Genomic DNA, 56575 nt, shown 5'->3' with positions numbered 1-56575 from the left:
CCTGGAGAAGACGATCCGCCGGCTCAGCGGCACCCGGGGCGTCTCCCGCACCCGGACGACGATCGTGCTCTCCACCAAGTGGGAGAACCGCGTCGGGGACCTTCCCGAGGAGGACTGACGGACGGGGCGGGGGCGTCCCTCGCTGTCAAGAGCGGGGGAGTAACGTGGTCGGAGCCCGATTGACGTCAGACATGGGAGGCGGGCGCATGGACGCTGGGCTCAAGCGCGAGCTGGAGGAGAAGGTCAGGGCGGGGGAGCGGCTGTCCCGCGAGGACGGCATCGCCCTGTACGCCTCGGACGACCTGGCCTGGCTCGGCGGCCTCGCCCACGAGGTGCGCACGCGCAAGAACGGCGACGTCGTGCACTTCAACGTCAACCGCCACCTCAACATGACCAATGTGTGCACCGCGTCGTGCGCCTACTGCTCGTTCCAGCGGAAGCCGGGCGAGAAGGACGCGTACACCATGCGCATCGAGGAGGCCGTCCGCCTCGCCAAGGCGATGGAGAACGAGAACCTCACCGAGCTGCACATCGTCAACGGGCTCCACCCCAACCTTCCGTGGCGGTACTACCCCCGCTCCCTGAGCGCGCTGAAGGAAGCCCTCCCGAACGTCTCGCTGAAGGCCTTCACCGCCACCGAGATCCACCACTTCGAGACCATCTCCGGGATGTCGGCCTCCGACATCCTGGACGAGCTGATCGAGGCCGGTCTCGAATCGCTCACCGGCGGCGGCGCGGAGATCTTCGACTGGGAGGTGCGCCAGCACATCGTCGACCACCGGACCCACTGGGAGGACTGGTCGAGGATCCACCGGCTGGCGCACAGCAAGGGCCTCAAGACCCCGTCCACCATGCTGTACGGGCACATCGAGGAGCCCCGCCACCGCGTCGACCACGTGCTGAGGCTCCGTGAGCTCCAGGACGAGACCGGCGGCTTCCAGGTCTTCATCCCGCTGCGCTACCAGCACGACTTCGTGGACATGAAGGACGGCAAGGTCCGCAACAAGCTCCAGGCGCGCACCACGATGGCGACCGGGGCCGAGGCGCTCAAGACCTTCGCGGTCTCCCGGCTGCTCTTCGACAACGTTCCGCACGTCAAGGTCTTCTGGGTGATGCACGGGGTGCAGACCGCGCAGCTCGCGCTCCAGCACGGAGCCGACGACATGGACGGCTCGGTCGTCGAGTACAAGATCACGCACGACGCGGACAACTACGGCACGCCGAACAAGCTGACCCGCGACGATCTTCTCGATCTGATCCGTGACGCCGGATTCCGTCCGGTGGAGCGGAACACCCGCTACGAGATCATCCGCGAGTACCCCGGCCCGGACGCCGACCGCCGGGAGACCCCGCAGGCCATGCGGGTCTGACCGCCTGTCCGGCCACCGCCCGGAGCCGTCCTCCCGAGCCGCCTGCCCGGCCGTTTCGGGGGCGTGCTTCACTGGTTTGGCAGGTTCTGTCATACGGAGTACGAAGAGAGAGTGGGCCCCGCAGTGTCAGCCAAGTCGAGCGCCGCGATCAAGTACACGGCCTTGCGCCTCGCCGTCTTCGCCGGCTGCTTCGCGCTGGTGGCCGCGCTGGTCCACTTCGGGATCCTGCCCAAGGGTCTCGGCGACTCCAACTTCGTCTGGGTCGTGCTGCTGGCCGTGGTGCTCTCCGCGCCGATCAGCTTCGTCCTGCTGCGCAGCCAGCGGGACGCGATGTCCGAGCAGATCGTCACCAAGGTCGAGCGGACCAAGGCGCGCTACGAGGCCAACCGCACCCAGGAGGACTGAGCCTCCCTGTTGCTTCACCGCACGCCCCCGGCCCACCGGCCGGGGGCGTGCCGCGTTTCCCCGGGGCGTGCCCGGGTAGTCGCCTAGCCGCCCGATGCGTCAGGGAGTGCCATGGGTCACATTCAGGCCAGGGATTACCGGCCGGTGGGCGCACTCCGGGTGCTATCCCGCTTTGGAGTGGCGAAGATCCCAAAGTAAAGCTTTCAGGATCTCAAAGTTCAAGTGTTAACGTATCGGGCATGACGTCAGCGCCGCGCTTTCCCCATGTCACGAGCCACCCGCTCGTGACACGCGCGCGCGCCGACAGACGCCGCTGTATGCCCGCGGTCTGTCGCCGTCCGGTCTGTGGCCGTCCGGCCTGTCGCCGTCCGGTCTGACCCGGCACCGCAGGCGGAACAGCCCCTCGCGCACGGGTGCCGCCCTTCCCCGCTCTTCTCCCCTCTCGCCGCTCTGGAGTGTGTCCGTGTCCGCGAACACCGCGTCCACCACGACCGGAAAGCCCTCGGGCTCCGGTTCCCGAATACCCAAGGTCCCCTTCTGGGTCCAGATCGTCGTCGGTCTGGCGCTCGGCGTCGTCTTCGGCTGGATCGCCCGCGAGTTCGGCGTCGGCTGGCTCAAGGAGACCCTCGGGCACATCGGAGACATCTTCATCCGGCTGCTGAAGCTGGCCGTCGCCCCGCTCGTCTTCTTCGCGATCCTGGTGTCGATCACCAACCTCCGCAAGGTCAACAACGCCGCCCGGCTGGCCGGCCAGACCCTGCTCTGGTTCATGATCACGTCGCTGATCGCGGTCGCCATCGGCATCACCATCGGCCTGGTCACCAACCCGGGCGAGGGCACCGGCCTCACCCCGAAGGACGGGCAGCTCCCCAAGCGTGAGGGAAGCTGGATCGACTTCCTCACCGGAATCGTCCCCACCGACATCATCACGCCCTTCACCGAGCTGAACGTCCTCCAGATCGTCTTCATCGCCGCCGTCGGCGGTATCGCGGCCCTCGCCCTCGGCGACAAGGCCAAGCCGATCCTCACGCTCAGCGAAGCCGTCCTCGAACTGCTCCAGAAGGCCCTGTGGTGGGTCATCCGGCTTGCCCCGCTCGGCACCGTCGGCCTCATCGGCTACGCCATCGCCGACTACGGCTGGGAGCTGATCGGCAAGTACGCGACCTTCACCGCCGACGTCTACATCGGCTGCGCCCTGGTCCTCTTCGGCGTCTACCCGCTGCTGCTCGCGACCGTCGCCAAGGTCAACCCGGTCCACTTCTTCCGGGGCGCCTGGCCCGCGATCCAGCTCGCCTTCGTCTCCCGCTCCTCGGTCGGCACCATGCCGCTGACCCAGAAGGTCACCGAGCGGCTCGGCGTGCCCAAGGCGTACACCTCCTTCGCGGTCCCGTTCGGCGCGACCACCAAGATGGACGGCTGCGCCGCGATCTACCCGGCGCTGGCGGCGATCTTCATCGCGCAGATCTTCGACGTACAGCTGGGCATCCAGGACTATCTGCTGATCGCCTTCGTCTCGGTCGTCGGCTCGGCCGCCACCGCCGGTCTCACCGGCGCCACGGTCATGCTGACCCTGACCCTCTCCACGCTGGGTCTCCCGCTGGAGGGCGTGGGTCTGCTGATGGCGATCGACCCGATCCTGGACATGATCCGTACGGCCACCAATGTGGCGGGCCAGGCACTGGTTCCGGTCATCGTCGCCGCCCGGGAGAAGATCCTGGACCACGACGCGTACAACTCGGCCACCGCCTCGCCGATCGACGAGCCCGTCGAGGACGTGCACCCGGTGCCGGCCCCGGTCTGACGTTCCGGCCGGTCCGCCGGACCCCGCGCACCCCGTGTTCCGTACCCGGGGAGCGCGGGGTCCGGCTCGTTCCGGCCGGTTTGCGCTGGCCGTAGGCTTACCGCGCGGCAGGGGTGTGGTACGGGGCGAGGGGGAGTTTCGGAGCATGAGCGCTGGGAGAGGCGGAGGCGCACGGGGCACACGGCTGCCACGGGCCGTCCGGGAGCGGCAGATGATGGACGCCGCCGTGCACACCTTCGGGCGGCGCGGCTACCGGGTCGCCTCGATGGAGGAGATCGCCGGGCTCGCGGGCGTTTCCAAGCCACTGGTCTACCTCTATCTGAACTCCAAGGAAGAGCTGTTCACCGCCTGTGTACGGCGTGAGGCGCGGGCCCTCGCCGCCTCGGTGCGGGACTCGGTCGACCCCCGGCTCCCCGCCGACCGGCAGCTCTGGGCCGGGCTCACCGCCTTCTTCACCCACACGGCCGAGAACCCGGACGGCTGGGCGGTGCTGCACCGGCAGGCGCGCACCCACGGGGAGCCCTTCGCGCTGGAGGTGGCCGCGATGCGGGACGAGATGGTCGCCCGGGTGGCCTCCCTGATCGGCGCGGCGGCCCGCGAGGCGGGCACCGGGCGGACCCCTGAGCTGGCCGCGCGGGACATGACCGGGCTGGCCCAGGCGCTGGTGGGGGCGGCGGAGTCGCTCGCCGGCTGGCGGCACGAGGACGGCACGGTCTCGGCGCGGGACGCGGCGGCGACCCTGATGAACTTCGCATGGGTGGGGCTGGGCGAGCTGCTCCGGGGCGAGCGCTGGACCGCCCGCTGACCCGTCCTGCCGGTGACCCCGGGGTGGGGTTCCCCACAGGGAAGGGCCCCGGCGCGGGATGCGCCGGGGCCCTTCCTGCTGGCCCGGCTCCCCGCCGTGAGCTGCGCCGATGACGGTCCGCGGGGGCGCCGGGGTGCGCACCGCCGGCCGGGTGCCTGAATTCACAGAACAGGCGAGTCGGGTCATCACTGGATAAACTCCCCGTTTGCCGTGCGCGGGACGGGATCGCAGCGCACTCTCCCCCCGGGCCCGGCGGCCCGGGGGTACCCCGACGACAGATGGAGAGTGAGAGATGCGCACGAGCCCCCCTCGAAGAGCCGCGCCGACCCGGACCGGCGGAGGGCTCGCCGGATGACCTTCTCCCCGGACGGCCGGGCCCTGCTCGAAGCCGGCCCGCCCGCCGCCCCCGCCCTCTTCACCGCCGGCCGCGCGGCCCCGGCCCGGACCCTCGTCGACATCCTGGACGAGACCACCCGCCGCGAGCCGGACGCCCTCGCCCTCGACGACGGCGTCACCCCGCTCACCTACCGCGCCCTCGCCGCCGAGGTCGAGACGGTACGGGCTCGGCTGACCGGCGCGGGCATCGGCCCGGGCGACCGGGTCGGGGTGCGGGTGCCGTCCGGGACGGCCGATCTGTACGTCTCGATCCTCGGCGTCCTCGCGGCGGGCGCGGCCTACGTCCCGGTCGACGCGGAAGACCCCGAGGAGCGGGCCGAGCTGGTCTTCACCGAGGCCGCCGTCCGCGCGGTCCTGAGCGAGGGCCGCGCTCTCGCCCTCCGGGAGGGGGGACTCCCCCCGGAGCCCCGGCCGGAGGCCGACCCCCTGCCCCGGCCGGAGGCCAGACCTGGCCCCGAGGACGACGCCTGGGTGATCTTCACCTCCGGCTCCACCGGAAAGCCCAAGGGCGTCGCCGTCACCCATCGCGCGGCGGCGGCCTTCGTGGACGCCGAGGCGCGTCTCTTCCTCCGCCGGGACCCGCTCGGCCCCGGGGACCGGGTGCTCGCCGGGCTCTCGGTCGCCTTCGACGCCTCCTGCGAGGAGATGTGGCTCGCCTGGCGGCACGGGGCCGCCCTGGTGCCCGCCCCGCGCTCACTGGTGCGGACCGGGCTCGACCTCGGCCCCTGGCTGGTCGAGCAGCGGGTCACCGCCGTGTCCACCGTCCCCACCCTGGCCGCGCTCTGGCCCGCCGACGCGCTGACCGGCGTACGGCTGCTGATCTTCGGCGGTGAGGCCTGCCCGCCGGAGCTGGCCGAGCGCACCGCCGTCCCCGGCCGCGAGGTCTGGAACACCTACGGCCCCACCGAGGCCACCGTCGTCGCCTGCGCCGCCCGGCTCACCGGCGAGGGCCCGGTGCGGATCGGGCTGCCGCTCGACGGCTGGGAGCTGGCGGTCGTGAACGCCCGGGGCGAGATCGCCCCGCTGGGCGAGAGCGGCGAGCTGGTCATCGGGGGAGTGGGCCTCGCCCGCTATCTCGACCCGGACAAGGACGCCGAGAAGTACGCCCCGCTGCCCGCCCTCGGCTGGCCCCGCGCCTACCGCAGCGGCGATCTGGTCCGCGCCGACCCGGCGGGGCTGGTCTTCCTGGGCCGCGCGGACGAGCAGATCAAACTGGGCGGACGCCGCGTCGAACTCGGCGAGGTCGACGCCGCGCTCCAGTCCCTCCCCGGTGTCGCGGGCGCCGCCGCCGCCGTCCGCACCACCCCGGCGGGCCACCAGCTCCTCATCGGCTATGTCGTCCCCGAGAGTCCCGAGCACTCCGAACCGGTCTTCGACCTGGAGCGGGCGCGGGAGCTGCTGCGCGGCGAGCTGCCCGCCGCGCTGGTGCCGAGGCTCGCCGCCGTCGGCGAGCTGCCGACCCGCACCTCGGGAAAGGTCGACCGGGACGCCCTCCCCTGGCCGCTGCCCGCCGCGACCGTGACCGTGCCGGAGACCGAGCGCCTCACCGAGACCGAGGCCTGGCTCGCGGGCCAGTGGGCCGAACTCCTCGGGGCCGAGGTCACCGGCCCCGACGCCGACTTCTTCGCCAGCGGCGGCGGCAGCCTCGCCGCCGCCCAGCTCGTCTCCCGGATCCGCGAGCGGTACGCCACCGGATCCGTCGGCGACATCTACCAGCACCCCACCCTCGGCGCGCTCGCCCGCACCCTGGACTCCGGCCCGGGACCCGGTCCGGCCGACGCCCGCCCGGCCCGCCGGGTGAGCCCCGTACCCCGCCGGGCGCAACTGGCCCAGCTCGCACTGATGCTCCCGCTGCTCACCGTCGCCGGGCTGCGGTGGAGCGTGGTCGCCGCCGCCGTCAACAATGTGCTGGCACTCGCCGGGCCCGCCGTCTCCTGGTGGTGGATCGGGCTGGGGTGGCTGCTCGTCATCAGCCCGCCGGGCAAGATCGCCATCGCGGCGGGCGGCGCGCGGCTGCTGCTGAGAGGGGTGCGCCCCGGCACCCATCCGCGCGGCGGCTCCGTCCATCTGCGGCTGTGGACCGCCGAGCGGCTCGCCGAGCTGAGCGGCGCGACCGGCCTCGCGGGCTCCTGGCTGACGTACTACGCCCGGGCCCTGGGCGTACGCGTCGGCGACGACGCCGACCTGCACTCCCTGCCGCCCGTCACCGGGCTGCTCCGGCTCGGCCGGGGCGCGGCCGTCGAGCCCGAGGTGGATCTCTCCGGCCACTGGCTGGACGGCGATCTCCTCCACATCGGCCCGGTGCGCGTCGGCGCGGACGCCACCGTCGGCGCGCGCAGCACCCTCTTCCCCGGCGCGCGGATCGGCAAGCGCTCCGAGATCGCGCCCGGCTCCGGCGTCACCGGGGCGGTGCCCGCCGGTGAGCGCTGGTCCGGCGCGCCCGCGACCCGCGACGGCAAGGCCCGCCCGCCCGTCGGCCCGCGCCCCGCGCGCCGCCCGCGCTGGACCGCCGTCTACGCGCTGACCTCGCTCCTCCTCGGTCTGCTCCCCGCGCTCGCCGCCCTCCCGGCGCTGCTGATCCTCCGGGCTTCCGCCGCCCCGCTCGCCGCCGTCCCCCTGGCGACCCTGGCCGCGCTCGCCGCGTACGCCCTGCTGATCCTCGCGGGGGTACGTGCGCTGAGCGCCGGGCTGCGCGAGGGCAGCCACCCCGTCCACAGCCGGATCGCCTGGCAGGCCTGGACGACCGAGCGACTGATGGACATGGCGCGGGTACAGCTCTTCCCGCTGTACGCGTCCCTCGCCACCCCCGTGTGGCTGCGGGCGCTCGGCATGAAGGTGGGCCGGGGCGTGGAGGCGTCCACCGTGCTCGCGGTGCCTTCCATGACCACGGTCGGCGACGGCGCGTTCCTCGCCGACGACACGATGGTGGCCTCGTACGAGCTGGGCGGCGGACGGCTCCGGATCGCGGCGGCCCGGGTCGGCAAACGCGCCTTCCTCGGCAATTCGGGCATGACGGCCGCCGGTCGCCGGGTGCCCAAGCGGGGGCTGGTGGGGGTGCTGTCGTCCACGCCCAAGGGGGCGAAGGCGGGCAGCTCCTGGCTGGGGATGCCGCCGATGAAGCTGCCCAGGGCCGCCGAGAAGGGCGACCAGAGCCGTACCTTCGCCCCGCCGGCCCGGCTGAAGTGGGCCAGGGCCGCCGTGGAGCTGTGCAGAATCGTTCCGGTGATCTGCTCCGCGATGCTCGCGCTCCTCGCGGTCATCGCCTTCGGCACGCTCGCCGAGCACCTCGGCCACCCCCTGGCCGTCCTGCTCGGCGGGGCGCTGCTGCTGGCGGCGGGCGCGCTGGCCGCACTCCTCGCGCTGGCGGCGAAATGGCTGCTGGTGGGCAGATTCCGGGCGGTCGAGCATCCGCTGTGGTCGGCCTTCGTCTGGCGCAATGAGCTGGCGGACACCTTTGTCGAGGTCCTCGCGGTCCCCTGGCTGGTGGGCTCGGTCGGCGGCACCCCGCTGATGAGCCTGTGGCTGCGCGGGCTCGGGGCCCGCATCGGCCGGGGCGTGTGGTGCGAGACGTACTGGCTCCCGGAAGCCGATCTGGCCACCGTGGGGGAGGGCGCGAGCATCGGCCGGGGCTGTGTGGTGCAGACACACCTCTTCCATGACCGGATCATGCGCATGGACAATGTCCGGATCGGGGCGGGTGCCACGCTCGGCCCGCACGGCATCGCGCTGCCCGGGGCGGTGATCGGCGACCGGGCCGTGGTCGGCCCCGCGTCGCTGGTGATGCGCGGGGAGCGGGTGCCCGCCGGCACCCGCTGGCTGGGCAATCCGATCGCCGCCTGGAAGCCGTCGCGCGCCCGGAAGCGGGCGAAGGCCCCCAGAAGGCCGCGCCTCACGAAGTGAACGAAGGGCCCAAGTGACGGATTCGTACTTCCCGCTGCACGGCGACGACCGCTACCGCGTCACCGCGTACGACCTGGAGCTGGACTATCTCCCGCACACCGGCCGGCTCTCCGGGCGGGCCACGGTCAGCGCGGTCGCCGGTCCTTCCCAGGGCCCCGGCACGGGGCCGCTCACCGAGATCGTGCTCGACCTCGGGCAGTTCCGCTTGAGCAAGGTGCTGGTCGACGGCCGCAGGCCGGCCCGGTACACCCATCGCGGGGACCGCCTCCGCATCCGGCCTGCCCGGCCGCCGATGCCCGGTGAGCCCTTCACCGTCGAGGTCCGCTACAGCGGGGTACCGCACCCCGTCCGCACCCCCGACTGGGGCGAGCTGGGCTGGGAGCAGCTGGAGGAGGGCGCGCTGGTCGCCTCCCAGCCGCACGGCGCGCGCTCCTGGTTCCCCTGCAACGACCGCCCCGACGACAAGGCCGCCTACCGGATCGCGGTGACCGCGCCCTCCCCGTACGCCGTGATCGCCAACGGGGTGCTGATCTCCCGTTCGGTCGGCGCTTCCACGACGACCTGGGTGTACGAGCAGCCCGCGCCGATGGCCACGTATCTGGCAACCGTGCAGATCGGCCCGTACGAGCTGGTCGAGGTCCCGGGCACGGGCCCCTCGGGGTCTTCCGGTCCCGCCGTGGTCCCGCAGCCCGCCGCCGTGCCGAGGGCGCTGACCGGCGGCCGGTTCGAGCACGACTTCGCCCGGCAGCCGCAGATGATGACCCTCTTCCAGGAACTCTTCGGCCCCTACCCCTTCGAGGAGTACGGCGTCGTGGTGGTGGACGAGGAACTGGACGTCCCGGTGGAGGCCCAGGGGCTGTCGGTCTTCGGGGCCAACCATGTGGACGGGCGGCGCGGCAGCGAGCGGCTGATCGCGCACGAGCTGGCCCACCAGTGGTTCGGCAACAGTCTGACCGTCGCCGACTGGCGGCACATCTGGCTCAACGAGGGCTTCGCCAAATACGCCGAGTGGCTCTGGTCCGAGGCCTCCGGCGGCCCTTCGGCGGCGGTGATGGCGAGCAGGTCCCACGCCCGGCTCACGCTGATGCCGCAGGACATCCTGATCGCCGACCCGGGGCAGCGCCGGCTCTTCGACGACCGGGTGTACGAGCGGGGCGCGCTCACCCTGCACGCGCTGCGCACGGAGATCGGCCACCAGGCGTTCACAGCCCTGCTGAGGGAGTGGACGGGCGTCCACCGGCACGGGGTGGTGACGACGGAGGGTTTCACCGCGATGGCGGAGCGGCTCTGCGAGCGATCACCGGCCGGGCTCTTCACCCGCTGGCTGTACGAGGCACCGCTGCCGCCGCTCCCGGGCCGCCCGGACTGATCGTCCGTACCGGCCGCCCGGACTGATCACGCGGGGGTAATGCCAGGGGTAATGGAGAAAGGCAGGAGCCCCGGTCCTGGAAAGGCCGGGGCTCCTTGGGTACTGCTAGTCGTGCGCGATCGCCGACCCTGGCTGACTAGGCCGGGGTGACGTTCTCCGCCTGCGGGCCCTTCGGACCCTGAGTGACGTCGAAGTTCACGACCTGGTTCTCCTCAAGCGAGCGGAAACCAGACGCGTTGATCGCGGAGTAGTGGACGAAGACATCCGGGCCGCCGCCGTCCTGGGCGATGAAGCCGAAGCCCTTTTCAGCGTTGAACCACTTGACGGTTCCGGTAGCCATAAGCCCTCCTTGGGCCAAAGGGTTGCCCTGCTCCAGAACCTGCAAACAAGTCTGAAAACTACAAAAGCCTGCGGGTCACATGCTCCGCAGGCTCTGTACTGCAAGGGAAACCAAACTGCAACTTGCGTCGAGCCTAGCACGCACTGTGTTGGCAGCGGTAGAGGCAAAGATCACTTCACTCGGACGCTTGAAGCGCCCGGGGGCGCGCTGACGCGCCGGTCGCCCGCCGGTCCGCCGCGAGGGGAGTGAATCGGCCCAACCGCAGCTCGCAGGGGGTGCGGTCGTCTCCGGGGCCGGGCGCGGGGAGCGCCGGGCGGCCGTCGGCCGGGGGCGCGCGCCGACGGCGGCGTGGGGCGGTGCGACCCGCGTGCGCCCCCCACGGCTCCATGGCGCCGGAAGAGGTCTAGCCTCGCTTTGTGGACAGTCTTGGAGAAAGCACAGCAACCGACCGCCGCCGCAGCAGCCGGCCGCGCGTCGGCCATATCCAGTTCCTCAACTGTCTCCCCTTGTACTGGGGACTGGCCCGCACCGGAACCCTTCTCGATCTGGAGCTGTCCAAGGACACCCCCGAGAAGCTGAGCGAGCGGCTGGTGCGGGGCGACCTCGATATCGGGCCGATCACTCTGGTGGAATTTCTGCGCAATGCCGACCAGCTCGTCGCCTTTCCCGATCTGGCGGTCGGCTGCGACGGTCCGGTGATGTCCTGCGTGATCGTCTCCCAGCTTCCTCTGGAGAAACTCGACGGCGCACGCGTAGCGCTCGGTTCCACTTCGCGCACTTCCGTACGACTGGCGCAGTTGCTGCTCTCCGAGCGGTATGGGGTCGCCCCCGATTACTTCGGCTGCCCGCCCGATCTCGGGGTGATGATGCAGGAGGCCGACGCGGCCGTCCTCATCGGCGACGTGGCGCTGCGCGCCTCGCTCCACGACGCCCCCCGGCTGGGGCTGGAGGTCCATGACCTGGGGCTGCTGTGGAAGGAGTGGACCGGGCTGCCGTTCGTCTTCGCGGTGTGGGCGGCCCGCAAGGACTATCTGGCCCGCGAGGAGGCCATCGTCCACGAGGTGCACGAGGCGTTCCTCGGCTCGCGCGACCTCTCCCTCGAAGAGGTCGCCAAGGTCGCCGAGCAGGCCGCGCGCTGGGAGTCCTTCGACGCGGAGCTGCTGGAGCGATACTTCCGGACCCTCGACTTCCGTTTCGGCCCCGAGCAGCTGGCCGGCGTCCGGGAGTTCGCCCGCCGCACCGGGCCGACCACCGGCTATCCCGCCGATGTGACCGTGGAACTCCTCCGGGCCCCGGGCCGCCCGGCCCCCCGTGGCCCGTCGCCCCTGGCGTAGGCTGGCCGGGCCCGCAGACGCTTTGAGCCATGCCCCGTAAAACCGCCGAAAGGTGACACCCGGTGACCGAGAAGGCCGACCTTCAGTCCGTGCTGGACCGCGCCGCCGAAGGGGGCCGGATCACCCCGGAAGAGGCCCTCGACCTCTATCGCTCAGCGCCGCTCCACGCGCTGGGCGGCGCGGCCGACGCCGTACGCCGCCGCCGGTACGCGGGTACCGAGCACATCGCGACGTACATCATCGAGCGCAACATCAATTACACCAATGTGTGCGTCACCGCCTGCAAGTTCTGCGCGTTCTACGCCGCGCCGAAGGACACGGCGAAGGGGTGGAGCCGCGATCTCGACGACATCCTGCGGCGCTGCGCCGAGACCGTGGAGCTGGGCGGCACCCAGATCATGTTCCAGGGCGGCCACCACCCGGACTACGGCGTGGAGTACTACGAGGAGCACTTCTCCGCCATCAAGGCGGCGTTCCCGCAGCTCGTGATCCACTCCCTGGGCGCCTCCGAGGTCGAGCACATGGCCCGGATCTCCGGCGTCTCCGCCGAGGAGGCCATCACCCGGATCCACGCGGCCGGCCTCGACTCCTTCGCGGGCGCGGGCGCCGAGCTGCTGCCCGAGCGCCCCCGTACGGCGATCGCCCCGCTCAAGGAGTCCGGCGAACGCTGGCTGGAGATCATGGAGATCGCCCACGGCCTCGGCGTCGAGTCGACCTCCACCATGCTGATGGGCACCGGCGAGACCAACGCCGAGCGGATCGAGCACATGCGGATGATCCGCGACGTACAGGACCGGACGGGAGGCTTCCGGGCCTTCATCCCGTACACGTACCAGCCGGAGAACAACAAGCTCAAGGGCCGCACCCACGCGACGATCTTCGAGTATCTGCGGATGATCGCGATCGCCCGGCTCTTCTTCGACAACGTCGCCCACATCCAGGGCTCCTGGCTGACCACCGGCAAGGAGGTCGGCCAGCTCTCGCTGCACTACGGCGCGGACGACCTCGGCTCGATCATGCTGGAGGAGAACGTCGTCTCCTCGGCGGGCGCGAAGCACCGCTCCAACCGCCAGGAGATCATCGACCTGATCCGCAAGTCGGGCCGCGTCCCGGCGCAGCGGACCACGACGTACGAGCATGTCGTCGTCCACACCGACCCGGCGGACGACCCGGCGGACGACCGGGTGGTCTCCCACATCTCGTCCACGGCGATCGAGGGCGGCACCGCCCACCCGGAGCTGAAGCTTCTCAACGCCAACTGAGACGCCGGCCGATCCTGTGCTCACCATCCACGCCGCCGACGCGGTCCTCACGAGCGGCGAAGACCTCGGTGAAGACCTCGGCACGGCCCCCGACGCGGTCGCCGTCGACACCGGGCTGATCGTGGCGATCGGGCCGTACGCGGAGCTGACCGCCGAGCGCCCCTCGGCCCGGGTGCGGCGCTGGCCCGGGCTGCTGCTGCCCGGACTGCGCGCGCCCGACGCGGCGCGGCTGCTGGAGGCGGCCTACCACCCCGACCCCCGTGAGGCGGACGCCCTCGGCACCGAGCCGGTGACCGGGGCCGCGCTCGCGGCGCTGGGGCTCGACGGGACGGGCTGGGGCGGCAGCGCCCGACGCGGGCTCCAGCGGCTGCTGGCGCACGGCTGCACGGCCGTCGTGGGGCCCTTCACCCGGCCTTCGGTGCGTACGGCGGTGACGCGGTCCGGTCTGCGGGTGCGCGAACCGGGAGCCGGTCCGGGAGCCGGTCCCGGTGGGACCCCCGCGCTCGACCCGCTCTCCGCGTACCCCCTGGACGCCCTGCTGGACGGCGGACTGACGATCGGCGGCCCGGCCGACTTCGCCGTCTTCGACGTCCCCCTCGACGAGCCCCCCGTACACGCGCTCGCCCGGCGCGGAGCGTCGAGCTGCGTCGCGACCGTGCTCGGCGGACGGCTGCTGCACCGCCGCTCGTAGGACGGCCCGCCCGCCCTGCTTGAATGGGCCGTGTGATCCGAGCATCCCTGGACAAGCAGCCGCACGAAGTCGCCTCGATGTTCGACGACGTGGCGGCGAACTACGACCTCACCAACGACGTCCTCTCGCTCGGCCAGGACCGCAGATGGCGCAAGCAGGTCACCGCCGCCGTGGACGCCCGCCCCGGGGAGACGGTGCTCGACCTCGCGGCCGGCACGGGCACCTCCTCGCTGCCCTTCGCCGACGCGGGGGCCTACGTCGTCCCCTGCGACTTCTCCCTCGGCATGCTCCGCGAGGGCAAGGAGCGCAACTCCTGGCTCCCGCTGACCGCCGGTGACGCCACCCGGCTGCCCTTCCGCGACGGCGTCTTCGACGCGGTCACCATCTCCTTCGGGCTGCGCAATGTGCGCGAGACAGAGCAGGCGCTGCGCGAGATGCTCCGGGTGACCAAGCCCGGCGGCCGGATGGTGATCTGCGAGTTCTCCCGGCCGACCTGGGCCCCCTTCCGGACGGTGTACGAGGAGTACCTGATGCGCGCGCTGCCGCCGGTGGCGCGGGCGGTCTCCTCCAACCCCGACGCGTACATCTATCTCGCCGAGTCCATCAGCGCCTGGCCCGACCAGCCCGAGCTGGCCGCGCTCGTCCAGCGGGCCGGCTGGTCGAAGGTCGCCTGGCGCAACCTCAGCGGCGGGGTCGTGGCGCTCCACCGCGCCACCAGGCCCAAGGACTGACCCCCCTCCCGACCGTGTCCCGCCGGAGCCCGGCGGGACACGGTCGGGCTCCGGCGGGGCGTCCTCAGAGCGCCAGCCGGTAGCAGTGCGCCTCGCGCGTGCCCTCCGGTGCGGCGTATGTCCGGGCGTACTCCATCCCGAGCCGCCGCACCACCGCCTGCGAACGCTCGTTACGGGTGTCCACCATCGCCGCCACCTCCTTCACCCCGGCGGCCCGCACCCGCTCCACAGCGACCCGGGCGGCGGCCGTCGCGTACCCCTTCCCCCAGGCCGCCCGGCCCAGCCGCCAGCCGATCTCTATCTCCCCGACCGGCCCGAAGGCCGTGTGCGGCCACGGCTGCGCACCGGTGAAACCGATCACCGCGCCCTCCTCGTCCAACACCGTCCACAGACAGAAGCCCAGCTCCGCGTCGTGCCTGCGCTGCCGCGCGGTCAACTCCTCATAGACGGACAACTCGGCCCCGCGCCCGCCGAGAAACTCCATCACCTCGGGGTCGTCGAAGACCCGGTGCCAGGCGTGGGCGTCCTCGTCGGTGGGCACGCGCAGCTTTACGTCGGGGAGAAGCCTGCTCATGAGGGGGAGCCCTTCGATCGTTGATCGGTACGCCCCCTAGACTGCACATGCCCTGTGCCGTTCGGCACGTATTAATCGAGTCTTCGGGAGAACCCGCCGTGACCGAGCCCCTCTCCGAACACAGCGCCGATGTGATCGTCGTCGGGGCAGGCCCGGCCGGCTCCACGGCCGCGTACTACCTCGCCAAGGCGGGCCTGGACGTACTGCTGCTGGAGAAGACGGCGTTCCCGCGCGAGAAGGTCTGCGGCGACGGACTGACCCCGCGCGCCACCAAGCAGCTCGTCGCGATGGGCATCGACGTCTCCGAAGAGGCCGGCTGGCTGCGGAACAAGGGCCTGCGCATCATCGGCGGCGGCGTCCGGCTCCAGCTCGACTGGCCGGAACTCGCCTCCTACCCGGACTACGGACTCGTCCGCAAGCGCGACGACTTCGACGAGCAGCTCGCCCGGCAGGCGCAGAAGGCGGGCGCGCGGCTCTACGAGCGGTGCAACGTCGGCGCACCCATCATCGACGACCGCACCGGCAAGATCACCGGCGTCGAGGCCAAGCTCGGCGAGGAGAAACTCCCGGTCACCTTCCACGCGCCGCTCGTCGTCGCGGCCGACGGCAACTCCTCCCGCATCTCCCTGGCGATGGGGCTCCACCGCCGCGACGACCGCCCGATGGGCGTCGCGGTGCGCACCTACTTCACCTCCCCGCGCCACGACGACGACTACCTGGAATCCTGGCTGGAACTCTGGGACCGCCGGGGCGCGCAGGACCGGCTGCTGCCCGGCTACGGCTGGATCTTCGGCATGGGCGACGGCACCTCCAACGTCGGCCTCGGCGTCCTCAACACCTCCTCCTCCTTCAAGGAGCTGGACTGGCGCGAGGTCCTCAAGGCCTGGTGCGCCTCCATGCCCGAGGAGTGGGGCTACCAGGACGAGAACATGACGGGCCCCATCCGGGGCGCCGCCCTGCCCATGGCCTTCAACCGCCAGCCGCACTACACCCGGGGCCTCCTTCTCGTCGGCGACGCCGGCGGACTGGTCAACCCCTTCAACGGCGAGGGCATCGCCTACGCCATGGAGTCCGCCCAGATCGCCGCCGACGTCATCGTCCAGGCCCACGCCCGCTCCACCCCCGCCCAGCGCGAACTGGCCCTCCACCGCTACCCCAAGGTCCTCAAGGACACCTACGGCGGCTACTACACCCTCGGCCGCGCCTTCGTGAAGCTCATCGGCAACCCCAAGGTCATGAAGATCGCCACCCAGCGCGGTCTGACCCACCCGATGCTGATGCGCTTCACCCTCAAGATGCTCGCCAACCTCACCGACCCCACCGGCGGCGACGCCATGGACCGCATCATCAACGGCCTCTCCAAGGTCGCCCCCAAGGCCTGACCCCCTGCTTCCCGACGCTCGAAGCCCGCCCCGGCCCTCCCGGGGCGGGCTTTCTCGACCTTCCCCCTGGTCACCCGGCGACGATGCGGCGCCGACGGCCGGTGCGGCCGGTGCGGCCCATACGGCCGGTACGCCGGGCTGACCCCGTCCGACGGCCCGTCCGGGGCCGCCCCGGCGCTGGAACCGGGCCGTCCGGAGGTCCAGACTGGAGGGGATCGCAGCTCGTCCCCCTGTCCCCGGCCCGTGCGAGGCACACCAGACCATGACTACCGGTCCCCACGAAGTCCTGCCGCCCGTCCATGTCTCCACCAGGGACCTCGTCGAGGCGCTGATCCGCCAGGACCACACGGTCGACGCCGGGGAGCTGTACGACGCCGCCCCCCTGCTGGGCATGACCGACCAGCAGGTGCGGCTGTGCGTCAAACGGCTCGTCGCCGAGGGGCGCTTCAGTCACGAGGGCCGGGGGCGCAGGGCGGTCCTGCGCGCGATCGGCGAGACCGAGCGCGGACTTGAGCCGGATGTGGAGTTCGTCGCCCACGCGATCCGGCAGGACGCCGGGCTGGAGCCCTGGGACGGCGTCTGGCACCTGGTCGCCTTCGCCGTGCCCGAGACTTCCCGGGCGGCACGCGACGCGCTGCGCACCGCGCTCGTCAGGCTCGGCGGCGCGCCCCTTCAGGGCGGGCTCTATGTCAGCCCCAACGCCTGGGAGCCCTATGTCGAGGAGCACGCCGACTCGCTGGGACTCCTCGGCCATCTCACCTTCCTCACCACCACCGACCTCCGCCGGGGCGGCGAGAGCGACCCGGCGGCCCTCGCCCGCGAGCTGTGGCCGCTGGAGGAGATCGCCGACCGCCACCGCCGTCTCGAAGCGGTCGCCCGCCCTCGGCTGGAGTGGATCCACTCCCGTCCGGAGCTCTCCGGCGCGGAGATGGTGGCCCTCGCGGTGGAGCTCGCCACCGAGTTCACCCGCGCGATGGAGCCGGACCCGCTGCTGCCGCCCGAACTGCTGCCCGATCCCTGGCCCGGTGTCGAGGCCCGCGCCCTGGTCGCCGGTTGCTGGTCCCAGCTCCGCCGCCGCGAGCGCGCCGCGCGCGCCGCCGACCCCGAGCGGCAGGGCCCCCGGCTCTTCCGTCTCTACGAGTTCATGCTCTGACTTCATGCTCTGAGCGGAACCGGCCGGATTCACACGAACCGCCCGTGTGCGCGGCGGCATGGGTGGAAACTGGTTGGGTGCGAAGGGAAGCGGACACGGGGGTGACGGAGCGGCTCCCGCGCACTCGACAGAGGGGGAAATCCCGTGGACGAAGCTGAGGACCGACGGCTGCGAGCCATCGCCCCGGACATCTCACACATCTCCGTGAGCCTGCTGCGCAGAGTGGTCGGGGCCTATCCCGAGGAACGCATCCCCGAAGAGGCCCTCCGCACCGCCGACGAAGTCCTGGAGAACTACGGCACGGACGGCCTCAGAGTCCTCGTCATGAGCCTCACCGGCTGGGCCGCCGTGGAGATCGAGAAGGACGCCCATATGAGCGGCCGCACCCACGAAGCCCTCCTGGACGACATGGATCTGACCCGGCTGGAGGTCAACCCCGACGGCTAGGTCCTTGAAGGAAACGGCCGAGGGGCCGGCGGGAGGAGTGCTCCCGCCGGCCCCTCGGGCCGACTCACCGGACAGACAGACAGACAGACAGACGGTCAGACGGTCAGTCGCGTTTCAGAGAACGCGCACCGCGCCCGTCGCCGGGTAGCCCGACAGATCCTGGATGACGACGCCCTTCGCGGGGTTGGCCGCGTCGAGGTACTGGCCGTTACCGATGTAGACGCCCGTGTGGTACGCGCTGCCCGCAGCGCCCCAGTAGAGGATGTCCCCGACCTGGAGGTTGGAGGTGCCGACCTGGGTGCCCGCCGTCGACTGGTCCTGCGAGACGCGGGGGAGGTCGATGTTGACCTGGCGGAAGGCCGCCTGGACCAGGCTGGAGCAGTCCCAGGAGTTGGGGCCGGTGGCGCCCATCACATAGGCGTCGCCGACCTGCGCCTTGAGGAAGGCGATGACGGTGGCGACGGAGCCGGACGCGTTGGAGGAGGAGGGCGCGGGGGTGTTCGCGCTCGAAGTGCCGCCGGAGGGGGCGGTGCTGGGCGCGCCGGCCGTGGAGGCGGAGGTCGCGGTCGTGGTGAGCGTGGTGCGCTCGGCGGTGCGGGAGGCGCGCTCGCGCTCGGCGGCGGCCTCGCGCTCCTGCTTCTCCGCCCGCTCCTCGGCGGCCTTCTTCTCCGCCTTCTCCGCCTCGGCCTTGCGCACCGCTTCGGCCTTGGCCGTCTTGGCGGCCTTCGCGGCCTTCTTCGCGGCGGCGTCCTCCTGGGCCTGGAACTCCAGGTCGAAGGCGGCCTGCTGCTGGGTCTGGGCGGACGCGGCGACCGCGTCCGAGAGGCCGGCGGGGGTGAACGCGGGCATCTCGATGGTCTCGGTCACCGGCTCGGCGTTCGCCGGCCCGGCGGCTCCGGCCACCGCGATCGTGCTGAGAACGCTCCCGGCGACTCCGGCCCGGATTGCCATGCCGGAGGCGCTGCGAGTCCGGGGCTTCCGGTGGCTGGGTATGTGAGCGGTGTGGGACATGGGACAACCGCTATCAGCCACACCCGGTTCCCGACAAGAAACGTGTGTTGCGCCACAGTTACGATCGGAATTTATCAATCCGCTTATTGTGGGGCTTTATTGACGCCCTAACGGGCATTTCGGGCAGTAGTGATCATGGTTGTGATCACGGTCTTTTGGAAAAAGGTCCGAATTGCCCAACGCCTACCACCGTCTCGGGTCGTTGGCCAAGCCCGTCTTCGATGGCGATACGGGGTGGTGATGCAGGTCACATTTGGCTGATCCTCGACGGTCACGGCCGGTGCTCGGGATGCTACGGCCTGATGACCCGTCGGCCGACCCCGGCCCGGCGGACCCCGGCCGCGCTGGGTGCCCGCCCGTGCCGCGAGAGTGACGGCCCGCCGGAAGATCGTGAACGGATGCACGCGCGCCCCTCTTTGCGCCGTCGCCCCGCGGTGGTGGCGGAGTCCCGCCCGTATGCCCTCGTGCACCCCCGGAGCCTCCCCCGCCCCTCCCCGACCTCCCCGCCAGGGGCCCCGAGAGGGGCTCCGGTGAGGTGAGGCAAGGCTTACTATCATCCGCTCCAGTCCATCGCGAATTTGCTTCATGGGCCATGTTCTTGATAGTGAGCAGCCCCTTCGACCAGCGGAAACGTCGAAGAATGTCACTTCTGGTAGCCATGTGTGCGCTTCACGTACGAAGATCACCTCTCATCCGCCTTCATGATCCTCTGACGGGTGGTGGAGATCACAAGAACGGTTGCCGACCCCGTGTCGCAGATCACAGACCGGCAGGCATAAGATGCGGGGCAGCCGGGCTTGTGAACTGCCTCACATGAACACGATCTTCGGGGCGGCACGGCAGACGCCCGGTGCGGTCCACTCGGTCAAGGACGACTGGAAGGAGCGAGGAGGGTGAATGCCTACGCGCCCATCCTTGTACTCGGCGCCCTCGGGGCAGGGTTTGCGATCTTCTCCGTGGTCATGGCCACGCTGATCGGCCCCAAACGGTACAACCGGGCAAAGCTGGAGGCGTACGAGTGCGGCATCGAGCCCACTCCGACGCCGGCCGGAGGCGGCCGCTTTCCCATCAAGTACTACCTGACGGCGATGCTCTTCATCGTCTTCGACATCGAGATCGTCTTCCTTTACCCCTGGGCGGTCAGCTTCGACGCCCTCGGGCTTTTCGGGCTCGTGGAGATGCTGCTCTTCGTGCTCACCGTCTTCGTCGCCTACGCCTATGTGTGGCGTCGCGGCGGGCTGGAATGGGACTGAGGGGCTGAGGGCCAATGGGACTCGAAGAGAAGCTGCCGAGCGGTTTCCTGCTGACCACCGTCGAGCAGGCCGCGGGCTGGGTGCGCAAGTCGTCCGTCTTCCCGGCCACGTTCGGGCTGGCGTGCTGCGCCATCGAGATGATGACGACCGGCGCGGGCCGCTACGACCTGGCCCGCTTCGGCATGGAGGTGTTCCGCGGCTCGCCGCGCCAGGCCGATCTGATGATCGTGGCCGGCCGGGTCAGCCAGAAGATGGCCCCGGTGCTGCGGCAGGTCTACGACCAGATGCCCAGCCCCAAGTGGGTGATCTCCATGGGGGTTTGCGCCTCCTCGGGCGGCATGTTCAACAACTACGCGATCGTCCAGGGCGTCGACCACATCGTCCCCGTGGACATCTATCTGCCCGGCTGCCCGCCGCGCCCCGAGATGCTGCTGGACGCGATCCTCAAGCTCCATCAGAAGATCCAGTCCTCCAAGCTCGGTGTCAACGCGCAGGAGGCGGCCCGTGAGGCGGAGGAAGCGGCGCTCAAGGCGCTCCCGCTGATCGAGATGAAGGGGCTGCTGCGATGAGCGACCGGCCACAGGACCGCCGGCCCGGCTCCCCGCCGGACGACCGGCCCAACCCGGAGAAGGAACTGAGCGAGCAGAACCTCCCCGGACAGCGCGGCGAACACGGCGAGGAGATCCGCGTCCAGCGCGGGATGTTCGGCGCCAACAACGGCGGCGACACCTCCGGTTACGGCGGACTGGTCCGCTCGGTACGGCTCCCCGGCGCGGCGACCCGGCCCTACGGCGGCTACTTCGACGAGGTCGCCGACGAACTCGAAGGCGCTCTGGAGGAGCAGGGACTCGTCCCCGAGCACGCCATCGAGAAGACGGTCGTCGACCGGGCGGAGCTGACCTTCCACATCGAGCGCGAGCATCTGCTCCAGGTCGCCCGCACCCTGCGCGACGACCCCGCCCTGCGCTTCGAACTCTGCACCGGGGTCAGCGCCGTCCACTACCCCGAGGACAAGGGCCGCGAGCTGCACGCCGTCTACCATCTGCGCTCGCTCACCCACGGCCGGCTGATCCGCGTCGAGGTCTCCGCCCCGGACCGCGACCCGCGCATCCCCTCGCTGGTCACCGTCTATCCGACCAACGACTGGCACGAGCGCGAGGCCTACGACTTCTTCGGCCTGATCTTCGACGGCCACCCCGCCCTCACCCGGATCATGATGCCGGACGACTGGCAGGGCTTCCCGCAGCGCAAGGACTATCCGCTCGGCGGCATCGCCGTCGAGTACAAGGGCGCCCAGATCCCGGCTCCGGACCAGCGGAGGTCGTACAGCTGATGACCACATCCCACGCCCACCCCCCGGCGAGCCCCGCCGCGACCCCGGGCGCCCCCCGCGAAACCACCGAAGGACCCGTCTACACGGTCACCGGCGGCGACTGGGACGAGGTCGTCCAGGCGGCGGCCAAGACCGACGACGAGCGCATCGTCGTCAACATGGGCCCCCAGCACCCCTCCACCCACGGAGTGCTCCGGCTGATCCTGGAGATCGACGGCGAGACGGTCACCGAGGCCCGCTGCGGCATCGGCTATCTCCACACCGGCATCGAGAAGAACCTCGAATACCGCACCTGGACACAGGGCACCACCTTCGTCACGCGCATGGACTACCTCACGCCCTTCTTCAACGAGGCGGCCTACTGTCTGGGCGTCGAGAAACTCCTCGGCATCGAGGACCAGATCCCCGACCGCGCGACCGTCGTCCGCGTCCTGCTGATGGAGCTCAACCGGCTCTCCTCCCATCTGGTGTGCATCGCCACCGGCGGGATGGAACTCGGCGCGACCACGATCATGATCTACGGCTTCCGCGACCGGGAACTCGTCCTCGACCTCTACGAACTCATCACCGGCCTGCGGATGAACCACGCCTACATCCGCCCCGGCGGCCTCGCCCAGGATCTGCCCCCCGGCGCGGTGGACCAGCTCCGCGAGTTCCTCAGGACGATGAAGCAGAACCTGCCGGAGTACGACAAACTCGCCACCGGCAACCCCATCTTCAAGGCCCGAATGCAGGACATCGGCTATCTCGACCTGGCCGGCTGCATGGCGCTGGGAGCCACCGGCCCCGTCCTCCGCTCCGCCGGACTCGCCCACGACCTGCGCAAGACCGACCCGTACTGCGGCTACGAGACCTACGACTTCGAGGTCCCGACCGCCGACACCTGCGACTCCTACGGCCGCTTCCTGATCCGGCTCGAAGAGATGCGGCAGTCGCTCCGGATCATCGAGCAGTGCATCGACCGCCTGGAGCCCGGCCCGGTCATGGTCGGCGACAAGAAGATCGCCTGGCCCGCCCAGCTCGCGCTCGGCCCGGACGGACTCGGCAACTCCCTCGACCACATCAAAAAGATCATGGGCACCTCCATGGAGGCCCTGATCCACCACTTCAAACTCGTCACCGAGGGCTTCCGGGTCCCCGCCGGACAGGTCTACGCGGCCGTCGAGTCCCCCAAGGGCGAACTCGGCGCGCACATCGTCTCCGACGGCTCCACCCGCCCCTACCGGGTCCACTTCCGCGACCCGTCCTTCACCAACCTTCAGGCCATGGCGGCCATGTGCGAAGGCGGCCAGGTCGCCGACGTCATCGTCGCCGTCGCGTCTATCGACCCCGTGATGGGAGGCGTCGACCGATGACGGCCCAGTCGCCCAACCAGGAGGTACAGCTGGGGATGCCCCAGCTGCCCGCCCCCGACTACCCGGCCGATGTGCGCGCCGCGCTGGAGGCGGACGCCAAGGAGATCATCTCCCGCTACCCCGACTCGCGCTCCGCACTCCTCCCGCTGCTCCACCTGGTGCAGTCCCACGAGGGCCATGTCTCCCGCACCGGCATGCGCTTCTGCGCGGAGATCCTCGAACTCACCACCGCCGAGGTCACCGCGGTCGCCACCTTCTACACCATGTACCGCCGCAAACCCTCCGGCGACTACCAGGTCGGCGTCTGCACCAACACCCTCTGCGCGGTGATGGGCGGCGACGCCATCTTCGAGGACCTCAAGGAACACCTCGGCGTCGGCAACAACGAGACCACCGAGGACGGCAAGGTCACGCTGGAGCACATCGAGTGCAACGCGGCCTGCGACTTCGCCCCGGTGGTGATGGTGAACTGGGAGTTCTTCGACAACCAGACACCCGAGAGCGCCCGCCGGCTCGTCGACGACCTGCGCGCGGGCCGGCCGGTGGAGCCCACCAGGGGCGCTCCCCTGTGCACCTACAAGGAGACCGCGCGGATCCTCGCCGGCTTCCCCGACGAGCGCCCCGGCGCGGTCGCGGCCACCGGCGGCGCGGGCCACGCCTCGCTGATCGGACTGCGCCTGGCCAAGGGCGAGTCCATCCCCGCCCGGGTGGTCTCCCCCCGCGCCGGGACCGCGGACACCACGCAGTCGACATCGGACTCCGACCCCCGGCACCCGTCCGGACCGGTCACCGAGGAGGGGGAGTGATGGCCGTGTCCACCGAATACGGAGGCACCGCCCGGCCCGGGGCCGACGGGGAGAACAGCCCGGAGAAACTCCTCGCGCCCGTCCTCTCCGCCTTCTGGGACGAGGAGGAGTCCTGGACGCTGAAGACCTATCAGCGCCACGAGGGCTACCAGGGCCTGCGCAAGGCCCTCGCCATGACCCCCGACGACCTCATCGCCTACGTCAAGGACTCGGGCCTCCGCGGCCGGGGCGGCGCGGGCTTCCCCACCGGGATGAAATGGCAGTTCATCCCGCAGGGAGACGGCAAGCCGCACTATCTAGTTGTCAACGCCGACGAGTCGGAGCCCGGGACCTGCAAGGACATCCCGCTCCTCTTCGCCAACCCGCATTCCCTCATCGAGGGGATGATCATCGCCTGCTACGCGATCCGCTCGAACCACGCCTTCATCTATCTCCGCGGTGAGGTCGTCCCCGTACTGCGCAGGCTCCACGAAGCCGTGCGCGAGGCGTACGAGGCGGGATACCTCGGCAAGGACGTCCTCGGCAGCGGAATCGACCTCGACATCACGGTGCACGCGGGCGCGGGCGCGTACATCTGCGGCGAGGAGACCGCACTGCTGGACTCGCTGGAAGGACGGCGCGGCCAGCCCCGGCTGCGACCCCCCTTCCCCGCGGTCGCCGGTCTGTACGCGTGCCCCACTGTCGTGAACAACGTCGAGTCCATCGCCTCGGTTCCCGCGATCCTCAACCGCGGGAAAGACTGGTTCAAATCGATGGGCAGCGAGAAGTCCGCGGGCTTCACGCTCTACTCGCTCAGCGGCCATGTCGCGGGCCCCGGCCAGTACGAGGCCCCCCTCGGGATCACCCTCCGCCAGCTCCTCGACATGAGCGGCGGCATGCGACCCGGCCACCGCCTCAAGTTCTGGACCCCCGGCGGCTCCTCCACCCCGCTGCTCACCGAGGAACACCTCGACGTGCCCCTCGACTACGAGGGCGTCGCCGCCGCCGGCTCCATGCTCGGCACCAAGGCGCTCCAGTGCTTCGACGAGACCACCTGCGTGGTGCGGGCCGTCACCCGCTGGACCGAGTTCTACGCCCATGAGTCCTGCGGCAAGTGCACCCCCTGCCGCGAGGGCACCTACTGGCTCGTCCAGCTGCTCCGCGACATCGAGGCCGGCAACGGCGTCATGTCCGACCTCGACAAACTCAACGACATCGCCGACAACATCAACGGCAAGTCGTTCTGCGCCCTCGGCGACGGCGCGGCATCCCCCATCTTCTCCTCGCTCCAGTACTTCCGCGAGGAGTACGAACAGCACATCACCGGCTCCGGCTGCCCCTTCGACCCGGCCAAGTCGACCGCTTGGGCCGATCACCGTACGGAGGTGAACGCATGACTGTGACCACGAGCGCTCCCTCCGGGGGCGGGGAGGCGGCGCTGCCGCCCGAGGACCTCGTCACACTGACCATCGACGGCGCCGAGATCAGCGTCCCCAAGGGGACCCTCGTCATCCGCGCCGCCGAACTCCTCGGCATCGAGATCCCCCGGTTCTGCGACCACCCCCTCCTCGATCCCGTCGGCGCCTGCCGGCAGTGCATCGTGGAGGTCGAGGGCCAGCGCAAGCCGATGGCCTCCTGCACCATCACCTGCACCGACGGCATGGTCGTCAAGTCGCAGCTCAGCTCGCCCGTCGCCGAGAAGGCGCAGAAGGGCGTGATGGAGCTGCTGCTGATCAACCATCCGCTGGACTGCCCCGTCTGCGACAAGGGCGGCGAGTGCCCGCTCCAGAACCAGGCGATGTCCCACGGCGACGCCGACTCCCGCTTCGAGGGCAAGAAGCGCACCTACGAGAAGCCGGTGCCGATCTCCACCCAGGTGCTGCTCGACCGCGAGCGGTGCGTGCTCTGCGCCCGCTGCACCCGCTTCTCCAACCAGGTCGCGGGCGACCCGATGATCGAACTGGTCGAGCGGGGCGCGCTCCAGCAGGTCGGCACCGGCGAGGGCGACCCCTTCGAGTCGTACTTCTCCGGAAACACCATCCAGATCTGCCCGGTCGGCGCGCTGACCTCGGCCGCGTACCGCTTCCGCTCCCGCCCCTTCGACCTGGTCTCCTCGCCCAGCGTCTGCGAGCACTGCTCCGGCGGCTGCGCCACCCGCACCGACCACCGGCGCGGCAAGGTCATGCGGCGGCTCGCCGCCGACGACCCCGAGGTCAACGAGGAGTGGATCTGCGACAAGGGGCGATTCGGATTCCGCTACGCCCAGCAGCGGGACCGGCTGACCACCCCGCTGATCCGTGACGCGGACGGGGTGCTCCAGCCCGCCGGCTGGCCCGAGGCGCTCGCCGCCGCCGCGGCCGGACTCGGCGCGGCGCGCGGCCGGGCCGGGGTCCTCGCGGGCGGCCGGCTCACCGTCGAGGACTCCTACGCGTACGCCAAGTTCGCCCGGGTCGCCCTCGACACCAACGACGTCGACTTCCGCGCCCGCGTCCACTCCCCGGAGGAGGCCGACTTCCTGGCCGCCGAGGTCGCGGGCCGGGGCCGGGACCTGTCCGGGGACGGCGTCACCAACGCCGTACTGGAGAAGGCGCCCGCCGTGCTCCTGGTCGGCTTCGAGGCGGAGGAGGAGGCCCCCGGGGTCTTCCTCCGGCTCCGCAAGGCCCACCGCAAGCACGGCCAGCGCACCTTCGCGCTCGCCACCCACGCCACCCGCGGCCTGGCCAAGGCGGGCGGCACCCTGCTCCCCACCGCGCCCGGCACCGAGACCGAGTGGCTGGACGCGCTCGCCGCCGCCGACGGACTCGACGGCGACGGAGCGACGGCCGCCGACGCGCTGCGCACCGAGGGCGCGGTCATCGTCGTCGGCGAACGGCTCGCGGGCGTCCCCGGCGGGCTCACCGCCGCCGTCCGCACCGCGACCGCCACCGGCGCCCGGCTGGTGTGGATCCCGCGCCGGGCCGGGGAGCGCGGCGCGGCCGAGGCCGGCGCGATCCCCTCGCTGCTGCCCGGCGGCCGGCCCGCCACCGACCCCCGCGCCCGCGAGGAGACCGCCGAGGTCTGGCGCGTACGGGAACTCCCGCACCGCTACGGCCGCGACACCGACCGGATCATCGACGCGGCGGCCACCGGCGAACTCGCCGCACTGCTCGTCGCGGGCGTCGAGATCGCCGATCTGCCCGACCCGGCCCGCGCCCGCGAGGCGCTGGACGAGGTCGGCTTCCTGGTCTCCCTGGAGCTGCGGCCCAGCGAGGTCACCGACCGCGCCGACGTCGTCTTCCCGGTGGCGGCCGTCGCCGAGAAACCCGGCACCTTCCTCAACTGGGAGGGCCGCGCGCGGATGTTCGAGGCCGCTCTCAAGCCCGAGCAGATGACCCGCACGCTCGCCCCGGCCGACGCCCGCGTCCTGCACATGATCGCGGACGAGATGGACATCCCCTTCGGACTGCCCGATCTCACCTCCGTACGCCGTGAACTGGACCGGCTCGGCGTCTGGCGCGGCCCCCGGGCCGGCGGGCCGATGGAGTCCGCCGTACCGCTGCCGTCCGCGGGCGAGGGCGAGGCGGTCCTCGCCGGACACCGGCTCCTGCTCGATCAGGGGCTGCTCCAGCGCGGCGACGCGGCCCTGGCGGGCACCCGTCACGAGGCCGTCGCCCGGCTGTCGCCCGCCACGGCCGCCGAGACCGGCGTCAAGGACGGCGACGAACTCTCCGTCACCGGCCCCGCCGGGACCGTACGACTCCCCCTGAAGGTCACCGAGATGCCCGACCGGGTCGTCTGGCTGCCGCTCAACTCCACCGGCGGCGGTGTCGGCGACGACACCGGGGCCCGCCCCGGCCGGCTGGTCCGCATCGGCGCGACCGCAGCCGGCCCGGACGCGACCGAGTCGCCGGAGGTGCGCGCATGATCGCCGTGGCCCCCCTCGCCGAGATGCAGCTTCTCGCCGCCGAGGACCTCTCGCTCTTCGGGCGCGACCCCTGGTGGCTCGTCGCCCTCAAGGCCGTTTTCTGCTTCGCCTTCCTGATGGTGACGGTGCTCTTCTCCATCGTCTGGGAGCGCAAGGTCGTCGCCTGGATGCAGCTCCGCATCGGCCCCAACCGGCACGGCCCCTGGGGCCTCCTCCAGTCCCTCGCGGACGGCGTCAAGCTGATGCTGAAGGAGGATGTGATCGTCAAGCGGGCGGACAAGGTCGTCTACATCCTCGCCCCGATCATCGCCGCGATCCCCGCCTTCATGGCGATCGCCGTCATCCCCTTCGGCCCTTCGGACAACCAGGTCTCGATCTTCGGCCAGCGCACCACGATGCAGCTCACCGATCTGCCGATCGCGATGCTCTATGTCCTCGCGGTCGCCTCGGTCGGCATCTACGGCCTGGTGCTCGCGGGCTGGTCCTCGGGCTCGACCTACCCGCTGCTCGGCGGATTGCGCTCGGCGGCGCAGATGATCTCGTACGAGATCGCCATGGGCGCGGCCTTCGCCTCCGTCTTCCTCTACGCGGGCTCGATGTCGACCTCGGCGATCGTGGAGGCGCAGGCGGACCGCTGGTACATCGTGCTGCTGCCGGTCTCCTTCATCATCTACATCATCACGATGGTCGGAGAGACCAACCGGGCCCCGTTCGACATGCCGGAGTCCGAGGGCGACCTGGTCGGCGGCTTCAACACCGAGTACAGCTCGATCAAGTTCGCGCTGTTCATGCTGGCCGAGTACGTCAACATGGTCACCGTCTCCGCCGTCTCGGTCACCCTCTTCCTGGGCGGCTGGCGGGCCCCGTACCCCATCTCCACCTTCTGGGAGGGCGCGAACCAGGGCTGGTGGCCGATGCTCTGGTTCGTCATCAAGGTCCAGCTCTTGCTGTTCTTCTTCATCTGGCTGCGCGGCACCCTGCCCCGGGTCCGCTACGACCAGCTCATGAAGCTCGGCTGGAAGGTGCTCATCCCGGTCTCGCTGGTCTGGCTGATGCTGGTCGCGACCGTGCGGGCGCTGCGGAACGAGAACTACGACTTCCAGCAGATCCTGCTCTACGTCGGCGGCGCGGTCATCGCCGTACTGCTCTTGACCTTCGTCGCGGACATGTTCCGGGGCAAGAAGGAACAGGCGGCCGAGGCGGCGAAACCGCCGCCCCCCGCCTTCGACCCGATGGCGGGCGGATTCCCGGTGCCACCGCTGCCCGGACAGACCCTGCCACCCGTGCCGCGCAGGCGTCCCCGCCGTGAGCGCGAGCTGATTGTCAGTGGTGGGTCCGACACTGTGAGTGATGGCCCTCGTGACGGAAAGGAGGCTGACGGTGTCTGAGGATTCGGAGAGCGCGTTCCAGAACCCGGTCGCAGGCTTCGGCGTGACCTTCAAGGCCATGTTCAAGAAGCGGCTGACCGAGCAGTACCCCGAGCAGGAGAAGGTCACGGCGCCGCGCTTCCACGGCCGCCACCAGCTCAACCGTCATCCGGACGGGCTGGAGAAGTGCGTGGGGTGCGAGCTGTGCGCCTGGGCCTGCCCGGCCGACGCCATCTATGTCGAGGGCGCGGACAACACCGAGGAAGAGCGGTACTCCCCGGGCGAGCGGTACGGCCGCGTCTATCAGATCAATTACGCGCGCTGCATCCTCTGCGGACTCTGCATCGAGGCCTGCCCCACCCGGGCGCTGACGATGACCAATGAGTTCGAGCTGGCCGACAGCTCCCGCGAGAACCTCATCTACACCAAGGAGCAGCTGCTCGCCGGTCTGGAAGAGACCATGGTCGACTCGCCGCACGCCATCTACCCCGGCATGGACGAGTCCGACTACTACCGGGGGCTGGTCACCGAGGCCGCGCCCGGCACCGTCCAGCAGATCCCCGTCTCCAAGGAGAAGAAGGACGAGGAGGTGGACGCATGACCGGCCTGAGCGGGCTGAACACCCTGGCGGCGACCACCACTTCGACCGGTGAGGCCGTCCAGTTCTGGGTGCTCGGCACCGTCGCCGTGATCGGCGCGCTCTGTACGATTCTGATGAGGCGGGCCGTGCACAGCGCCCTCTGCCTCGCCGGAACCATGATCATCCTGGCGGTCTTCTACCTCGCCAACGGCGCGTACTTCCTCGGTGTCGTCCAGATCGTCGTCTACACCGGCGCGATCATGATGCTGTTCCTCTTCGTGGTCATGCTCGTCGGCGTCACCGCCGCCGACTCCCTGAAGGAGACGCTCAAGGGGCAGCGCTGGCTCGCGGCGCTCTGCGGACTCGGCTTCGGTGTGCTGCTGATCGCCGGCATCGGGCACGCCTCGCTGTCGACCTTCAACGGCCTGGGGGCCGCCAACACCGCCCACGGCGGCAATGTCGAGGGGCTCGCCGCCCTCCTCTTCACCAAGTACGTCTTCGCCTTCGAGATCACCGGCGCGCTGCTGATCACGGCGGCGGTCGGCGCGATGGTCCTCACCCACAAGGAGCGCACCGAGCGGTCCCTGACCCAGCGCGAGATGGCCGAGCGGCGGGTCCGTGAGGGCAAGCAGCTCCCGCCGCTGCCCGCCCCCGGTGTCTACGCCCGGCACAACGCGGTGGACATCCCCGGTCTGCTGCCGGACGGCACCCCCTCCGAGCTGACGGTGATCAGCACCCTGCGGGAGCGCGGCCAGATCCGCGATGTCTCGGCCAAGGCGCTGAGCGATCTCAAGGCGCTGGAGCAGCGCTCGGAGGACCGGCTCGGACGCCACGGCTCCACCAGCTCCACCGGCCCCGCCACCGGCACCACCACCGGCTCCACCGGCGACCGTGCGGACCGGGACCGGGACGAAGAGGAGGCCACCCGGTGAATCCGGTCAACTACCTGTATCTGGCGGCGCTGCTCTTCACCATCGGCGCGGCCGGAGTCCTGATCCGGCGGAACGCGATCGTCGTGTTCATGTGCATCGAGCTGATGCTCAACGCCTGCAATCTGACGCTCGTCGCCTTCTCCCGGATGCACGGAAACCTCGACGGCCAGATCATCGCCTTCTTCGTCATGGTCGTCGCCGCCGCCGAAGTCGTGGTCGGGCTCGCGATCATCGTGTCCCTGTTCCGTTCCCGCCACTCGGCCTCGGTCGACGACGCCAGCCTGATGAAGCTGTGAGGGGCTGAATCGTGGAGAACCTGATTGCGCTGCTCATCGCGGCGCCCCTGCTCGGAGCGGTGGTGCTGCTGTGCGGCGGGCGACGGCTCGACCGCACCGGACACTGGCTGGGCACCGCGCTCGCCGGCGCGTCCTTCCTCATCGGCGTGGTGCTCTTCGCCGGGATGCTGGGCGAGAGCGCCGACGAGCGCACCCTGCACCAGAGGCTGTTCAGCTGGATCCCCGTCGAGGGCTTCCAGGCGGACATCGCCTTCCAGCTCGACCAGCTGTCGATGACCTTCGTCCTGCTGATCACCGGTGTGGGCACCCTGATCCACATCTACTCCATCGGGTACATGGAGCACGACGAGCGCCGCAGGCGCTTCTTCGGCTATCTGAACCTGTTCCTCTCGGCGATGCTGCTGCTGGTCCTCGCCGACAACTATCTGCTGCTGTACTTCGGCTGGGAGGGCGTCGGCCTCGCCTCGTACCTCCTCATCGGCTTCTGGCAGCACAAGCCCAGCGCGGCGACGGCGGCGAAGAAGGCCTTCCTGGTCAACCGCGTCGGTGACATCGGGCTCTCGATCGCCATCATGCTGATGTTCACCACCTTCGGGACCTTCGCCTTCGGACCGGTCCTCGGCTCCGTCGGCGAGACCGGGGAGGGCACGCTGACCGCGATCGGTCTGATGCTCCTCCTCGCGGCCTGCGGCAAGTCCGCGCAGGTGCCGCTCCAGTCCTGGCTCGGGGACGCGATGGAGGGCCCGACCCCGGTCTCGGCCCTGATCCACGCGGCCACGATGGTGACCGCGGGCGTCTATCTCATCGTCCGCTCCGGCGCGATCTTCAACGCCGCCCCGGACGCCCAGCTGGTGGTCGTGGTGGTCGGCGCGGTCACCCTGCTCTTCGGAGCCGTCGTCGGTTGCGCGAAGGACGACATCAAGAAGGCGCTGGCCGGCTCGACCATGTCGCAGATCGGCTACATGATCCTGGCGGCCGGGCTCGGCCCCATCGGCTATGTCTTCGCGATCATGCACCTGGTGACGCACGGCTTCTTCAAGGCCGGGCTCTTCCTCGGGGCCGGTTCGGTCATGCACGGCATGAACGACGAGGTCGACATGAGGAAGTACGGCGGTCTGCGCAAGCACATGCCGATCACCTTCGTCACCTTCGGCCTCGGCTATCTCGCCATCATCGGCTTCCCCGGGCTCTCCGGCTTCTTCTCCAAGGACAAGATCATCGAGTCCGCGTTCGCCAAGGGCGGCGCGGAGGGCTGGATCCTCGGCGCGGTCACCCTGCTGGGCGCGGCCATCACCGCGTTCTACATGACCCGGGTGATGCTGATGACCTTCTTCGGCGAGAAGCGCTGGCAGCCCGACGCCGAGGGCCATGAGCCCCATCCGCACGAGTCGCCCAGGTCCATGACGATCCCCATGATCGTGCTGGCCTTCGGCTCGGTCTTCGCGGGCGGCTTCTTCGGCATCGGCGACCGCTTCCTCAACTGGCTGGAGCCCGTCACCGGTTACGACCACGGCCACGCTCCCATCAGCGCGGCCACCGTCACCACGGCCACCGTCGTGGTGCTGCTGATCGGAGTCGGCGTCGCCTGGCTGATGTACGGCAGGCGGCCGGTCCCGGTCCTCGCACCGCGCGGCTCGCTGCTCACCCGGGCCGCCCGCCGCGATCTCTACCAGGACGACATCAACCACGCGGTCCTGGTCCGCGGCGGCGAGCACCTCACCCGCTCCCTGGTCTATGTCGACCACACCCTGGTCGACGGCGTGGTCAACGGCACGGCCGCCTCGGTCGGCGGGCTCTCGGGCCGGTTGCGCAAAATGCAGAACGGCTACGCCCGCTCGTACGCCGTCTCGATGTTCGGAGGTACGGCGGTGCTGATCGCCGCGACCCTGCTGATGAGGGCGGTGTAATCGCGATGTCCTTCCCGCTCCTTACGGCGACGGCGGTGGTCCCGGCGGTCGGCGCGATCGTCGTCGCCGCCGTGCCCGCCGGGCGCCGCTCGGCGGCCAAAGTACTGGCGCTGGCCTTCTCGCTGATCACCCTGGCGCTCGCCGCCGTCGTCTTCCTCCGGTTCGAACCCGGCGGCGACCGCTACCAGCTCACCGAGTCCCACGCCTGGATCGCGGAGTTCGGCGTCCGCTACGAACTGGGCGTGGACGGCATCGGGGTGGCGCTCATCGCGCTGACCGCGCTGCTGATCCCCTTCATCGTCCTGGCCGGCTGGAACGACGCCGACCCCCAGGAGACCGGCAACAGCAGATGGCGGCCGACGCAGGGCTTCTTCGCCCTGATCCTGATGGTCGAGGCGATGGTGATCCTCTCCTTCGAGGCCACCGACGTCTTCCTCTTCTACATCCTCTTCGAAGCCATGCTGATCCCGATGTACTTCCTCATCGGCGGCTTCGGCGACCGCGCCCACGCGGGCAGCGACCAGAAGGCGGCGGCCCAGCGGTCGTACGCGGCGGTCAAGTTCCTCCTCTACAACCTGGTCGGCGGGCTGGTCATGCTGGCCGCCGTCATCGGGCTCTATGTGGTCGCGGGGAGCTTCTCGCTCACCGAGATCGCCGAGGCGCGGGCGAGCGGCCAGCTTGAGATGGCGACCAACACCGAACGCCTGCTCTTCCTCGGCTTCTTCTTCGCCTTCGCGATCAAGGCCCCGCTCTGGCCGCTGCACACCTGGCTGCCCAACGCTATGGGAGAGGCCACCACCCCGGTCGCGGTGCTGATCACCGCCGTGGTCGACAAGGTCGGCACCTTCGCCATGCTGCGGTTCTGCCTCCAGCTCTTCCCGGAGGCCTCGAAGTGGGCCACCCCCGTGATCCTGGTCCTGGCGCTGATCAGCATCGTCTACGGGGCGCTGCTCGCGGTCGGCCAGCGCGACATCAAGCGGCTGATCGCCTATGCCTCGATCTCGCACTTCGGCTTCATCGTGCTCGGCATCTTCGCGATGACCTCGCAGGGCCAGTCCGGCGCGACGCTCTACATGGTCAACCACGGGCTCTCGACCGCCGCGCTGATGCTGGTGGCCGGGTTCCTGATCACCCGGCGCGGCTCCCGGCTCATCGCGGACTACGGCGGAGTGCAGAAGGTCGCCCCGGTGCTCGCGGGCACCTTCCTGATCGGCGGTCTGGCCACCCTCTCCCTGCCGGGGCTCGCGCCCTTCGTCAGTGAGTTCCTGGTCCTGGTCGGCACCTTCGCCCGCTATCCGGTCGCCGGGATCATCGCGACCTCCGGCATCGTGCTGGCCGCCCTCTACACCCTCGTCCTCTATCAGCGGACCATGACCGGTCCGGTGAAGGCCGAGGTCAAGACCATGCCCGACCTCAAGCCCCGTGAACTGGCGGTGGTCCTGCCGCTGATCGCGCTCCTGATCTTCCTCGGCGTCTTCCCGAAGCCGCTGACGGAGATCGTCAACCCGGCAGTGGAGCACACGATGTCCGACGTACAGCAGAAGGACCCCCGGCCCGAAGTGGAGGCCGCCAAGTGAGCCCCACCGCTGTCCACAGTCTGTGGACGACCGCCGCCGAGCCGCTGGACAAGATCCAGGCCCCGGACATCGAGTACGGCCAGCTCGCGCCGATCCTGATCGTCGTCGGAGCCGCGATCGTGGGCCTCCTGCTGGAGGCGTTCCTGCCGCGCAGGGCGCGCTACCAGGCCCAGGTCACCCTGACCGTGGTCGCGCTCGCCGCCTCCTTCGCCGCCATCATCGCCCTCGCACAGGCCGGTTACGGCACCACAAAGGCCAATGTCGCGGCCATGGGCGCGATCGCGATCGACGGGCCGACGCTCTTCCTCCAGGGCACGATCCTGCTGGCCTCGGTGGTGGCCGTGCTCACCTTCGCCGAGCGCAGGCTCGATCCCGAGACCCATGGGAACCATATCGACTCCTTCGTCGCCCAGGCCGCCTCCGTGCCCGGCAGCGACAGCGAGAAGTCGGCGGTCAGGGCCGGGTTCACCACCACCGAGGTCTATCCGCTGGCGCTCTTCGCGATCGCCGGCATGCTGGTCTTCCCCGCCGCCAACGATCTGCTGACGCTCTTCGTCGCGCTGGAAGTCTTCTCGCTCCCGCTCTATCTCCTCTGCGCCCTCGCCCGCCGCAAGCGGCTGCTGTCGCAGGAGGCCGCGGTGAAGTACTTCCTGCTGGGCGCGTTCTCCTCGGCGTTCATGCTCTTCGGCATCGCGCTGCTGTACGGATACGCGGGCTCGGTCTCCTACGCCCGGATCGCGGAGGTCGTCGACGGCAGCGTCCGCACCATCGACCCGGCGCTCGCCGACACCATGGGCAATGACGCGCTGCTGCTCATCGGCGGCGCGCTGATCCTGATGGGTCTGCTCTTCAAGGTCGGCGCGGTGCCGTTCCACATGTGGACCCCGGACGTCTATCAGGGCGCGCCGACCCCGGTGACCGGCTTCATGGCGGCGGCGACCAAGGTGGCCGCGTTCGGCGCGCTGCTGCGGCTGCTCTATGTGGTGCTGCCGGGGCTGCGCTGGGACTGGCGGCCGGTGATGTGGGCGATCGCGATCGTCACCATGCTGGCCGGTGCGATCGTGGCCATCACCCAGACGGACATCAAGCGGCTTCTGGCGTACTCGTCCATCGCGCACGCCGGGTTCATCCTCGCGGGTGTCATCGCGTTCACCCCGGACGGCGTCTCGTCGGTCCTCTTCTATCTGGGCGCGTACTCCTTCGTGACCATCGGGGCCTTCGCGGTGGTCACCCTGGTGCGGGACGCGGGCGGGGAGGCGACCCATCTCTCCAAGTGGGCCGGGCTCGGCAGGCGTTCTCCGCTGGTGGCGGCGGTGTTCGCGGTGTTTCTGCTGTCCTTCGCCGGGATTCCGCTGACCTCCGGCTTCTCGGGGAAGTTCGCGGTCTTCAAGGCGGCGGCCGAGGGCGGCGCGGGGGCGCTGGTGGTGGTCGGTGTTCTCTCGTCGGCGATCGCCGCGTTCTTCTACATCCGGGTCATCGTGCTGATGTTCTTCAGCGAGCCCAAGGCCGACGGGCCCACGGTCGCCGTCCCCTCGGCGATGACCAGCACGGCCATCGCGGCCGGTGTGCTGGTGACCCTGGTGCTGGGGCTCGCCCCGCAGTACTTCCTGGATCTGGCGGGCCAGGCCTCGGTCTTCGCCCGTTAGTTCCTTGGGGCGGTCGTGTGGGAAGGGCCCGGGGGCGGGCCCTTCCCACACCTTTATGACTCGGCCATGGCCCGGCCATGGCTCAGCGCTCTGTGCTCAGCCGGCGGGGGCGGCCGTGATTCTGCCGCTGACCTCGCCCAGCCCGACCCGGACACCGTCCGGTCCCGGGGCCCACGCCGTCATCGTCACCTCGTCGCCGTCGGCGAGGAAGGTCCGGCCGCCGTCGGGGAGATCGATCCGGTCGCGGCCGTTCCAGGTCAGTTCGAGCAGGGAGCCGCGCTGATGGACCTCGGGGCCGCTGACCGTGCCGGAGCCGTACAGATCGCCGGTGCGCAGGGACGCGCCGTTCACCGTCATATGGGCCAACTGCTGGGCCGCCGTCCAGTACATCGTGGCGAACGGAGGCTCGGCGATCACCTGCCCGTTGACCGTCACCGTGATCCGGATGTCAAAGCCGCCCGGCTCCTCCTCGGCGGAGTCGTCGAGGTACGGCAGCAGCGGGACGTCCCGCGCGGGCGGGGAGGTCCTGGCGGCCTCCAGCGCCTCCAGCGGGGTCACCCAGGCGGAGACGGAGGTGGCGAAGGACTTGCCGAGGAACGGCCCGAGCGGCACGTACTCCCAGGCCTGGAGGTCCCGCGCCGACCAGTCGTTGAGGAGCGAGAGCCCGAAGACATGGTCCCGGAAGTCGCCGAGGGCGACCGGGCGGCCCTGCGGGGAGGGGACGCCGACGACGAAGCCGACCTCCGCCTCGATGTCGAGCTTCACCGAGGGGCCGAAGACGGGGGCGGCGTCGGCGGGCGCCTTCCGCTGCCCGCTCGGCCGCACGACCTCGGTGCCGGAGACGACGACCGTGCCGGAGCGCCCGTGGTAACCGATCGGCAGATGCTTCCAGTTGGGCGTCAGCGCCTCGCCGTCCGGGCGGAAGATCCGGCCCACATTGGTGGCGTGGTGCTCGCTCGCGTAGAAGTCGACGTAGTCGGCGACCTGGTACGGCAGCAGCATGGTGACCGCGTCGAGCGGGTGCAGCAGCGGCTCGATCGTCTCCCGGTGGGCGGGGACCGTCACCCAGGCGGTCAGGGCCCGCCGTACATCGCGCCAGGCGGTCCGCCCGGCGGCCAGCAGCGGGTCGAGACCCGGCCGGTCCAGCAGGGCGGCGTACGGGGAGCCGAGGGCGCGGGCGGCCGCTCCGGCGTCGAGCACATGGTTCCCGAGGCGGACGCCGACTCGGGGGCGCCCGGGTTCACCGGCCGTGGTGAAGACGCCGTACGGGAGGTTGTGCGGGCCAAAGGGATCACCCTCGGCCGGATCGAGCGGGCTCTGCTCGGACATCGGTGCCTGCCTCGCTTTCCACGTTGTGGGGACACGTTACGTGGACGAGGCACCCGTCCGGCAGGGCACGATCACCCGGCCAGCCTCGGGATCCGCCGCTCCCAGGTCCGATGGAAGACGATCTCCCGCCCGTCCCGGCAGACCACCTCGTCCCGCAGCAGGAAGTCGGCCGCGTCGCACGCGGTCTCGGAGCGGGTCTCGACACTCACGTCCCAGGACAGCTCGGGCCGGTGCAGCCGGACGGTCCGCTCCGTCCACGCGCGGGCCGAGTGCGGGTCGCGCTCCCGGATCGTTCTGATCTCCGTCGTCTCCCCGGTCACTTCGAGGCCGTCCGGATACCGCTGGACGCCGTGCGGGCCGGGGCGCGTCTCCAGCCGCCATTCGCCCGCCGCGAGGTCCCGGACCAGCAGCCGGGCGGGCGGCGGCGGGTCCAGGGTCACGGGCGAGCTGACCCCGAGCGGCTCCGGGTGCTCCGGCTCCGGCTCCGGCTCCGCGAAGCGGACCTCCTCGCCCGGGCCTTCGGCGGCCGGGAGTTCGAGCAGCGAGCCCTCGGGTTCCAGAACGAAGCCCGCCGGGGCCGCTGAGTCCGCCGTGCCTGCCGGGCCTGCCGGGTCCGCCGTGCCCGACTGCGGCCAGACCCGGGGCCAGTACGCGGAGGAGACGGCCAGCCGGATCCGGTGCCCGGGGGCGAAGGTGTGCGCGACGGGGCTCAGCGCGAGGGTCACCTCCTCCGCCGTCCCGGCGGGCCAGGCGTGGGCGCGCTCGGCGCCGTGCCGGGCGGCGAGGTTGAGCACGCCGAGGGCGATCCGCGCGGACGAGCCGTCGGGTCCGACGTCGCAGAGCCGGGCGACGGCCTGCCCGTGCGGGACCTCCATCCGCAGCCGCAGCGTGACCCGGGGCCGGCCCAGGACCGTGACCGGCTCCCCGGTCACCGGGAAGTCGAAGCACGCCGAGTACGCGTCGTCGGCCCGCTGGTCGCCCGGGATCCCCTCCCCGCCGTCGGCCGGGTCGCCCGCCTCCGCCCCGGTGCACTGGGGCGAGTCGACGGGCCGGGGCGCGCCCCGGAGCCCGTACGACAGAGGGGTGCCGTCGTCCCGGCCGCGCCGCCCGGCCCAGCGGCCGCCCGCCCCGGTGTCCAGGACGCGCAGCGCGGGTTCGGCCGTCGCCCCGCTGTCGATGCCCTTGAGGTGCTGGTCCCACCAGCGCAGGGTCTCGTGGAGGAAGCCGACGGCGGGCCCCGGCCGCCCGTGGTCCGGGTACCGGCCGGCCGCCCAGGGGCCGAGCACCCCGCGCACCCGGTCCGGCGGCAGGGTTTCGAGGAGCCGCAGGACCGTCTCGCGGTGCGGGCCGTGCGCCCCGGCGACGGCCAGCACCGCCGCCCGTACGGCGGTGAGGGGGACCGCCCGCCGGTCCCAGAAGTCGTCGCGGATCTGATGGGCGAGCCAGGTGTGCGCGGCGGGTTCGACGGCCGCCAGCCGTGCGAGCCACAGCTCGCGCCAGCCGGGCCCGGCGAAGGCGGGGTCCGGCGGGAGGCAGTCGGCGCTGAGCCGGGCGGCCGAGCGGGCGTGCAGGCCCTCCGCCGACGGCGAGCCGCCGGGGTACGCGCCGCCGTCGCGGTACGGGTCGGCCTCGGCTCCGACGAGTACCACCGCCGCCAGCGGCTCGGGGGCGAGCGCCGCCGTCCGCAGGGCGTGGTCCGCGCCCGGGCCGATGCCGAACATCCCGGTCCGGCCGGTGCACCAGGGCTGGGTGGCCAGCCAGTCGATCACCTCGGCGGCATCGGCGGCGTCCCGGTCCGGGTCCGGGCCGCCCGGGTCCGGGGGCCGCCCGGCGGAATCGGGCCCGCCGCCGCTGTTGCCGTGGCCGCGCGCGTCCACTCGTACGGAGGCGTAACCGTGGCCCGCGTACCAGGGGTGGCGCTGTTCGTCGCGTGGGGCGGTTGAGTCCGTCAGCCTTTCCGGCGAATACTCCAGCAGCGCGGGGACGGGATCGGCGGCGACCGGACGCCAGACGCGGGCGTACAAGAGGGTCCCGTGGCGCACGGGAATGCGGATGTCGTCCCGTCGGATGTCGGGGGATTCATATGCTTCTGTGCGGTTCTGCGGGCGATGGCGCATGGCTGAGCCTCGATGCAGGGGGTGCGCCCCCGTCGCCGGAGCGGCCGTCCGGGCGGTTTTCCCGACTGGACACTGATCGCGGTGAAAAGGGCTACTTCGGGTCGTATGTGCTGATCACGAACATACCGGCGGTGGCGGGAAGGCGCTCATGGTGATCGAAACGCGACCGGATACGCTGACTTGAGTGAATCCACCGACACATCGACAATCCGTGTGATTATCAGCAGACAGGAGACCACCTCGTGACCGTCGTCGGGCCGTTCGGGCTGAGCGTGCGGGACCAGGCTCTTGAGGCCGATGTCCAGAACGGACTGTCCGCCGTGGAGGCGGGCCTGCTCGATGCCACCAAGAGCGAGGTGCCCTTCATCACGGAGGCCGCACAGCACCTCGTACGGGCCGGGGGCAAGCGGTTCCGGCCCCTGCTGGTGATGCTGGCGGCCCAGTTCGGCGACCCGCACGCACCCGGAGTGGTGCCGTCGGCCGTCGTGGTGGAGCTGACCCACCTCGCCACCCTCTACCACGACGATGTGATGGACGAGGCCGAGGTGCGGCGCGGCGTGGACAGCGCCAACACCCGCTGGGGCAACTCGGTGGCCGTGCTGACCGGCGACTTCCTCTTCGCCCGGGCCTCCCACATACTGGCCGACCTCGGACCCGAGGCCGTCCGCATCCAGGCCGAGGCGTTCGAGCGGCTGGTCACCGGCCAGATCCTGGAGACCGCGGGGCCGCGCGACGGGCGCGAGCCGGTGGCGCACTACCTCGATGTCATCGGCGGCAAGACGGGCTCCCTGATCGCCGTCTCGGGCCGCTTCGGGGCGATGATGTCCGGCGCCGACGAGCGCGTCGTGGACATCCTGACCCAGTACGGGGAACGGCTCGGCGTCGCCTTCCAGCTCGCCGACGACGTACTCGACATCGCCAGCGACTCGCACGAGTCCGGCAAGACCCCCGGCACCGACCTGCGGGAGGGCATTCCGACCCTGCCGGTCCTCCTGCTGCGGGCGCGCGCCGAGACACTCGGCCTGCCCGAGGACCTGGAGCTGGTCGCCCTGCTCGACGGTGACCTCTCGGACGACGCCCGGCTCGCGGAGGTGCTGCGCAGGCTGCGCGAGCACCCCTCGCTGGAGCAGGCCCGGCGGGACACCGTGCGGTACGCCCAGGAGGCGCGGGCGGCCCTCACCCCGCTGCCCGACTGCTACGCGAAGTCGGCTCTGGAGGAGCTGTGCGACGCGGTGGTGCACCGCGCGGGCTGAGCCCCGGTCCGCGGCCCGCTCCGTTTCGGCGTCTCCCCTACGGGAAGAGGGGGACGCCGTCCTGGTTCCTCATCCCATAGCAGTAGGGCAAGTTGCTCCCGGGGGGTGACGCCCCCGCTCGGCCGATTTGGTCAGATGGAGAGCACCAGAACCGAGGAAACGGCTTCGGACCCACGGAGGTAGGCCACACCATGGCACCGAACGACAGCGCTCAGAACATCGATCAGGACCAGGACACCGCGCCGGTCCGACGCAGAGCGGCGCGCTACTTCGTCCCGGTCGCCGTGGCCGGAGTGGCGGCGGCGACCATCGGGCTCGTACCGGCGCTTGCCGCGTCGGGGGACCCCGATCTGCCGAAGATCAGCGCCCAGGAGCTGATCGAGAAGATCGCGGCCTCGGACACCGAGCGGCTCTCCGGCATGGTCAAGATCAGTACGGATCTCGGTCTGCCGTCCATAGCCGGGCTCGCCGAGGACTTCCTGCCCGAGGGCGCGGGCGCGGGCTCGGGCTCCGGCGCGGCCCCCGAAGAGAGGCTGGCGCGGCTGGCCACCGGCTCGCACACGCTGCGCGTCGCGGTCGACGGCCCCGACCGGCAGAAGGTCTCGATCCTGGAGGACAGCTCCGAGTACAGCCTGATCCACAACGCGGGCGAGGTCTGGGCGTACGACAGCGCCTCCAACGAGGTCTACCACGCGAAGGACGACGGGACTCCGGGCCAGCGCGGTAAGGCTTCCGGCGAGAAGGCCGCCGAGGAGCTGCCCGCCACCCCCAAGGACTTCGCCGACCAGGTCCTGAAGGCGGTCGGCCCCTCCACCTCGGTCACCGTCGACGGCACCGCGCAGATCGCCGGGCGGGACGCCTATCAGCTGGCGGTCAAGCCCCGGCAGAGCGGTTCGACGATCTCCTCGATCAAGATCGCGGTGGACGCGAAGACGGGTACGCCGCTGAAGTTCTCGATCAATTCGAGCGCGGGCGGCAAGGCCGTGGTCGACATCGGCTTCACCAAGGTCGACTTCTCCCGGCCCGCCGCCTCCACCTTCGACTTCACCCCGCCGAAGGGCGCGAAGGTCACCGAGGCCGACGAGCTGCGGGAGGCCGAGGGCAAGCCCGGGAAGGACGGCTCCGCCCACCAGGAGGAGCTGGACAAGACCCTCGAAGGGCTCGGCGGCGCTCTGCCCGGCGGTCTCCCGAGCGGCGGCATGGACGTCATCGGCAAGGACTGGACCTCCATCGCCAAGTTCGGCGGCACGGGCGGCGCCGAGGCGGAGCAGCCCGCCGACGGCGAGGTTCCGGCCGAGGCCCAGAACTTCCTGGACTCGCTCGGCGACCAGGTCAGCGGGGACTTCGGCAAGGGCACGGTCTTCAAGACCCGCCTGATCAACGCCCTGATGACGGACGACGGCACTGTCTACGTCGGCGCGGTCACCCCCGACGCGCTGGTGAAGGCCGCCAACGCGGACAGCTGAGCCACGGCACCCGGGACACCGGCCCGGCCGCCGTGCCCCCTCCGTCCCCGCGATGGAGGGGGCATCAAGGGCGGACGTGGAGCACGGCAGGGGTCGCCATGCCGTTGTGCGCGAATGAGTACGGAGTCAGCTCGACGCTTCGGATCAGCACGCCGGGAACCTCTGCCACGCGTTCCAGGGCTTGCACCATGGCGTCCTGAAGGCTCGGCGCGGGGAAGTAGCAGACGAACTTCGAGTACGCGGGTCCCTCCTCCGGCCCCAGGCAGCCATCGGCGAAGCTGTCCAGCCCGTCCATGATGTCGGACTGCTCGGGGGTGAAGGGTTCCTGAGCGTGCATGACGAAGTGCCAGCTACGCACAGCGGCTGTGCTCTCGTGTGAATTCATCTGGTGTGCCACGGTGCCGGGGGGCTCATCAGAGGTGGGGCGGGACGGGGAGCACGGCAGGGGTCGCCATGCCGTTCGTGGTGAGGTCGAAGTGGTCCATCTCCACACTGCGGACGAGCACCCCTGGGAAGTCCTCGAAGAAGCCGAGGGCTTCCGCGATGGCGGCGGTCAGGGTCTCAGCTTCGAAGGAGCACATGAACCGGCTGTAGCCCGGCCGCTCCGCCAGGCCGATCCGTCCGTCGTTGAAGCGGTCGAGGTGGGCCAGGGTATTGGACTGCTCCTCGGTCAGCGGGGCGTTCAGTACGAGGTTGAAGTACCAGTCACGCACAGTTCCGGTGCCTCTCTGTGAAGCGGTCAATCTTGTTCGCCTCGTTTCCCTGGTTCCGGGGCGTGCAGTGCACCACGACGCGATCGTCGCAGGGGCAGCAGATGACGACGCCCCAGTCGTGGCCGTTCTGTTTGTGCGTCACCTTGAGCCCGGCCGCTTCCGCCCGCTTCAGTGCCGCCTCGACGTCTTTCTTCTGATGCCGGTCTCCCAGTGCCATGGTCGTACGACTACGCCCGTCGCCGTGTCCGGGGTGGCGATTCGGGGCAAGGTTCGCCCGACCAGGTGAGCCGGCAGCCGCGTCCGGTGGCCGCCCGGCTCTGCGGCCGTCAGCCGGGCTGTCCCGTCGTACACGCGTACCGCATACGGTGGGCCGGGGAGCCCGGAGGGGGAGAGCGGCATGACAGCGGTGATCGAGACCCACGGTCTCACCAAGCGCTACCGGGGCGGCCGGCTCGCCGTCGACCGGCTCGATCTCACTGTGCCGGAGGGCTCGGTCTTCGGCTTCCTCGGCCCCAACGGCTCGGGGAAGACCACCACCATCCGCATGCTCATGGGCCTCATCGAGCCCACCGCCGGGACCGCCCGGGTCCTCGGCGGCACGATCCCGGGCGCCGAGCGCTCGGTCCTGCCCCGGGTGGGGGCGCTGATCGAGGGGCCCGCGCTGTACGGGTATCTCAGCGGCCGGGACAACCTCACCCGGTACGACCGGGCCGACCCGACCGCCGACCCCCGCACCCGCCGGACCCGGGTCGCCGCCGCGCTCGACCGGGTGGGGCTGACCCCGGCGGCGGACCGGGCGGCCAAGACGTACTCCCTGGGGATGAAACAGCGCCTCGGGCTCGCCGCCGCGCTGCTCCAGCCGCGCGGACTCCTCGTACTCGACGAGCCCACCAACGGTCTCGACCCCCAGGGCATGCGCGAGATACGCGCCCTGGTGCGCGAGCTGGCGGCGGACGGCACCACCGTCTTCCTCTCCTCCCACCTCCTCGACGAGATCGAGCAGGTCTGCACCCACACGGCGGTGATGGCGCGGGGCCGGCTGCTCGTCCAGGGCCCGGTGGCCGAGCTGGCCGCCGGGACCCGGGGCCGGCTGACCGTCGTCACCCCCGACCCGGGGGACGCCGCCCGGCTCCTCACCGAGCTGGGCGTGGCCGGAGTGAGCGTCGGGGACGACGGCCGGGTGACCGCCGAACCGCCGGGGGCGGACACCGACCTGGCCGATCTCAACGCGGCCCTGGTGCGGGGCGGCGTACGGGTGAGGGGATTCGGCGTCGAGAAGGCGTCGCTGGAGGACGCGTTCGTCGCGCTGACGGGGGAGGGCTTCGATGTCGCGGGCTGAGACCGGGTCTGTGGAACCGGGGGAGCGGCGGGCGGTCCGGCCGGTGTGGTCCTGGTCCCTCGGGCTGCTCCGCTCCGAGCTGGGCGTCACCCTGCGCCGTCGGCGCACGCTCGCCCTGCTGGCGGTCCTGGCCGCCGTACCCGTGCTGATCGGCACGGCCGTACGGATCGAGACCGGCGACGGCGGAACGGTCGGATCCGGCGGCGACGGGCCCGCCTTCATCGCCCAGATCACCAACAACGGGCTCTTCCTGGTCTTCGCCTCCCTCGCGGTGACCCTGCCCGTCTTCCTCCCCATGACCGTCGGAGTCGTCGCGGGCGACGCGATCGCGGGCGAGGCGAGCGCCGGTACCCTGCGCTATCTGCTGGTCGCCCCGGCCGGCCGACTTCGGCTGCTGCTCGTCAAATACGTCACCGTCCTCGTCTTCTGTCTGATCGCGACCCTGGTGGTGGCCCTCTCCGCCCTCGCCGTCGGGGCGGTGCTCTTCCCGCTCGGCGAGGTCACCACCATTTCCGGCACCACCATCTCCTTCGGGGCGGGGGTGCTGCGCGCCGCGCTGGTCGCCGTGGTCGTGGCGGCCTCCCTCGCCGGGCTCGCGGCGCTCGGCCTGTTCGTCTCCACGCTCACCGACAGCGGTGTCACCGCCATGGCGACGACCGTCGGACTCCTGATCACGGTGCAGATCCTGGGGTCGGTGCCACAGCTCGACGCGATCCACCCCTATCTCTTCCCGCACTACTGGATGTCCTTCTCCGACCTGCTGCGCGAGCCGTTCCACTGGGAGGAGATCCACCGGAACCTCGGGCTCCAGGCGGTGTACACGGGAGTGTTCGGGGCGGCGGCCTGGGCGCGGTTCACGACGAAGGACGTCACCGCGTGAGCGAGCCCGTGCGGCCGGCCGGTGTTCTGGCCGGCCGACCGCAGGGCGCGGTGGCTCAGGGGCAGGTGGTCAGGATGACGGAGACGACGGTGCAGGTGACCGACGCGCTGTCGTTGGCCGGGTTCGGGTCGGCCGGGGCGGACGCGGTCCGGTTTCCGGTGACCGTGACCTTGCCGAGCGAGAGCAGATGGAGCGGGACGCGGAACTTCTTGTCCACGGCCGTGCCGTTGGCGATCGCCCCGTAGACGCAGGTGACGGTCGAGGACGAGACGGTGCAGCCGGGGGAGAGGTTCGTCGCGGTCGCGCCGGGCGGCAGGGACGCGGTGACGGTGGCCGAGGTGACCGCGTCGGGTCCGGTGTCGCGGGCGGTGAGCGTGTAGCTGAGATAGGGCACCAGGATGCCCAGGTGGGGCTGTGCCGAGACATCGACGTCGATGTCGGCGGTCGGGGCCACATAGGTGAACTCATCGGCCGGTGTGATGGAGCTGGTGCCGCCGGGAGTGGTGACCCGGACATCGACCGTGCCCGCCGCGTGCGCGGGCGCGGTCGCGGTGCAGGAGGTCGCCGAGCACGTCACCCCGGTGGCGGGGGTCCCGCCGAAGGTGACGGCGGTCGCTCCGTTCAGATCCGTGCCGGTGATGGTCACCACCGTCCCACCGGCGGTGGTCCCGCTGTTCGGGGAGATCCCGGTGATCTCGGGCGCCGGAATGGTGTGGAGGGCTACTTCCCTGGGGCTGCTCAGCCCGCTGGCCACGGTGGTGACGGTGTTGGTGGCGGTGTCGATGGCGTAGAGGTACCCGGGGACGTTGGAGGTCCCGCTGACCGGGTCGGGGACGTAGACGGTGGTTCCGGCCGAGTTGACCTCGACGTCCTGGGGGACGCTGAAACCTCCGACGGTCGTGGTGAGGGTGTCGGTGGCGGTGTCGACGACGTGGACGCCGCTGCTGAGCGGGCTGCCGCCGTAGACGGTGCCGCCATTGGGGCTGATCGCCACGCTGGTGGTGTTGACGGCGGCGGGGATGGTCGCGGTGACGGTGTTGGTGGTGGTGTTGACCTTGGTGATGCCCGCGCCGGCGGTGGCGACGTAGACGGCGGTGCCCGCCGGATTGACGACGGCCCCGTAGGGGACGGCCGACAGGGGGACGTTCGCGGTGACCGTCGCGGTCGCGGTGTCGATGACGACCAGCCGGTTCGGCCCGGAGGCGGCGACGTACGCGGTGGTCCCGGCCTGGTTGAAGACGATGCCCTGGAGGCCGCCCGCCACGGGGATGGTCGCGGTGAGGGTGTTGGCGGCGGTGTCGATGACCTCCACGGCGTGCGCCGTGGTGTCGGCGACGTACAGGGTGGTGCCCGCGGGGTTCAGGGTGAGTGCCGTGGGGATGCCCGCGAGCGGGACGGTGGCGGTAACGGCGTTGGTGGCGGTGTCGACGACCGCGACGGTGTTGGCGAGCGCGGTCGCGGCGTACACGGTGGTGCCCGCGGCGTTGACCGCCACGTCCTGGGTGAAGCCGCCGACCGGGACCGAGGAGGTCACGGCTCCGGTCGCGGTGTCGACGACCGAGACGGCCTTGCCGTTGAAGTCGCTGACATAGGCGGTGGTGTGGCCCGGCTGCGCCGCCTGCGCGGACGGTCCGGTCAGCGCGACCAGACCGGTCGCGGTGAGCATGACGGCGGCGGCTGCCGAGATCCTGCGGCGCCACCGGGTGTGCGGGGGTCTCGGCCGTATGGTCGGCTGCATGGTTGTCCCCTCTCCCCACGGTCCCGCGATCCGGCGGCGGGGCACGACGGCCCCCGACGACCACCGGAGCGGTCCCGTACGGCCCCGCCCGCCCCGAAGGCGAACGAGCCCGGCGGGTACGGCGGGAACCAGGGCAATCGTCATGGAGCGGGTATCGAGCCTGCTGCCGGAAACACCGGACATGGCCGGAAAGCCGACACAGGTGTCCGGATCAGCCGCCCGGTGCTGCCGCGCCGACAGCTTCCAGGCGCACGAGAATGACCGCATGCGCGTGCGGGGAGCGCACGCGCATGCGGCCGGGTGGAGGGTGGCGGTCCTGCGGTCTCTCAGTCCCTCGGGTTCCTCATGCCTCTCAGGCTCAGAACACGAGCTTCCAACTGTCGATCCGGCCGCTGTCCTGTGAGGCCACATCCTGGACGCGCAGCTTCCAGTCACCGTTGGCGGGCTCGCTGGACGCGTCCACCGTGTAGGTCTCGATGACGTTGTCGGCCGAGTCGTTGGCGCTGGAGTTCTTCAGCCGGTACGCGGTCCCGTCCGGCGCCACCAGGTCCACCACCACGTCGCCGCGCCAGGTGTGCTTGATGTCCACGCCGACGGAGAGGGCCGCCGGGGCGTTTCCGGTACGGCCCGAGACGGTCACCGTCGAGGTCACGGCCGCGCCGTTGTCCGGGATGGCGACATCGGCGGTGTTCTCGTAGGTGTCACCGGGCGGCGTGGTGCCACCGGTGCCCAGCGTCCAGATCGCGTGCGCGATCGCGTCGCTGTTGCGGTCCAGCGCGGTGTCGTTCACATTCGACGTGTTGTCGCACGAGGAGTGGTAGCAGCGGTCGAAGGCCTGGCCGGCCGTGCCGCCCCACTTCTGCGCCTGCGCCGCCGTCTTGGTCCTGCTGGCTCCGGTGAAGAGCCCGCCGACCGCTATCCCCACATTCTTGAAGGACGCGTGGTCGGAGCGGCCGTCGCCCTCGGTCTCGATCTCCGTGGCGACCCCGAGACCCGAGAAGTAGCTCTTGAAGACGCCCTCCAGGGCCGGGTTGTCGTCATAGACGAAGTAACCCGGGTTCGGTGAGCCGATCATGTCGAAGTTCAGATACCCCGAGATCTTGGCCCGCTCGGCGGCCGGCAGATTCGCGACGTAGTACCTCGACCCGACCAGACCCAGCTCCTCCGCGCCCCACCACCCGAACCGCAGATGCTTTGTGGGCTGGAGCTGCGCCCGCGAGACCGCCAGCGCCGTCTCCAGTATCGCCGCCGACCCGGTCGCGTTGTCGTTGATGCCCGCGCCCGAGGTGACGGAGTCGAGATGCGCCCCCGCGAACAGCACCTGGTTGGCATCGCCGCCCGGCCAGTCGGCGATCAGGTTGTAGCCGATCTGACCACCTGAGGTGAACTGCTGCACGGTCGTCACAAACCCGGCGGCGTCCAGCTTGGCCTTCAGGAAATCGATGGACGCCTTGTAGCCGGGACGGCCATGGGCCCGGTTGCCGCCGTTGGCGGCGGCTATCGACTGGAACTGCGTCAGATGCGCCTTGACGTTGGCCAGCGGTATGTCCGGCGCGGCCAGCGCCTGCACGGAGGCGGCAGCCGGGGCGGGCGCGGCCGTGGACGCCGTTGCCGCCGGGGCGGCCGTGCCCAGCAGCCCTGCCAGGGCGATGACGGCGGCCGCTGCGGTGCGTCTTGGTGCGGAGAGCTTCATACGACGGCTCCGGTATTCCGTGTGGGGACAGGACGGAACGTGCGAGACGCCCCGGAACGCACATTCCAGGGCGCTGGAGCGATGGCTCTGAGCATCCGAGCGCTTGGCGGCGCGCTCTGTCGAACAGCTGATGCACGGGTGTGCTGTGCTTGTGCGTTCGAAGAGTTCAGCGACAGTTCGCCCTACCGTCAAGGGCGGAAACCGGTCAGTTGTGTTCACCTATCGAACGCTTTGCGCTGTGAGATGCCTATGAAACCTCTGATTCCTCCCTGTGCCGCCCCACCCCCGGCACCCGCCCCACCCCGCCCGGCTCACTCCACGCAATACTCATTGCCCTCCGGGTCCGCCATCGTCGTCCAACTCCCCATCGGCTGCTTCTGCTCATACAGCACCGTCGCCCCCAACCCCTCCAGCCGCGCGACCTCCGCCTCCCGCCGCCCCGCTTCCGTATGAACATCGATGTGCAGCCTGTTCTTGACCGTCTTGCCCTCCGCCACCCGCTGAAACAGCAGCCGTCGACCCAGCCCCACGCCCGTCGCCTCCTCGAACGGGTCGTCCGGATGGCGGACGGCGGCGAAATCCCGCCAGGCGTCGCGATTGTGGTGCCGGATGGTCGAGCCCTCGGGCAACTGCCCGTTCTGCCGAAGCTGCTCGATCAGCGCGCTGTGGTCCTCGACCGTGTACCCCAGGGCCTCACCCCAGAAGTCCGCCTGCGCGGCGGGGTCGGCGGCGTCGATCGTCAGTTTCCAGTGAAGTGCCATACGAACACTCTGCCGTGAGCCACTGACAACGGGGTGGCGCGGCACGGCCGAGCCGCACTGACCTGCAGAACGTCGATGATCGTCGACTTCGAGGGAACGGCGCTGTCGACCGCACGCGACCGAGCCCCGCCGACCCGGAGAATGGGGGACGGCGGGGCTCGGGGCGGCGCGGTTCTACAGCTCGGTGGACCTGGCGAGTTCGACCAGCCCGGCGAACGCCGCGCCGGACACGAGGAGGACCGGTCCGGTGGGGTTCTTGCTGTCCCGGACCGGGACGGTGCCGGTGGTGGGCACGTGGTCGGGAGCCCACTCGACGCAGGTGCCGCCGTTGCTGCTGTAGCTCGACTTGACCCAGCGGAGGGAGGGGGATTCCGTTGCCATGGGCTCTCCTAGACGTCGGCGGTCCGGACGAGTGCGATGAGCCCGGACCAGGCGGAGGTGCTGACCAGCAGGGACGGGCCACTCGGGCGCTTGCTGTCCCGGACGGGGACGACCTGGGTGGCGGGCACGTTCGAGGGGGCCCACTCCACGCAAGTCCCGCCATTGTTGCTGTAGGAAGATTTGACCCAGTGGATGGGTTCGATGGTGGTCACGGGGTGCCCTTTCGTAACTCGCGGATCATAGCTACGGATTCCGCTTGAGAGGCTGATGCGGCCAATAGTTGATGGTAGGCCTTCAACAAGGGCCGGACCGATGCTGTTTCGCGCTCCAGATGTCCCTGGGTTTGAGATTCGACATACGAGACCACGGAGCAATCGGGCAGCGTTAGCAGGTTGACCGGCCGGTCATACGTCCTGCGCTCCCCTATCGCATAGGGGGCGACATGCAGTGCGGTGTTGGGGAGTGCGGCGAACTCCACCAACCGATCAAGCTGCGCGCTCATCACCCCGGCCCCACCGACGGGGCGACGGATGCAGCTCTCGTCTATCACCACGATCACCATGGGGGGCTGCGGCCGTACTAGTGCGGCTTGTCGCTCCGCAACGAAGCCGACTCGCTCGTCCGCCTGTTGCTGAGTGATCGCACCTCGGTGGACAGCGCTGTCGGCCAGCACTCGTGCGTACTCGGGTGTCTGCAACAGGCCGGGGATGATCCCGATCTCGTACACCCTGACCTCTGTTGCGCGGCCCTCAAGGTCGACGTACTGCGGAAAGCCTTCCAGCAGCACACCGGTCCGGATCTCGCGCCACATACATTCGAACGTATCTCCGGTGCCAAGTGCGGTGTCGGCACTCACTGAAAAACGGCGGGTTGGCGGTTTATTGGCAGTTTCTACCCCGGAAATGTGCCTGCCGGTGTACCCCATCCGTGCCGCGAGTTGGTCCTGAGTCCAGTGGTGGTCCTCGCGCTCGCTGCGCAAACGCGCCCCGAATGCCGCTTCTTGGCTGCTTTCGGGGTCCAACTCCTTCAGGTTTACCAACGTTCCCTCCATGTTCCGGACGTTGAAGAGCACCTCATCGTAGGGCCACGCTGCACCTCTTGGTAGTGGATTCGCTACGGAGAGGAGTGGGTGATGGTTGTGGCTGATGCTCCCGATTTCCCCGGCCCGGACAGTGGTCTCGTGGTGGGTGACATCGCGTACGACACCCGGGCCAGGGCTGTCGGGGTCCTCATGGCCGAGTACGGCACGCTCTACTTCCTTCGGCCGCTCGGCGGTGGCCGGGAGTGGGACGTTCCGAAGGTGAAGGTCCGCCTGGCCACGGTCGCCGACCGGCTCTTCCCGGCCGTCGCCGAGGTCAATGCCGAGAGCCTCCGCCGAGCGGGCCACCGCCCCTGACCCCCTCAAGCCCCCCTGGCCGCACACCAGGGGAGGGGAGGGTGCCCCCGCACCCTCCGGCCCCGGCCGTCACATTCCCCCGCCACGGCCGGGGCCACCCACTCACCCATCCAGAACAGGAGACCAGGCAGTGCCACGCCGTACCCCAGTGGAGAAGGCCGCCGCCCGCAACCGCGTCATCGCCGACCGCGCCACCGTCATCAACCGCTACACCCAGGGCGATTCACTGAAAGCCATCGCCCGGACGTACGACGTCCACGCCCCATGGCTCGCCGCCCGCCTCACCCGCTGGGGCGTCCAGGTCCGTACCCACAACGCGCCCCCGACCACCCACACCCACGTACACAGGGACGGCGACACCGGAGTGGTGACGGCGATCCGGTGCCCCGACCCCCAGTGCGGACGGGGCGCCGCCACGACGACAGGCAGACAGCTCTAGGAGTTCGCGGCCTCCGCCAGGACGCGGGCCAGTTCGCGGGGGCGGGAGGTCATCGGCCAGTGGCCTGAGTCGAGGTTGGCGTAGTCGAGGTGGGTGGCGCGGGCGAGTTCGGTGCTTTCGCCGGTGGTGATCCAGTGCTGGGCCTGGGTGGGGGTGAACTCGGGGCAGATGACCAGGACGGGGATGTCGAAGCGGCGGTCGTCGGTGAAGTGGACGATGCCCTTGGTGACTGTCTCGGGGACGGGGACGGTGGTGGACGCGAGGCGGTCGCGGGCCGGGCGGTCGAGGTCGGCGGTCTCCGGGCCGTCGAAGGGGGTCCAGCCGGGGAAGGGGACGACGCCGTCCTCGGCGGCGAAGTCGTCGGCGTAGGGCCGTCCGTCGTCGGAGGGGAAGCCGCCGATGAGGGCGACCTTGGCGACCTTCTCCGGTCGGGCGTCGGCGGCGAGCCAGGCGAGGGTGGCGGCGGCGGAGTGGCCGACGACCAGGGGCTTTCCGGGGGTGGCGTCGATGGCGGCGAGGACGGCTTCGAGCTGGTCGTCGAGGGTCGCGGAGGCGGTGCCGTCGCCCTGGCCGGGGAGGGTGAGGGGCAGGGGGCGGTGGCCGAGGGCGGTGAGTTCGGGTACGACGTCGTCCCAGGCGGATCCGTCGAGCCACAGGCCGGCGATGAGGATGATGTCCATGGTGGTTCCCCCCGAAGAGAATCGGATCTGGTCGCCGACACGCTACGGGGAGGCTCTGACATCGGGCCCGGGCCCCGGGGAAACCTCTGTGGCCGAGGAGGGGGCGACACCTGGCATGACCCGCTATGCCTTCCAACCAGCACATAGTCGAACGGGCCCTGGAGCGGATCGACGCGGGCTATGTCTTCCCGGAGAAGACCGCCGCCGTCGAGGCGGCGATGTGGTGCGGTTACTTCTTCCGGGACGACCAGGTGCATCTGAAGGACATCTACGACCGGCGCACGGACACGACCCGCCAGTTCTGGACGGCCGGACACCTCCCCGCACCGCGCTACGCGGACCGTCCGGTGTACGTGCTCACGAGCGGGACGACGTTCTCCGCGAGTGAGGGCATCGCGTACACCCTTCAGGCCCACGGCCGGGCCGTTGTCGTCGGCGAGACCACCCGGGGCGGCGCCCATCCCACGGAACGCCACGCGATCACTGAACACATCCTGGTGACGGTGCCGACGGCGCGGACCGTCAACCCCCTCACGGGTGCCAACTGGGAGGGCGTGGGAGTCGTTCCGGATGTTCCGGTTCCGGCGGAGCGGGCCTTGGCGGAGGCGATCGGGGCCGCTGCGCGACGGGTGGAGATGCCACCCCGTTAGACGGATGCGGTGCGAGGAACGTCACGTCGGGGGCCGGTGCGGGGGCGCTTACCTTGGGACGATGGACATATCGCCCACCGGTGGACCGGACGGACCGGCCGCCGACTGCCCCCTGGTGGAGGTGGTCGCCGCCTATCTGCCCCGGCTCACGGAGTTCGCCTTCGAGCCCGGGCTGGTCGCCGCCGTCGACCAGCACGCGGCGGCGGTACGGGACGCGCTGATCCCGGCACCTCGGCGGGGCGGGCCGGGCGTCACCCTGACGACGACGGCGGGGGCAGCGGGGAGCACCCCCGTACGCAGGGAGGATTTGGCGGACTATGTCCTCGGCTTCACGGACTGGCTGGCCGAGACGGAGTGGATCGAGCCGGTCGGCCACGACTTCGCGACGCTGCGGCTGACGGCGGTGTGCTGGCTGGTCAGGGAGCACGATCTGCTGAACGGATGACACAGGGCGGCCAGGGCGGCCAGAGCGGACGGGGCGGACAGGGCGGCCCCGGAAGTCGCCGGGCCGCCCTGGCCGTACCTCTCGTACCGGATTCCGCTTACATCGGGTCAAAGCGCTCCGGCTCGTCCGGGCCCTGACGCCGTTCGGTGGGGCCGCGCTCGCCCGCCGCCGTGCGGCTGCCGGGGGCCGGGGCGCCCGCCTGGGCGTCGGACCGGCCGCGCTGGTAGGCGCTGATGTTGTCGCGGGCGCCGGCCGACTCCTCCTCGGCGCGGGAGAGCCAGCGCTCCCAGCGGGAGCGCATGGGCCCGATCAGACCGCCGCCCGCGCCGACGATCACGACGCCCGCGGCCGTGGCGAGTACGGCGGTGAGCAGGGGGCCGGTGATGGCGGTGGCGATGCCCGCCTGGCCCAGCGCTGCGATCACGCCGAGGCCGACGATGAATGCCCAGGCCACGGTGGCCAGGACCTTTCCGTACGAGACGCCGCCCAGCGCCCCCAGGATGATGTCGCGGACCGCGCGGGCGATGGCCATCGCCACGACGACGATCACCAGGGCGACGATGGCCCTCGGCAGCCAGGCGACGGCGGCGGTGATCATGGCGCTGATCGGGTTGGGGCCGAAGGCCCCGAAGGCCAGTTGGAGCACGATCAGCAGCAGGCCGTAGTAGATGACCTTGGTGAGGATGCCGGTGGCGTCGTACTTCGAGCCGCGCAGGGCGTTGGCGGTGCCGCTGCGCTCGGCGAGCCGCTCGAAGCCCACCTTGCGGAGCAGTTTGTCCACCACGCGGGCTATGAGCTTCGCGATGAACCAGCCGATGATCAGAATCACCAGGAAGGCGATGAACTTCGGGATGAACTGTGCCACCGCGGACCACGCGTCAGTGAAGCCCTGACTGAAGTCCACAGAGAGGGCGAGAGGCTGTGACATGACGCACTCACTCCGTCCGCTGGGCGGCCGCCGCGCTCCGGGGCCTGGACTTCGGTCGTAACACCCGGCGGGTGGGTGGGGCCTGCGGCGGGGGCCGGGACTGGGCCGGTGGAGTGGTAAATCGCGCGGTGGGACGGGGGTACGGGTCCCGCCGGGAGGGTCAGCCGGCGGGCTCGGCCGGGCCCCGGGGAGCAGCGCAGGCCCGGTCGGGCTCGGGGGCGGCCTGAGGTGCGGGGGCGGGCTCGGCCGGGGCCGCGAGGGCCCGTGACTTGGCCGCCGCCGCGAGCCGCAGCGCCTGGGCCCTCGTTCTACGGGCCGTACGCAGCGCGTCCCAGGTCAGACAGATGAGGGCCAGCCACACCAGGGCGAACCCGGCCCAGCGCTCGGCCGGCATGGACTCCTTGAAGTACAGGATCCCCAGCAGGAACTGGAGCACCGGGGCCAGATACTGCAACAGCCCCAGCGTCGACAGCGGCACCCGGATCGCCGCCGCGCCGAAGCAGACCAGCGGGACGGCCGTCACCAGGCCGGTCGCGGCGAGCAGCGCCGCGTGCCCGAGCCCCTCGGCTCCGAAGCTCAGGCCCCCGTCGGCCGCGAGCCAGACCAGGAAGCCCATGGCGGGGAGGAAGAGCACGGCGGTCTCCGCCGCCAGCGACTCCAGACCGCCGATATTGACCTTCTTCTTCGCCAGTCCGTAGGTCGCGAACGAGAAGGCGAGCGTCAGCGAGATCCACGGCGGCTGCCCGTATCCCACGGTCAGCACCACCACGGCGGCGACGCCCGTGCCCACCGCCGCCCACTGGGCGGGCCGCAGCCGCTCTTTGAGGACCAGCACCCCGATGGCGACGGTGACCAGCGGATTGATGAAGTAGCCGAGGGCCGCCTCGACCACCCGGCCGTTGTTGACGGACCAGATGTACAGACCCCAGTTGACGCTTATCGTCACGGCGGCGACGGTGATCAGACCGAGCTTGCGCGGGCTGCTCACCAGCTCCCGTATCCACCCCCACCGCCGCAGGACGAGCAGCGCGAGCGCGACGATCGCCAGCGACCAGACCATCCGCTGGGCCAGGATCTCCATCGCCCCGGACGGCTCCAGCAGCGGCCAGAAGAGCGGGACCAGCCCCCACATCCCGTACGCGGCGATCCCGTGGAGCAGCCCCGCCCGGTGTTCGCCGTCGCTCGGCCTCACTCGTCCTCCAGCCGCCATGTGCGTGTGCGTGTCATCCAGTCGAAGGTACGTGGCGAGGGACCGGGCTGTCATTGATAAGTCGACATAGAGGTATGGCGGGATCCCGGAGAATTGATCAACTGCCCGGAACCAGGGCCCTGTTGTCGGCGTCGGATCGTACGATCGGGCGTGATACGGGGGGAAGAGCCATGGCGTACGGGAGAGCTGTGCGCGCCGTCGGCGGTGTGCTGGCGTGCGGGCTGCTGATGACAGGGTGTTCCGGTTCCGGTTCCGGCGCGGCCGGGAGCCCGCGCGCGGCACCGTCCGCCACGGACGCGGGTACGAGCGCGAGCGCGCGTACGGGCACGGGGACGAGTGCGCGTACGGGTACGGGGACGAGTACGGGTGTGAGCCCGAGGCCGTCCGGTCCGGCCTTCACCCCCGACCCGGCCAAGGTGCCCAGGACGGCCGAAGCCGCCCGTGAGCTGGCCCGCGCGGTCGTCGCGGGCCCCGAGCTGTGGGGCCCGGGGTTCGTCGCCCGCACCCCGGCCCTGAGCGCCCCGGGCCACTGGCCCGTGCTGGACGAGCGCTGCGTCTGGCAGGGCGGGACCGTCCCCGCCGGCGTTCTCCACAGCGTCACCTCCTACAGCGAACGGCCGGCCGGGGCGGGCCGGGGCACGCTCCGGGTCGCCGCCACCGTCACCGTGCACCGCGATGTCCGGCGGGCGGAGTGGGAGATGGCCGAGACCCTGGAGGAGGCGCTGCGCTGCCCCGGCCAGAAACTGCGCGAGGGCGAGCGCGTCGAGGGCCTGATGTCCATCGGCCACGCCTTCGGCAGCAAGTACAACCTCACCGCCGACGACTCGATCGGCGAGATCGGCCGGTATCGCGGCACGGAGTCCGGCGACCGTCCGTACGAGTACGGATGGTTCCAGTACCGGCTGGGCAACGTCACCGTCGCCGCAGTCACCAAGGGGGCCGACGGCCACACCCAGGACGAGATCAACAGGGCCAGGGTCGATGCCCTGGTCGGCATGGCCCGCCGCATCGAAACACGGCTGGAGACCGCCGGATGACCCCCGCCCCGGACTCTTCCGACTCCCCGGACGCCCCCGGCTCTCCCGAGGACCGCCCGCTCCCGGACCGGGCCCCTGCCGACCCGCGCGTACCGGCCGACCGGCCTCCCCTGCCCGCAGCGCCCGGCCCCGCCGGACCGCCCCCGCAGCCCCCGCCCCCGCCCCGGCGGCGGGAGCCCGGCGAGCTGGAGCGGCTGCGGCCGACGGACCCCTC

54 protein-coding genes and 1 pseudogene (1 of these 55 cut by a window edge) are annotated in these 56575 nt (G+C 70.9%); 38 read left to right on the top strand and 17 right to left on the bottom strand.

Features of this window, described 5'->3' with window-relative positions; all coding sequences use genetic code 11:
* The 7 genes from IE247_RS26675 to IE247_RS26645 all read left to right on the top strand — a co-directional run.
* On the top strand, positions 1-118 hold the end of the coding sequence (locus tag IE247_RS26675; RefSeq protein WP_190125843.1) for an Lrp/AsnC family transcriptional regulator. The gene continues 338 nt to the left of window position 1, outside the view; the window shows 118 of its 456 coding nt (coding positions 339-456); its start codon lies beyond the left edge, outside the window; the stop codon is at positions 116-118.
* A gap of 88 nt (positions 119-206) precedes the next feature.
* A complete protein-coding gene (gene mqnE / locus IE247_RS26670) occupies positions 207-1370 on the top strand; it encodes an aminofutalosine synthase MqnE (RefSeq protein ID WP_190125842.1) in 1164 nt (387 codons plus the stop codon).
* 123 nt (positions 1371-1493) lie between these two features.
* The gene (locus tag IE247_RS26665) at positions 1494-1775 is read left to right on the top strand and encodes a DUF4229 domain-containing protein (RefSeq protein WP_190125841.1); all 282 of its coding nucleotides are present in this window, start codon (positions 1494-1496) and stop codon (positions 1773-1775) included.
* A gap of 463 nt (positions 1776-2238) precedes the next feature.
* On the top strand, positions 2239-3576 hold the full coding sequence (locus IE247_RS26660) for a dicarboxylate/amino acid:cation symporter (protein WP_190125840.1): 1338 nt from the start codon (positions 2239-2241) through the stop codon (positions 3574-3576).
* Between the two features lie 145 nt (positions 3577-3721).
* Positions 3722-4381, top strand: coding sequence for a TetR/AcrR family transcriptional regulator (locus IE247_RS26655; RefSeq protein WP_190125839.1), 660 nt, complete (start codon positions 3722-3724; stop codon positions 4379-4381).
* 351 nt (positions 4382-4732) lie between these two features.
* Positions 4733-8677: a Pls/PosA family non-ribosomal peptide synthetase gene (locus IE247_RS26650; protein ID WP_190125838.1), complete on the top strand. Its 3945-nt coding sequence runs from the start codon at positions 4733-4735 to the stop codon at positions 8675-8677.
* A 13-nt stretch (positions 8678-8690) separates the two neighbouring features.
* Positions 8691-10046, top strand: a complete 1356-nt coding sequence (locus tag IE247_RS26645; RefSeq protein ID WP_190125837.1) for a M1 family metallopeptidase — start codon at positions 8691-8693, stop codon at positions 10044-10046.
* Positions 10047-10182: 136 nt separating this feature from the next.
* On the opposite strand, the gene IE247_RS26640 is transcribed toward IE247_RS26645, so the two are convergent.
* Positions 10183-10386 carry a cold-shock protein gene (locus IE247_RS26640; protein WP_003967102.1) on the bottom strand — a complete coding sequence of 68 codons (204 nt, stop codon included), beginning with the start codon at positions 10384-10386 and terminating at the stop codon, positions 10183-10185.
* A gap of 416 nt (positions 10387-10802) precedes the next feature.
* On the opposite strand from IE247_RS26640, the gene IE247_RS26635 reads away from it, so the two are divergent.
* The 4 genes from IE247_RS26635 to IE247_RS26620 all read left to right on the top strand — a co-directional run bounded on the left by IE247_RS26635 (position 10803) and on the right by IE247_RS26620 (position 14404).
* On the top strand, positions 10803-11720 hold the full coding sequence (locus tag IE247_RS26635; RefSeq protein ID WP_190125836.1) for a menaquinone biosynthetic enzyme MqnA/MqnD family protein: 918 nt from the start codon (positions 10803-10805) through the stop codon (positions 11718-11720).
* A gap of 62 nt (positions 11721-11782) precedes the next feature.
* Positions 11783-12982: a cyclic dehypoxanthinyl futalosine synthase gene (gene mqnC / locus IE247_RS26630; protein WP_190125835.1), complete on the top strand. Its 1200-nt coding sequence runs from the start codon at positions 11783-11785 to the stop codon at positions 12980-12982.
* A gap of 16 nt (positions 12983-12998) precedes the next feature.
* Positions 12999-13673 (top strand): amidohydrolase family protein, encoded by a 675-nt coding sequence (locus IE247_RS26625; protein ID WP_190125834.1) that lies wholly within the window; start codon positions 12999-13001, stop codon positions 13671-13673.
* Positions 13674-13705: 32 nt separating this feature from the next.
* Entirely contained in the window at positions 13706-14404 is a 699-nt protein-coding gene (locus IE247_RS26620; protein ID WP_190125833.1) for a demethylmenaquinone methyltransferase, read from the top strand.
* 64 nt (positions 14405-14468) lie between these two features.
* Here IE247_RS26620 and IE247_RS26615 read toward each other — a convergent pair whose 3' ends face one another.
* Positions 14469-14978, bottom strand: coding sequence for a GNAT family N-acetyltransferase (locus tag IE247_RS26615; RefSeq protein ID WP_190125832.1), 510 nt, complete (start codon positions 14976-14978; stop codon positions 14469-14471).
* A gap of 98 nt (positions 14979-15076) precedes the next feature.
* Between IE247_RS26615 and IE247_RS26610 the strand changes: the two genes are divergently transcribed.
* The 3 genes from IE247_RS26610 (at position 15077) to IE247_RS26600 (ending at position 17960) form a co-directional block, all read left to right on the top strand.
* Positions 15077-16360: a geranylgeranyl reductase family protein gene (locus IE247_RS26610; RefSeq protein WP_190125831.1), complete on the top strand. Its 1284-nt coding sequence runs from the start codon at positions 15077-15079 to the stop codon at positions 16358-16360.
* A gap of 262 nt (positions 16361-16622) precedes the next feature.
* On the top strand, positions 16623-17513 hold the full coding sequence (locus tag IE247_RS26605) for a PaaX family transcriptional regulator C-terminal domain-containing protein (protein WP_190125830.1): 891 nt from the start codon (positions 16623-16625) through the stop codon (positions 17511-17513).
* 144 nt (positions 17514-17657) lie between these two features.
* Positions 17658-17960 (top strand): hypothetical protein, encoded by a 303-nt coding sequence (locus IE247_RS26600; RefSeq protein ID WP_190125829.1) that lies wholly within the window; start codon positions 17658-17660, stop codon positions 17958-17960.
* 114 nt (positions 17961-18074) lie between these two features.
* Here the strand turns inward: IE247_RS26600 and IE247_RS26595 are convergent, their stop codons facing one another.
* Positions 18075-18971 carry a C40 family peptidase gene (locus tag IE247_RS26595; RefSeq protein WP_190125828.1) on the bottom strand — a complete coding sequence of 299 codons (897 nt, stop codon included), beginning with the start codon at positions 18969-18971 and terminating at the stop codon, positions 18075-18077.
* Positions 18972-19864: 893 nt separating this feature from the next.
* Between IE247_RS26595 and IE247_RS26590 the strand changes: the two genes are divergently transcribed.
* The 14 genes from IE247_RS26590 to nuoN are packed head-to-tail and all read left to right on the top strand — an operon-like array spanning position 19865 to position 35906.
* Entirely contained in the window at positions 19865-20224 is a 360-nt protein-coding gene (locus IE247_RS26590) for an NADH-quinone oxidoreductase subunit A (RefSeq protein ID WP_003956195.1), read from the top strand.
* A gap of 14 nt (positions 20225-20238) precedes the next feature.
* On the top strand, positions 20239-20793 hold the full coding sequence (locus IE247_RS26585) for a NuoB/complex I 20 kDa subunit family protein (RefSeq protein ID WP_190125827.1): 555 nt from the start codon (positions 20239-20241) through the stop codon (positions 20791-20793).
* Complete coding sequence (locus tag IE247_RS26580) at positions 20790-21557, top strand: NADH-quinone oxidoreductase subunit C (protein ID WP_190125826.1); 768 nt, start codon at positions 20790-20792, stop codon at positions 21555-21557. Before IE247_RS26585 ends, IE247_RS26580 begins: the two co-directional genes overlap by 4 nt.
* Positions 21557-22912: an NADH-quinone oxidoreductase subunit D gene (locus IE247_RS26575; RefSeq protein ID WP_190125825.1), complete on the top strand. Its 1356-nt coding sequence runs from the start codon at positions 21557-21559 to the stop codon at positions 22910-22912. Before IE247_RS26580 ends, IE247_RS26575 begins: the two co-directional genes overlap by 1 nt.
* A complete protein-coding gene (nuoE, locus tag IE247_RS26570) occupies positions 22909-23718 on the top strand; it encodes an NADH-quinone oxidoreductase subunit NuoE (protein ID WP_190125824.1) in 810 nt (269 codons plus the stop codon). Before IE247_RS26575 ends, nuoE begins: the two co-directional genes overlap by 4 nt.
* A complete protein-coding gene (nuoF, locus tag IE247_RS26565; protein WP_190125823.1) occupies positions 23718-25094 on the top strand; it encodes an NADH-quinone oxidoreductase subunit NuoF in 1377 nt (458 codons plus the stop codon). Before nuoE ends, nuoF begins: the two co-directional genes overlap by 1 nt.
* Positions 25091-27601, top strand: a complete 2511-nt coding sequence (locus tag IE247_RS26560) for an NADH-quinone oxidoreductase subunit G (protein ID WP_190125822.1) — start codon at positions 25091-25093, stop codon at positions 27599-27601. The genes nuoF and IE247_RS26560 overlap by 4 nt, the downstream gene beginning before the upstream one ends.
* The gene (gene nuoH, locus IE247_RS26555; protein ID WP_190125821.1) at positions 27598-28989 is read left to right on the top strand and encodes an NADH-quinone oxidoreductase subunit NuoH; all 1392 of its coding nucleotides are present in this window, start codon (positions 27598-27600) and stop codon (positions 28987-28989) included. The genes IE247_RS26560 and nuoH overlap by 4 nt, the downstream gene beginning before the upstream one ends.
* Positions 28952-29569: an NADH-quinone oxidoreductase subunit NuoI gene (gene nuoI, locus IE247_RS26550; protein WP_190125820.1), complete on the top strand. Its 618-nt coding sequence runs from the start codon at positions 28952-28954 to the stop codon at positions 29567-29569. The genes nuoH and nuoI overlap by 38 nt, the downstream gene beginning before the upstream one ends.
* Positions 29566-30480, top strand: coding sequence for an NADH-quinone oxidoreductase subunit J (locus tag IE247_RS26545; protein ID WP_190125819.1), 915 nt, complete (start codon positions 29566-29568; stop codon positions 30478-30480). Before nuoI ends, IE247_RS26545 begins: the two co-directional genes overlap by 4 nt.
* Positions 30477-30776 carry an NADH-quinone oxidoreductase subunit NuoK gene (nuoK, locus tag IE247_RS26540; protein WP_190125818.1) on the top strand — a complete coding sequence of 100 codons (300 nt, stop codon included), beginning with the start codon at positions 30477-30479 and terminating at the stop codon, positions 30774-30776. Before IE247_RS26545 ends, nuoK begins: the two co-directional genes overlap by 4 nt.
* Positions 30777-30787: 11 nt before the next feature.
* On the top strand, positions 30788-32683 hold the full coding sequence (nuoL, locus tag IE247_RS26535; RefSeq protein ID WP_190125817.1) for an NADH-quinone oxidoreductase subunit L: 1896 nt from the start codon (positions 30788-30790) through the stop codon (positions 32681-32683).
* A 5-nt stretch (positions 32684-32688) separates the two neighbouring features.
* Entirely contained in the window at positions 32689-34260 is a 1572-nt protein-coding gene (locus tag IE247_RS26530) for an NADH-quinone oxidoreductase subunit M (RefSeq protein ID WP_190125816.1), read from the top strand.
* The gene (nuoN, locus tag IE247_RS26525; protein WP_190125815.1) at positions 34257-35906 is read left to right on the top strand and encodes an NADH-quinone oxidoreductase subunit NuoN; all 1650 of its coding nucleotides are present in this window, start codon (positions 34257-34259) and stop codon (positions 35904-35906) included. Before IE247_RS26530 ends, nuoN begins: the two co-directional genes overlap by 4 nt.
* Positions 35907-36002: 96 nt before the next feature.
* On the opposite strand, the gene fahA is transcribed toward nuoN, so the two are convergent.
* Together fahA and IE247_RS26515 are read right to left on the bottom strand one after the other, a co-directional pair.
* A complete protein-coding gene (gene fahA, locus IE247_RS26520) occupies positions 36003-37235 on the bottom strand; it encodes a fumarylacetoacetase (protein ID WP_190125814.1) in 1233 nt (410 codons plus the stop codon).
* A 71-nt stretch (positions 37236-37306) separates the two neighbouring features.
* Positions 37307-39352, bottom strand: a complete 2046-nt coding sequence (locus IE247_RS26515) for a CocE/NonD family hydrolase (protein WP_190125813.1) — start codon at positions 39350-39352, stop codon at positions 37307-37309.
* 242 nt (positions 39353-39594) lie between these two features.
* On the opposite strand from IE247_RS26515, the gene IE247_RS26510 reads away from it, so the two are divergent.
* Positions 39595-40605: a polyprenyl synthetase family protein gene (locus IE247_RS26510; RefSeq protein ID WP_190125812.1), complete on the top strand. Its 1011-nt coding sequence runs from the start codon at positions 39595-39597 to the stop codon at positions 40603-40605.
* Between the two features lie 191 nt (positions 40606-40796).
* The gene (locus tag IE247_RS26505; protein WP_190125811.1) at positions 40797-42071 is read left to right on the top strand and encodes a LolA family protein; all 1275 of its coding nucleotides are present in this window, start codon (positions 40797-40799) and stop codon (positions 42069-42071) included.
* Between the two features lie 64 nt (positions 42072-42135).
* Here the strand turns inward: IE247_RS26505 and IE247_RS26500 are convergent, their stop codons facing one another.
* The 3 genes from IE247_RS26500 to IE247_RS26490 all read right to left on the bottom strand — a co-directional run bounded on the left by IE247_RS26500 (position 42136) and on the right by IE247_RS26490 (position 43001).
* Positions 42136-42408 (bottom strand): hypothetical protein, encoded by a 273-nt coding sequence (locus IE247_RS26500; protein WP_229869367.1) that lies wholly within the window; start codon positions 42406-42408, stop codon positions 42136-42138.
* A gap of 76 nt (positions 42409-42484) precedes the next feature.
* On the bottom strand, positions 42485-42784 hold the full coding sequence (locus IE247_RS26495; RefSeq protein WP_373305609.1) for a hypothetical protein: 300 nt from the start codon (positions 42782-42784) through the stop codon (positions 42485-42487).
* Positions 42777-43001, bottom strand: coding sequence for a hypothetical protein (locus tag IE247_RS26490; protein ID WP_190125808.1), 225 nt, complete (start codon positions 42999-43001; stop codon positions 42777-42779). Before IE247_RS26490 ends, IE247_RS26495 begins: the two co-directional genes overlap by 8 nt.
* Positions 43002-43181: 180 nt before the next feature.
* On the opposite strand from IE247_RS26490, the gene IE247_RS26485 reads away from it, so the two are divergent.
* Complete coding sequence (locus tag IE247_RS26485; RefSeq protein WP_190125807.1) at positions 43182-44123, top strand: ABC transporter ATP-binding protein; 942 nt, start codon at positions 43182-43184, stop codon at positions 44121-44123.
* On the top strand, positions 44110-45003 hold the full coding sequence (locus IE247_RS26480) for an ABC transporter permease (RefSeq protein ID WP_190125806.1): 894 nt from the start codon (positions 44110-44112) through the stop codon (positions 45001-45003). Before IE247_RS26485 ends, IE247_RS26480 begins: the two co-directional genes overlap by 14 nt.
* A 55-nt stretch (positions 45004-45058) precedes the next feature.
* Here the strand turns inward: IE247_RS26480 and IE247_RS26475 are convergent, their stop codons facing one another.
* From IE247_RS26475 to IE247_RS26450, 6 genes are all read right to left on the bottom strand, one after another.
* Positions 45059-46741, bottom strand: coding sequence for an IPT/TIG domain-containing protein (locus IE247_RS26475; protein WP_190125805.1), 1683 nt, complete (start codon positions 46739-46741; stop codon positions 45059-45061).
* A gap of 358 nt (positions 46742-47099) precedes the next feature.
* On the bottom strand, positions 47100-48434 hold the full coding sequence (locus IE247_RS26470; RefSeq protein WP_190125804.1) for a M28 family metallopeptidase: 1335 nt from the start codon (positions 48432-48434) through the stop codon (positions 47100-47102).
* A gap of 311 nt (positions 48435-48745) precedes the next feature.
* Entirely contained in the window at positions 48746-49195 is a 450-nt protein-coding gene (locus IE247_RS26465; protein ID WP_190125803.1) for a VOC family protein, read from the bottom strand.
* Between the two features lie 174 nt (positions 49196-49369).
* Positions 49370-49576 (bottom strand): DUF397 domain-containing protein, encoded by a 207-nt coding sequence (locus IE247_RS26460; protein ID WP_190125802.1) that lies wholly within the window; start codon positions 49574-49576, stop codon positions 49370-49372.
* Between the two features lie 8 nt (positions 49577-49584).
* A complete protein-coding gene (locus tag IE247_RS26455; protein WP_229869366.1) occupies positions 49585-49788 on the bottom strand; it encodes a DUF397 domain-containing protein in 204 nt (67 codons plus the stop codon).
* Entirely contained in the window at positions 49785-50627 is an 843-nt protein-coding gene (locus IE247_RS26450) for a helix-turn-helix domain-containing protein (RefSeq protein ID WP_190125801.1), read from the bottom strand. Before IE247_RS26450 ends, IE247_RS26455 begins: the two co-directional genes overlap by 4 nt.
* 81 nt (positions 50628-50708) lie before the next feature.
* Here IE247_RS26450 and IE247_RS26445 point away from each other — a divergent pair, with 81 nt between their 5' ends.
* Together IE247_RS26445 and IE247_RS26440 are read left to right on the top strand one after the other, a co-directional pair.
* Positions 50709-50972 carry a hypothetical protein gene (locus IE247_RS26445; RefSeq protein WP_190125800.1) on the top strand — a complete coding sequence of 88 codons (264 nt, stop codon included), beginning with the start codon at positions 50709-50711 and terminating at the stop codon, positions 50970-50972.
* Between the two features lie 130 nt (positions 50973-51102).
* Entirely contained in the window at positions 51103-51411 is a 309-nt protein-coding gene (locus IE247_RS26440; RefSeq protein WP_190125799.1) for a hypothetical protein, read from the top strand.
* Here the strand turns inward: IE247_RS26440 and IE247_RS26435 are convergent.
* Entirely contained in the window at positions 51408-52091 is a 684-nt protein-coding gene (locus IE247_RS26435; RefSeq protein WP_190125798.1) for an alpha/beta fold hydrolase, read from the bottom strand. The two genes, IE247_RS26440 and IE247_RS26435, sit on opposite strands and share 4 nt — an antisense overlap.
* Before the next feature lie 125 nt (positions 52092-52216).
* Between IE247_RS26435 and IE247_RS26430 the strand changes: the two genes are divergently transcribed.
* Positions 52217-52741, top strand: coding sequence for a S41 family peptidase (locus IE247_RS26430; RefSeq protein WP_190125797.1), 525 nt, complete (start codon positions 52217-52219; stop codon positions 52739-52741).
* A 61-nt stretch (positions 52742-52802) separates the two neighbouring features.
* Positions 52803-53186, top strand: a complete 384-nt coding sequence (locus tag IE247_RS26425; RefSeq protein ID WP_190125796.1) for a DUF6401 family natural product biosynthesis protein — start codon at positions 52803-52805, stop codon at positions 53184-53186.
* A 97-nt stretch (positions 53187-53283) separates the two neighbouring features.
* Here the strand turns inward: IE247_RS26425 and IE247_RS26420 are convergent, their stop codons facing one another.
* Both IE247_RS26420 and rarD read right to left on the bottom strand, forming a co-directional pair.
* On the bottom strand, positions 53284-54114 hold the full coding sequence (locus IE247_RS26420) for a mechanosensitive ion channel family protein (protein ID WP_190125795.1): 831 nt from the start codon (positions 54112-54114) through the stop codon (positions 53284-53286).
* Positions 54115-54274: 160 nt separating this feature from the next.
* Positions 54275-55324 (bottom strand): EamA family transporter RarD, encoded by a 1050-nt coding sequence (gene rarD, locus IE247_RS26415; protein WP_190125794.1) that lies wholly within the window; start codon positions 55322-55324, stop codon positions 54275-54277.
* A gap of 170 nt (positions 55325-55494) precedes the next feature.
* Between rarD and IE247_RS26410 the strand changes: the two genes are divergently transcribed.
* Both IE247_RS26410 and IE247_RS26405 read left to right on the top strand, forming a co-directional pair.
* On the top strand, positions 55495-56361 hold the full coding sequence (locus IE247_RS26410) for a hypothetical protein (protein WP_190125793.1): 867 nt from the start codon (positions 55495-55497) through the stop codon (positions 56359-56361).
* Positions 56358-56575, top strand: a pseudogene (locus IE247_RS26405) (hypothetical protein); the annotation flags it as partial. The gene IE247_RS26410 and the pseudogene IE247_RS26405, both read left to right, overlap by 4 nt.

The organism is Streptomyces inusitatus, assembly GCF_014651115.1.
In the GTDB taxonomy this organism is placed as follows: Bacteria; Actinomycetota; Actinomycetes; order Streptomycetales; family Streptomycetaceae; genus Streptomyces; species Streptomyces amakusaensis.
The sequence above is the reverse complement of the archived record's forward strand: the minus strand, read 5'-3'. Positions and strand labels throughout refer to the sequence as shown.

What these genes read in the sequence shown, in the direction of transcription:
- mqnE (WP_190125842.1), top strand. Translation starts at nt 207, where the DNA reads ATGGACGCTGGGCTCAAGCGCGAGCTGGAGGAGAAGGTCAGGGCGGGG.
- IE247_RS26655 (WP_190125839.1), top strand. Translation starts at nt 3,722, where the DNA reads ATGAGCGCTGGGAGAGGCGGAGGCGCACGGGGCACACGGCTGCCACGG.
- IE247_RS26650 (WP_190125838.1), top strand. Translation starts at nt 4,733, where the DNA reads ATGACCTTCTCCCCGGACGGCCGGGCCCTGCTCGAAGCCGGCCCGCCC.
- IE247_RS26640 (WP_003967102.1), bottom strand. Translation starts at nt 10,386, where the DNA reads ATGGCTACCGGAACCGTCAAGTGGTTCAACGCTGAAAAGGGCTTCGGC.
- IE247_RS26615 (WP_190125832.1), bottom strand. Translation starts at nt 14,978, where the DNA reads ATGAGCAGGCTTCTCCCCGACGTAAAGCTGCGCGTGCCCACCGACGAG.
- IE247_RS26605 (WP_190125830.1), top strand. Translation starts at nt 16,623, where the DNA reads ATGACTACCGGTCCCCACGAAGTCCTGCCGCCCGTCCATGTCTCCACC.
- IE247_RS26595 (WP_190125828.1), bottom strand. Translation starts at nt 18,971, where the DNA reads ATGTCCCACACCGCTCACATACCCAGCCACCGGAAGCCCCGGACTCGC.
- IE247_RS26585 (WP_190125827.1), top strand. Translation starts at nt 20,239, where the DNA reads ATGGGACTCGAAGAGAAGCTGCCGAGCGGTTTCCTGCTGACCACCGTC.
- IE247_RS26580 (WP_190125826.1), top strand. Translation starts at nt 20,790, where the DNA reads ATGAGCGACCGGCCACAGGACCGCCGGCCCGGCTCCCCGCCGGACGAC.
- IE247_RS26575 (WP_190125825.1), top strand. Translation starts at nt 21,557, where the DNA reads ATGACCACATCCCACGCCCACCCCCCGGCGAGCCCCGCCGCGACCCCG.
- nuoE (WP_190125824.1), top strand. Translation starts at nt 22,909, where the DNA reads ATGACGGCCCAGTCGCCCAACCAGGAGGTACAGCTGGGGATGCCCCAG.
- nuoF (WP_190125823.1), top strand. Translation starts at nt 23,718, where the DNA reads ATGGCCGTGTCCACCGAATACGGAGGCACCGCCCGGCCCGGGGCCGAC.
- IE247_RS26560 (WP_190125822.1), top strand. Translation starts at nt 25,091, where the DNA reads ATGACTGTGACCACGAGCGCTCCCTCCGGGGGCGGGGAGGCGGCGCTG.
- nuoH (WP_190125821.1), top strand. Translation starts at nt 27,598, where the DNA reads ATGATCGCCGTGGCCCCCCTCGCCGAGATGCAGCTTCTCGCCGCCGAG.
- nuoI (WP_190125820.1), top strand. Translation starts at nt 28,952, where the DNA reads ATGGCCCTCGTGACGGAAAGGAGGCTGACGGTGTCTGAGGATTCGGAG.
- IE247_RS26545 (WP_190125819.1), top strand. Translation starts at nt 29,566, where the DNA reads ATGACCGGCCTGAGCGGGCTGAACACCCTGGCGGCGACCACCACTTCG.
- IE247_RS26530 (WP_190125816.1), top strand. Translation starts at nt 32,689, where the DNA reads ATGTCCTTCCCGCTCCTTACGGCGACGGCGGTGGTCCCGGCGGTCGGC.
- fahA (WP_190125814.1), bottom strand. Translation starts at nt 37,235, where the DNA reads ATGTCCGAGCAGAGCCCGCTCGATCCGGCCGAGGGTGATCCCTTTGGC.
- IE247_RS26515 (WP_190125813.1), bottom strand. Translation starts at nt 39,352, where the DNA reads ATGCGCCATCGCCCGCAGAACCGCACAGAAGCATATGAATCCCCCGAC.
- IE247_RS26505 (WP_190125811.1), top strand. Translation starts at nt 40,797, where the DNA reads ATGGCACCGAACGACAGCGCTCAGAACATCGATCAGGACCAGGACACC.
- IE247_RS26500 (WP_229869367.1), bottom strand. Translation starts at nt 42,408, where the DNA reads ATGCACGCTCAGGAACCCTTCACCCCCGAGCAGTCCGACATCATGGAC.
- IE247_RS26490 (WP_190125808.1), bottom strand. Translation starts at nt 43,001, where the DNA reads ATGGCACTGGGAGACCGGCATCAGAAGAAAGACGTCGAGGCGGCACTG.
- IE247_RS26485 (WP_190125807.1), top strand. Translation starts at nt 43,182, where the DNA reads ATGACAGCGGTGATCGAGACCCACGGTCTCACCAAGCGCTACCGGGGC.
- IE247_RS26480 (WP_190125806.1), top strand. Translation starts at nt 44,110, where the DNA reads ATGTCGCGGGCTGAGACCGGGTCTGTGGAACCGGGGGAGCGGCGGGCG.
- IE247_RS26475 (WP_190125805.1), bottom strand. Translation starts at nt 46,741, where the DNA reads ATGCAGCCGACCATACGGCCGAGACCCCCGCACACCCGGTGGCGCCGC.
- IE247_RS26470 (WP_190125804.1), bottom strand. Translation starts at nt 48,434, where the DNA reads ATGAAGCTCTCCGCACCAAGACGCACCGCAGCGGCCGCCGTCATCGCC.
- IE247_RS26465 (WP_190125803.1), bottom strand. Translation starts at nt 49,195, where the DNA reads ATGGCACTTCACTGGAAACTGACGATCGACGCCGCCGACCCCGCCGCG.
- IE247_RS26460 (WP_190125802.1), bottom strand. Translation starts at nt 49,576, where the DNA reads ATGGCAACGGAATCCCCCTCCCTCCGCTGGGTCAAGTCGAGCTACAGC.
- IE247_RS26450 (WP_190125801.1), bottom strand. Translation starts at nt 50,627, where the DNA reads ATGGAGGGAACGTTGGTAAACCTGAAGGAGTTGGACCCCGAAAGCAGC.
- IE247_RS26445 (WP_190125800.1), top strand. Translation starts at nt 50,709, where the DNA reads ATGGTTGTGGCTGATGCTCCCGATTTCCCCGGCCCGGACAGTGGTCTC.
- IE247_RS26435 (WP_190125798.1), bottom strand. Translation starts at nt 52,091, where the DNA reads ATGGACATCATCCTCATCGCCGGCCTGTGGCTCGACGGATCCGCCTGG.
- IE247_RS26430 (WP_190125797.1), top strand. Translation starts at nt 52,217, where the DNA reads ATGCCTTCCAACCAGCACATAGTCGAACGGGCCCTGGAGCGGATCGAC.
- IE247_RS26425 (WP_190125796.1), top strand. Translation starts at nt 52,803, where the DNA reads ATGGACATATCGCCCACCGGTGGACCGGACGGACCGGCCGCCGACTGC.
- IE247_RS26420 (WP_190125795.1), bottom strand. Translation starts at nt 54,114, where the DNA reads ATGTCACAGCCTCTCGCCCTCTCTGTGGACTTCAGTCAGGGCTTCACT.
- rarD (WP_190125794.1), bottom strand. Translation starts at nt 55,324, where the DNA reads ATGGCGGCTGGAGGACGAGTGAGGCCGAGCGACGGCGAACACCGGGCG.
- IE247_RS26410 (WP_190125793.1), top strand. Translation starts at nt 55,495, where the DNA reads ATGGCGTACGGGAGAGCTGTGCGCGCCGTCGGCGGTGTGCTGGCGTGC.